The organism is Streptomyces sp. CBMA156 (genome assembly GCF_014596515.1).
In the GTDB taxonomy this organism is placed as follows: domain Bacteria; phylum Actinomycetota; class Actinomycetes; order Streptomycetales; family Streptomycetaceae; genus Kitasatospora.
Genome location: NZ_MSJQ01000447.1, coordinates 1 through 43,514, shown reverse-complemented (window position 1 = coordinate 43,514; position 43,514 = coordinate 1). Strand labels below are relative to the sequence as shown.

Here is a 43,514-nt window from a genome sequence, read left to right as displayed (position 1 = left end):
CGGCCGCGCTCGCCCTGGGACAGGGTGGTCCACGCGGCCCCGGCCATCGCGCCCATGCCGAGCGTCTCGATCAGCTGCTCGGCCCGCGCCACCGCCTCCGGGTCGGCCAGGCCGAACTCCGCCGCGAGCACCCGGACGACCCGCAGCCGTACGTCGGGCTCGAAGCCACCGGCCGCGGCCACCCGCAGCCGGGCCGGGTCCAGCCGTTCCAGGTCGGCCAGCACCAGCGCCCGGCGCCGGGCGTGCGGCTCGCCCGAACTGAACCGGGCGACGGCAGACCGCAGCCAGGCCACCGTGCCCGGGGCGGCGCCGGGGGCGGCGGGCAGCGGGACCAGCGCCGGGTCGGCCAGGGCCGCCGTCACGTCGTCGTAGCGGGAGAAGGTCAGGGTCGCCGGGCCGGGGACCACCGTGGTTTCGCTCATGCCGTCATCGTGGTCCCGGGTCGTTTCGGCCCCGGCCGAACCGTGCCGGGGCGACCCTGGAGGCATGTCCCCGGCTCCGCCTCCCCCCGCGGCCCCGACGCTGCGACCGCCCACGACTCCGTCGGCGGGCCCGCCTTCGCACACGCTCCAGCCTCCGCACAGGCCCCCGCCTCCGTCCGAGCCCCCGTGCCCCGACCATGGAGGCATGACGCTCGCCGCCTTCGCCGCCCTGCTCGCCGACCCCACCCGCGCCGCCATCTGCACCGCGCTGCTCGACGGCCGCGCCTGGACCGCCGGCGAACTGGCCCGGCACGCACGCGTCGCACCGTCCACGGCCAGCGAGCACCTGTCCCGGCTGATCGCGGGCGGGCTGCTGGCCGAGGAGCGGCAGGGCCGGCACCGGTACGTCCGGCTGGCCACCCCCGCGGTGGCCACCCTGATCGAGGACCTCACCGTCTTCGCCGAGTCCCGGCCCGGCCCCGCGACCGCACCCCGCAACCTGGGCGAGGCCACCCGGCTGAGCGCCGAGGCCCGCGCCCGCACCTGCTACGACCACCTGGCCGGGCGCCTCGGCGTGGCCGTCTCGGACGCGCTGCTCGCCCGTGGCCTGGTCACCGAGGAGGACGGGATCGCCGTCACCGGGCTCGGCCGGGACTGGCTGGCCGCGCAGGGGATCGAGCTGCCGCCGCGCGCGGGCCAGCGGGGCGGGCGGCCGGTGGTGCGCAGCTGCCTGGACTGGACGGAGCGCCGCAACCACCTGGGCGGGGCGCTGGGCGCGGCGCTCTGCCGGGCCGCCCTGGACCGCGCCTGGGTGGAGCGGATCGGCTCCGGCCGGGCCCTGCGGGTCACCCCGGACGGCGACCGGGCGCTGCGCGGACTCCTCGGCGTGGAACTGCCCTGACGGCGGTCCCGCACCATCGACGCCGCTGAGCCCTCCGGCACCGCTCAGCCCGCCGACACCCCGCAGCCGGCCGCCGCCCCGCAGCCCTCCGGCACCGCTCAGCCCATCGACTTCGCCCCGTCCAGCGACTCACGGATGATGTCCGCGTGTCCGGCGTGCTGCGCGGTCTCGGCGATCAGGTGCAGCAGCACCCGCCGGGCCGACCAGGCCGTGCCCGGCGGGAACCAGGGCGCACGCGGCAGTTCGTGGGCGAGGTCGAGGTCGGGCAGACTCCCGACCAGTTCGTCCGTCCCGCGCGCCACCCGTTCGTACTCGGCGAGCAGCCCGGCCAGTGTGTCGCCCTCCACCATCCGGAACTGGGCCGCCCAGGCCTCCTGGTCGTCGGGCCCGTGCTCCCCGTCCCGGCCCCGTATCGCCTCCGCACCGCCGGTCATGAACCGCGCCCAGCGCGCCTCGGCCGCCGCCACGTGCTTGACCAGGCCGCCGAGGGTCAGCTCGCTGACCGTGGTGCGCTCGGCCGCCTGGGCGTCGGTGAGGTCCCGGGTGGTGCGCCGCAGCAGTCCGCGGTGCTTGTCCAACGTCTCGACGAGTTCCTCGCGCTCACCCACCGGCGGCCGTCCCCGTCGCGCGCCGCCCCGCCGCTCGCCGTTCCATCAGACGTCCGCCGTCTCCGGCTGCTCGCCGACCGTCCGCCCCAGGTCGATAAGCCCGAAGGCCGCGCCCTGCTGGTCGCCGACCGCCGCGAACCGGCCGAACGGGCTGTCCATCGGGCCGAAGTACACCTTGCCGCCGCGCGCCGTCAGACGTTCGATCGCGGCGTCGGTGTCGTCCACCGCGAAGTAGACGCTGATGTACGAGGGCGCCTGGGGCGGCAGGAAGTCGCCCTCCGCCGCCATCCGGCCCAGCACGACCCGCTCGCCGACCTGGAACATCCGGTAGTCGAACTCCCCGCCCGCCATCGTCTTCACGCCGTACGGGAAGACCGCGGGGAAGAAGGCGTCGGCCTGGGCCGGCTCGCGGGTCACCACCTCGGCCCAGCTGTAGGCGCCGGGCTCGCCCTGCTTCTCGAAGCCCTCGTGCCGCCCGGCCTGCCAGACGCCGAACGCCACGCCGGCCGGGTCCCTGGCGATCACCGACGTACCGAAGTCGCCGATCTGCATCGGCCCCATGACCACCTCGCCGCCGTTGGCCCGGATCCGGGCCGCGGTGGCGCCGGCGTCCGGCGAGGCCAGGTACAGGCACCAGGCGGACTTGGCCTCGGCCCCGGGCATCGGCGGCACGATCGCGGCGACCGCCTTGCCGTCCGAGTACGCCTGGGTGTAGTTGCCGTACTCCGACGAGCTCTCGCCGAAGGTCCAGCCCAGCACGTCGCCGTAGAAGGCCTTCGCGCCCTCCAGGTCGGTGAACATCGCGTCGGCCCAACAGGGTGTGCCCTCAGGTAGCGCAGCCATCTCTCTGCCTTCGTGTGTGGCGAAGTGCGCGCGCCGGGAGGGCGCACGCCGGCCCCCGGTTCGCCAGCCTAGCCACGACGCGACGCGCCCGCGCGGGATGACCCGCGCGGGCGCGCCCTCCTGTTTTCCCGGTTCCCCGGCCTCAGCCGCTCAGTGCTCCGGCACCGCCCCGCCCGGCGGCAGCCGCAGCGAGGCCGTGCCCAGCCCGGTCGGGCCGAGCGGCACTCCACCGGTCGGGACGGCGGCCGTGGGAGCGATCGGGGCCGCCGCCGTGGCCGCCCGGCGGGCCTGCGAGGCCTCCGCCAGGTCCCGCTCGGCGCCGAAGTGCCGCTCCAGGTCGGCCGTGCCGTACCGCAGACACCCTTCGTGCCAACCCAGTATTCCCGCGAGCCAGTTCTCCAACTCCACCACGTACCCGTCGAGCAGCTCCCGGGCCGCCGGCTCCAGCCCGAAGTCCTCGTACATGACCGGGAGTTCCTTCCGCGCGACGTGCTGGAACTGGTCCAGCCGCGAGCGCATCAGGTCGTCGACGATCCGGACCCCCGACTCGTAGTCGCAGTTGAAGAAGTTCTGCACCACCAGGACGGCGTTGTGCAGCTCGCCCTCGTACTCGACCTCCTTCTGGTACGAGAAGAGGTCGTTCATCATGCACGCGTAGTCCATCGCGGAGTTCTCCAGCGCGCGCATCGAGCCGTGGTCGTACACCTCCTGCGGCACGGTCTTCCCGTGGCCGAGGCGGGAGAGGCTCGTGGTGAGCTCGGAGCCGAAGGTGGAGCGGCGCATCTCCAGGTAGTCCACCGGGTCCGGGATCCGGTTCTGGATCTGGTTGCCCAGCTCCCAGATCCAGCTGTCCAGCATCGCCTCGACCGCCACCCGGAACCGGCCCCTGGCCTCGACGGTCATCGGACCGGCCGTCCGCTCCCAGAGGTCGGCGAGGCTGCGCTCCAGCGCGTTGACGGGCTCCGGCGCGGGGCTGCCGTCCACCGGCATGAACAGCGACAGCCGCGCGTTGGAGGCCTTGGCGCCGCCCAGGTCACGGGTGCGCCCGAAGGCCCGGGGGTAGTAGTCGTCGGCCCAGGTGCCCCAGGCCAACCAGGCCGAGGCGATGTCGAGTTGGTCCGCCGTGGCGTCCGGATGGATGCCGGCCGCGCAGAGCGGGAGGTCGTAGTCGCGCATCGACCCGGCGTCCCAGACACCGGATGCGGGGACGCCGGGCTCGGCCGCCAGCAGTCCCATCCGCCCGGCCCACTCGATCACCCGCTCCCTGGCGCCGTCCAGGTGCGGGCTCAGCCTGAGGTCGTACGGCAGCTCGAACCCGGGCAGCCGGGACGGGCCGACGGCCTGGTACGGCACGTACCCGAACGAGCGTGCCCGCCGCCCGGCCGGGCCAGCCGCGCTCTCGACCGCCGGTGGCGCGGGCGGCTCCGTGCCGATGGCCCCCTTGCGCAGGATGTCCAGCGCCGAGGTGCCGATGCCGCCGATCGCGTACTGGTCCCACCAGTTGCCGCCCCCGGACCCGCCCGGAAGCCCCGACAGTCCCGGCAGTCCCGGCAGTCCCGCCGGCGCACCGCCCGAGCCGGGCACCACCTCGCCACCCGAGCCGCCCTGCTTGCCCCGCCCGCCCGGCCTGCCCGAACCCGCCGCCGCCCCACCGCCGTTCATGTACCGGCTGGAGCGCAGGTGCCACTCGTGCCCGCCGGACTGCCAGTCCTGGAGGCCCTTGACGTACGCCGTCACCCGGGCGCGGCCCGCCGGGTCGAGCCCGGTCTCCGCGAACAGCACCGGCAGTTCGGTGAACACGGTGTTCTCGAACTGCTGGAGCCGTGAGGTGAGCAGGTCGTTGACCGCCTCGGCGGCTTCCTGGGTGGAGCATTCGAGGAATCGTTCCAGCACCAGGATGCCGTTGCTCAGCTCGCCCTCGTCCTCCACCTCCCGCTGGTACGAGAAGATGTCGTTGCGCAGGTGCACCCCGTCGGAGAAGGCGTCCATCAGCACCCGCAGCGCCCGCGAACCCGACACCTCCTTCGGCACCTCGGCCTCGGCCGCGTACTCGACCAGTTGCGCGGACCAGGGCGCGCCACCGACCTTGCGGCGCATCTCGATGTACTCGACCGGGTTGGCCACCCGGCCCTCGTTGATGTTCGCGAGCTCCCACAGCGACTCGTTGAGCAGGTTCCTGGTGCTCTCGGCGAACCGGATCCGCCAGTCCTCGCCCATCACCGGCACGGTGCGCCGCCACAGGTCGGCCAGCCCGGCCTCGACCGGGTTCTCCGGCTCGGGCAGCTCGGCGGCCGGGTCGGCCGGCATGAACAGCGGCAGCCGGTCGAGGTGGGCCTTGCCCGCCCCGCGGTCGTTGGTGCGCTTGTACATGTCGAGGAAGTGGTCGTCGAAGAAGAAGACCCACACGTACCAGTCGGTGACCAGCGACAGCGCCTCGGCGGAGGCGTCGGGGTGGGTGTACGCGCAGAGCAGCCCGTAGTCGTGGGCCTCCAGGTCGGCCTGATCCCAGATTCCAGAGCCCTCCAGCATCCCCATCTCCCGGGCCCAGCCGGTGGAATGGGACCGTGCCTCGTCCAGATGGGGGTTGAGGCGTGCCGGGTGCGGCACGTAGAAGGACGGCAGTTCGAACGGCTGGGTCACGGCGGTCTGGCCTTTCTGGACGCGTCGATGTGGACCAAGAATGACCTGCCGTCAGCTCGACGCACCGATACAACAGAATTAGTCATATGAAATGACCCATTGCCCCCACTCAAAACCGCCCGCCCGGCCGAGCGCCCTCCCTCCTCCTGCACACCCCCAACGCCCGCCCCCGCACACCGATCCCGCGGTGACGGCCCGGGCCCCGAGGGCAGGGGAGGAGGCGGAGGGCGTCCTGCGGACGAGGAGGAAGGGGGGCGGGCACGGGCGGGCAAGGGCTCGGGCAAAAAATATTCCGCGCTACCCCGTTCGCCACCCCCGACAACCGCTCCGCCAACGAACAATGCAGCTCTGACAAGGCCTTGAACAGACAAGACTTCCCCGGCTACGGGCGTGTTGACCGCCTACGCCAACGTCGCGTCCACCAGACTGGGCGCCGACCCGACGTCAACTCCGAGGAGCGCAAGCCCATGAACGTCACCGTTCGGCTCGCACAGCAGCCCGAGGCCGACGAACTGCTCGGACGGAGTGCGCTCGCCGCGCTCGTCGGCATGCTGCTGGACCAGCAGGTCCCGATGGAGTGGGCGTTCACCGGCCCGCTGACCATCGCCCAGCGCCTCGGCCACGACGACCTGGACGCCCACGAGATCGCCACCTACAACCCGGAGGAGTTCGTCGCCCTCCTCTCAGCGAAACCCGCGGTGCACCGCTATCCGGCCGCGATGGCCAAACGGGTGCAGCAGCTCTGCCAGTTCCTCGTCGCGCAGTACGACGGCGAGGCCGCCGCGCTGTGGAAGAACGTCCGCACCGGCAAGGAGCTGCTCAGCCGGCTCAACGCCCTGCCCGGCTTCGGCAAGCAGAAGTCTCAGATCTTCCTGGCCCTGCTCGGCAAGCAGTACGGGGTGCGGCCCGAGGGCTGGCAGGAGGCGGCCGGAGTGTACGGCGAGGAGGGCGCGCACCGCTCGGTCGCCGACATCACCGGTCCCGAATCCCTCACCCTGGTACGGGAGTTCAAGCAGGAGGTGAAGCGCGCCGCGAAGGAGGCCAAGGCCGCGGCCAAGCCGCGCACCACCACCCGTACGACCACTGCCCAGGCCCCCGCACACTCTCCCGCCCACACCCCCGCCCACGCCCACGCCCCGACCGGTGCGCGCTGAGACCGGTCGCCCCCGCCGGTCCCGCCGGAGAAGTCCACCGCCGTACGGTCCACCGTCCCGGCACGCGAAGCGGGCCCCGGCCGCACCGCGCGACCGGGGCCCGCGAACGGGAGCGTTCCGTCAGGCCAGGACGGGCTCCCGCTCCTCCGCGGTGGAGCCGGCGACCGGCCCGACCGCCTTGCGCCGCTTCGGCAGCGCGAACATCAGCAGGAAGACGGCGAACAGCACCCCGGCGACCCACCACATGGCGTGCACGAAGGCCCCGCTGAACGCCGCCCCGGCCGCCTCCGGCGCGACCACGTCGTCCATCGCCCCGAAGAAGGCGACCGACACCAGGCCGAGCCCGAGCGCGTTGCCCACCTGCTGCACGGTGTTGATCAGCCCGGACGCCGAACCGGCGTGCTCGCGCGGCACCTCCGCCAGCACCGCGTCGGTGATCGGCGCGACGATCAGGCCCATCCCGAGGCCCATCACCACCAGCGGCAGCACCATCTGCCAGGCCGTGATGGCCGTCCCGTACCGGTCCGCCTCCCAGAGGTAGACGAGCACGCCCACCGCCATCACCAGCGCACCGGTCTGGAGCACCTTCCGCCCGAAGCGCGGCACCAGCTTCTGCACCGAGAGCCCGGCCGCCACGGAGACCGCGATCGAGAACGGGATGCCGGTCGCACCGGCCTTGAGCGCGCTCCAGCCCAGGCCCATCTGCAGGTAAAGGGTCCAGACCAGGAAGTAGATGCCGATCGCCACGCCGAAGGCCAGCTGCACGCAGATCCCGGCCGCGAAGGACTTCACCCGGAACAGCGCCAGCTCCACCAGCGGCGAGCCGTCCCGCCGCGTCTTGACCTTCTCGTACGCCACGAACAGCGCGAACACCGGCAGGCTCCCGGCCATCGACAGGTGGCCCCACAGCGGCCAGCCGGCCTCCCGGCCGTGCGTCAGCGGGTAGATCAGCATCAGCAGGCCGAGGCTGGCCAGCGCCACGCCCACCAGGTCCAGCTTCAGCGCCTGGTCTGCCTTCGACTCGTCGATGAAGCGGCGGCCCAGCAGCAGACCGGCGATGCCGACCGGCAGGTTGATCAGGAAGATCGGCCGCCAGGCCAGGCCGAACAGGTCCCACTCGGTGAGCAGCGCGCCGATCAGCGGACCGGAGACGGCGCCGAGCCCGACCACCGCGCCGAACAGGCCGAACACCTTGCCGCGCTCCTCCGCCGGGAAGGTCGCGTGGATGATCGACAGCACCTGCGGCACCATCAGCGCCGCCGTCCCGCCCTGGAGCAGCCGGGTCGCGATCAGCATCTCCGGGCCGGTGGCCAGCCCGCACAGCGCCGAGGCCACCGTGAAGCCGCCTATCCCGATCAGGAACAGCCGCTTGCGGCCGTGGATGTCGCCCAGCCGGCCGCCGGTGATCAGGCCGATCGCGAAGGCCAGCGCGTAGCCGCCGGTGACCCACTGGACGGCGCTGAAGGAGGCGCCGGTGTCCTCCCGGATGCTCGGGATGGCGATGTTGACGATGGTGACGTCCACCAAGTCCATGAAGGAGGCGACCATCACGATCGTCAGCGCGATCCACCTCCGCCGGTCCGCTTGCGCGGTGCCCATTGCGTTCTCCTCTTCCTTCTCCACGTCCACGACGCTCTTCTCCACGTCCGGGACAGTACGGGGCATGTAGGTCAGAACCTGTCCCAGTCGTTCCGGCATGCTGGGTGGTATGACCGACACCCCGGCCCGGCTGCTGAGCCTCCTCTCCCTGCTCCAGACCCCGCGCGAGTGGCCCGGCAGCGAGCTCGCCGAGCGGCTCGGCGTCAGCCCCCGCACCATCCGGCGCGACATCGACCGGCTGCGCGAGCTCGGCTACCCGGTGCGGGCCAGCATGGGCGCGGTCGGCGGCTACCGGCTGGTCGCGGGCACCGCGATGCCCCCGCTGCTGCTGGACGACGAGGAGGCGGTGGCCATCGCGGTCGGGCTGCGCGCGGCGGCCGGGCACGCCGTGGTCGGCATCGAGGAGGCCTCGGTACGGGCGCTCGGCAAGCTTCTCCAGGTGCTGCCTGGCCGGCTGCGGCAGCGGGTCGGGACGCTCAACTCCGCGACCGTGCCCCTGCTCACCGGGGACGGCCCGACCGTCGACCCGGAGGACCTCACGGTGCTCGCCAGCGCCGTCACCGCCAGGGAACGGCTGCGCTTCGGCTACCGGGCGTACGACGGCGCCGAGACCAGGCGGCAGGTCGAGCCCGAACGGCTGGTCTCGGTCGGCCGCCGCTGGTACCTGGTCGGCTACGACCTGGACCGCGCGGACTGGCGGCTCTTCCGGGTCGACCGGCTGATCGCCCCGGCCACCACGGGTGTCCGCTTCACCCCGCGCCAGCTCCCCGCCGAGGACGCCGCCGCGTACGTGGCGGGCAAGCTGCGCCGCCCGTCACCGAGCGGCACCGTGGTCGCCACCGTGCACGCCCCGGCCGAGCGGGTCCGCCACGGCCTCAGGCACGGCGACTGCGAGGTCGAGCCGATCGACGGGCACAGCTGCCGGCTCCGCTCCCGCTCCGACTCCCTGGAGTGGACGGCGATGCGGCTGCTGTCGCTGGACTGCGCCTTCGAGGTGCACGAGCCGCCGGCGCTGCGCGAGCACCTGCGCGGACTCGCCGCCCGGGCCCGCCACGCGGCGGGCCCGGAGGATTAGACCGCAGGTCAGGCCCCGGCCGGACGATCGGTCGTCGGCACGGCCCGCTCAGACCCCGTACTCGGCGGTCAGCAGCGCCCGGCCCAGGGTGTGGAAGGTCAGGTTGAAGCCCACCTGGGCCGGCGGGATGTCGGCGGCGATGCCGAGCTTCTCCACGTCCAGCGCGTGCACCGCGAAGACGTAGCGGTGCGGGGCGCCGGGCGGCGGGGCGGCGCCGTCGTACCGGTTGCCGGGGAAGTCGTTGCGGCCGTGGAAGGAGGCCCCGCCCGGCAGGCTCCCGTCCGAGGAGCCGGCGCCGCGCGGCAGCCCGGTGGTGTCGGCGGGCAGGTCGAGCGCGAGCCAGTGCCACCAGCCGGAGCCGGTCGGCGCGTCCGGGTCGTAGCAGGTGACCGCGATGCTCCGGGTGCCCTCGGGCAGGCCGGACCAGGCCAGCTGCGGCGAGAGGTTGCCGCCGGCGTGGACGAACTCCTCTCCCAGCGTGCCGCCTTCGGTGATGTCCTGGCTGCTCAGCTCGAAGGACGGCACCTGCGGCAGGAACTCGTACGGCAGCGGCGGGCGCTTGCTCATGGGCTGGTCACCTCTCACGGTCGGAATGACACGGGTCACTGTAATCGGGTGCGCATCCGCTCCCACCGCCGGACGACAAGCCCTACAGTCGGGGCATGGCCGCCAAATTCGCCCAGTTGTTCGCCGACTCCCGCCGCGCGCTGTTCACCATGCTCGGCGTCCAGGCCGTCATCTGGTCGGTCCAGGTCGTCAACTGGCTGGGCGACTACGGGCTGTCGCGGGAGTTCGGGCTGCGCTCCGGGCAGCTCGGCGATCTGCCCGAGATGTTCACCATGCCCTTCCTGCACTTCAGTTGGAGCCACATCGAGGCCAACTCCTGGCCGCTGTTCGTACTCGGCTTCCTGTCGGCCTACCGGGGCATGCGGAAGTTCCTGCTGGCCAGCCTGGTGATCGTGGTGTCCGGCGGGCTGACGGTCTGGCTGCTGGAGGGCCCGAACACCGTGACGGCCGGCGCCAGCGGCATGGTCTACGGCTACCTCGGCTACGTGGTGCTGCGCGGGGTGCTGGACCGCAACGTGCTGGACGCGGTGGTCGGCATCGTCATCGCGGCGGTCTACTCGACCATCCTGGTCGGGGTGCTGCCGCTCGCCCAGGGCGTCAGCTGGCTGGGCCACCTCGGCGGGCTGATCGGCGGACTGGCCGCCGCCGTCCTGCTCCGCAACCGGCCCGCCGATCAGCAGGCCGGGACGCGGGCCCCGCAGCCCGCGCCCCAGGGCGCGGGTGCCCCGAGCAGCCCCGGATCCGCCCTGCTCAAGCAGCTGGACGACCTCGGCCTGTGAGACGTGCCGGCCGGCGGCGTCACGGGCCCGCAGGACCGCCCGGAGCATCAGGTATAGACCAATCCAACCCCTGCGGATAGCGTGGACGGCTCACCCTCCCCCAGCTCCGGAGCCGCACCGTGGAGTCGTCCGTCCTCGCCTTCGCCACCGATCTGCTCGACGAGGGCACCGACACCTTCTTCGGCAACCTCACCGACCGCGCCGGGGTCGGTGGCGTCACCCTCGCCTCGGTCTACCACGAGGCCCGCGACGTCTTCCCGCACAACCCCCGCCGGGTGATCCGCTACCTGGAGCCCGGCGCCGCGTACTTCCGCCCCGATCCGGCCGCCTGGCAGGGCCGCCGGCTGGCCCCCGTGCCGTCCACCGCGATCGGTGACCGCGACCCCTTCGCCGAGGCCGCCGAGGAGGCCGGCCGCCGCGGGCTGAAGCTGCACGCCTGGACGGTCTTCTGCCACAACGACCGGCTCGGCTTCGCCCACCCCGACTGCGCCCCGGCCAACGCCTTCGGCGACCGCCACCTCACCGAACTCTGCCCGGCGAACCCGGAGGTCAGGGAGTACGCGCTGACCCTGGTCGCCGAACTGGCCAGGTACGGCGTGGACGCGATCCGCGCCGAGTCCCTGCACTTCCACGGCCTGCGCCACGGCTACCACCACGAGCGCTACTTCGAGGAACTCGGCCCGACCGCCGAGGCCCTGCTCGGCGTCTGCTTCTGCCCGCACTGCCGCGCCGCCGCCACCGGGGCCGGCGTCCCGGCCGACCTGGTCGCCGAAGCCGTACGGACCGAACTGCGCCGCCGGCTGGCCGACGAGTCCGCCGCCGCCGGGCCCGCCGACCTGAGCGCCCTCGCCGACGGCGCCTTCGCCGCCTACGTGGACGCCTCCGCCGCCACCGTCACCTCGCTGGCCGCCGATCTCTCCGAGCAGGCCCGCCGCCACGGCATGCGGCTGAGCTTCATGGACGGCGGCGGACCCGGCACGGGCTGGCTCTCCGGCATCGACCTGCCGGCCCTCGCCAAGGCCGTCGACGGGATCGAGACCCTCGGCTACGCGAGGACCCCGGAGGCGGTCCGGGAGAAGATCGCCGCCTTCGCCCTGCACGGCGTCCGCCCGCAGGACATGGCGGTGATCCTGCGCCCGATGTCCTCCGACTGCGACGGCCCGGAGAACCTCACCGCCAAGATCGCCACCCTGCGCGAACTCGGCGTCCCCGAGGTCGAGTTCTACCACTACGGCCTGATGCGGCTGTCCTCCCTGGACCGGATCGGCGCCGCGCTCTCCGGCTGACCGGTCACCGCCGCCGCTTGGACGTCCCGAACAGGCTGCGCGAGATCTCCTGCCCGAGCTGGCGCCCGGCCGAGCGCGCGAAGGACTTCACGGTCGGGTTGCTCAGCAGCGACCCGAGCAGCCCACCCGCGCCGGCCTGCTCCCTCGCCTGCTCCTTCGCCCGCTCCCGCGGCGCGGGCGACTCCGACGGCTTCGACGGCTCGGCCCCGGCCGGCGCCGCCTCCGGCCTGGGCGCGCGCGCCGCCAGCTTCTCGTACGCCGACTCCCGGTCGATCGCGTCCCGGTAGCGCGCGGTCAGCGGTGAGGCCTCCACCATCGCCCGCAGCGCGTTCGCCTCGATCGGCCCCATCAGCGACTGCGGCGCCCTCAGCCTGGTCGCCGCGACCGGTGTCGGCGCGCCCTTCTCGGAGAGGACGGTGACCACGGCCTCGCCGGTGCCCAGCGAGGTCAGCACCGCACCGAGGTCGTACGAGGAGCGCGGGAAGGTCGAGACGGTGGCCTTGAGCGCCTTGGCGTCGTCCGGGGTGAAGGCGCGCAGCGCGTGCTGCACCCGGTTGCCCAACTGCGCCAGCACGTCGGACGGGACGTCCCGCGGCGTCTGGGTCACGAAGAAGATGCCGACCCCCTTGGACCGGATCAGCCGCACGGTCTGGGTGATCGCCTCCAGGAAGGCCTTGGAGGCGCCCTTGAACAGCAGGTGCGCCTCGTCGAAGAAGAACACCAGCTTGGGCTTGTCGAGGTCGCCCACCTCGGGCAGCTCCTGGTAGAGGTCGGCGAGCAGCCACATCAGGAAGGTGGAGAACAGCCGCGGCCGGTCCTGCACGGCGGGCAGTTCCAGCACCGAGACCACCCCCCTGCCGTCCTGGGTGCTCCGCAGCAGCTCGGCGGTGTCGAACTCGGGCTCGCCGAAGAACGCCCCGGCGCCCTCGTTCTCCAGCACGGTGAGCGCCCGCAGGATCACCCCTGCGGTGGCCGCCGAGAGCCCGCCGATGGTCCGCAGTTCCTCCCTGCCCTCGGGTGAGGCGAGGAAGGCGATCACCGCGGTGAGGTCCTTGAGGTCGTAGAGCTCCAGGCCCTTGCCGTCGGCGTAGTGGAACACCAGGCTGAGCGAGGACTCCTGGGTCTCGTTCAGGTCGAGCACCTTGGACAGCAGCAGCGGCCCGAAGCTGGTGACGGTGGCCCTGACCGGGATGCCCTCACCCTGCCCGCCGAGCGAGTAGAACTCGGCCGGGCAGGCCCGCGGCGCCCACTGCTGCCCCACCTCGGCGGCCCGGGCGCCGGTCCGCTCGCTCGGCGTCCCCGGCGCGGCGACGCCGGAGACGTCCCCCTTGACGTCGGCCAGGAACACCGGCACGCCCTCTCCGGAGAGCTGTTCGGCGATCAGCTGGAGGGTCTTGGTCTTGCCGGTGCCGGTGGCCCCGGCGACCAGCCCGTGCCGGTTGAGCACGCCCAGCGGGATGCGCACCTGGGCGTCCGGGTACGCGGTTCCGTCCAGCAGCACCGCTCCGAGGTCGAGGGCGGGACCGGTGAAGGCGTACCCGTCGGCGATCTCCCGGACGGCCGGCGGGGTGAGGTCGGAGGACATCGGTGCACACTCCTGAGCGGATCGGAACGCTTCGGAACGCTTCGGCATCGGCACCGGAACCCGTCGGCCCCGGGGCGATGTTCGCGACATTTCCCATCAAACAGCCGCATTCGTCCACGCGCAGTTCACACCGGCACGCGTGGCGGCGCCGCGGCTGCTGCGCCATCCGCCGCCCAAACGGTAGGCTTTCCGTGTGATCTTCAAGCGCATCGGCAATGGGCGGCCGTACCCGGATCACGGCCGGACGAGCACCCGCCAGTGGGCTGACGTCGCCCCGCGCCCGGTGCGGCTCGACCAGCTGGTGACCACCAAGGGTCAACTCGACCTCGAAACCCTCCTGGCCGAGGACTCGACCTTCTACGGGGACCTCTTCGCCCACGTGGTGAAGTGGCACGGCGACCTCTACCTGGAGGACGGCCTGCACCGGGCCGTCCGGGCCGCGCTGCAGCAGCGCCAGGTGCTGCACGCCCGCGTCCTCGAAATGGAATGACGGCCCCGGCCGCCGGGACCTTCGGACCCGCCACAGGCTCTCAGGACCGCCCCCTCGCCACCCGGCGGAGGGCGGTCCGCGCGTACCCGGGTACCCCCTTTCGGGTACCGGGGTACGCCAGATGATGATCGTTTAGTACCTTCGAGGCCGTACGGCACTACGCTGCTGACTACGGCCGCGACCAGGGGATTCCGCCCGCACCGGGGGAAGCACCCACCCGGCCGATCCGTCATCCCGACCCCGCCCCGGCACGAGGGGGAGACAGACCGTGAGCATGTTGACTCCCCAAGGGCTCAAGGGGAAGCAGTACCGCGTCACCGGCAACACCTACCCGCGGCTGGGCCGGCCCCCCAAGAAGAGCCGCAAGGTGATCGCCGCGCTCGTCGGCCTGCTCGTCCTGGCCCTGATCTCGCTCGGCGGCCTCCAGCTGTACGACATCTTCACCGGCAAGGGCAAGAACGCCTCGGCCCAGGCCTGCGCGACCCCGTCCGGCAAGCCGCTGGCCGCCCCGACGCCGGGCGCCACCGACGCCGCCGGCGCGCCCGCCGCCGCGCAGGGCGACCCGCACGCGGTCCCGCAGCCCTCCGCGGTCACCGTCAACGTCTACAACGCCACCACCAAGGGCGGCCTGGCCGGCCGGACGGCCGAGGAGTTCAAGAAGCGCGGCTTCGTCATCGGCAAGGTCGGCAACGCCCCGGCCGAGCTGGACAAGAAGGTGCCCGGCACCGCCCAGGTGATCGCCGGCCCGGCCGGTGCCGGCGCCGGCACCCTGGTCGGCTCGCAGATCGCCGGGGCCGCCGTCACCGCCGACGCCCGCACCGACGGCAGCGTGGACTTCGTGATCGGCGACAGCTACAACACGCTGCTGGACGAGACCCAGGCGGCCGCCGCCCTCGCGCTGGCCACCAAGCCCTCCCCCACCCCGACCGCCACCGGCAGCTGCTGAGGCGTCAAGGACCGCGAAGAGCCCCCCGGCAGACGCAGTGCCGGGGGGCTCTCGGTGTTCGGTGGTCCGGTGCCGCTCCGGTGGCCCGGTGCTGCTCCGGTACTGCTTCGGTGGTCCGGTGGTCCAGTCCGGGGGAGGCTCAGCCGGCCGTGCCGTAGAGCCGGTCGCCCGCGTCGCCGAGGCCGGGAACGATGTAGCCGTTCTCGTTGAGCCGCTCGTCCAGGGCGGCGGTGACCACGGTGACCGGCAGGTCCGCCAGCTCCCGCTGCACCACCTCGACGCCCTCGGGGGCGGCCAGCAGCACGACGGCGGTGACGTCGGTGGCACCGCGCTCGATCAGCGTCCTGATCGCGGCGACCAGGGTGCCGCCGGTGGCCAGCATCGGGTCGAGCACGTAGACCTGGCGGCCGGAGAGGTCATCCGGCATCCGGGTGGCGTAGGTGGAGGCCTCCAGGGTCTCCTCGTTGCGGACCATGCCGAGGAAGCCCACCTCGGCGGTCGGCAGCAGGCGGGTCATCCCGTCCAGCATGCCGAGACCGGCCCGCAGGATCGGCACGACCAGCGGACGCGGGTAGCTGAGCCGGGTACCCAGCGTGACCGCCACCGGGGTGGTGATCTCCACCTCGTCGGTGCGGACGTCCCGGGTGGCCTCGTAGGCGAGGAGGGTCACCAGCTCGTCGGTCAGGCGACGGAAGGTCGGCGAGTCGGTGCGCTCGTCGCGCAGGGTGGAGAGCTTGTGGGCGACCAGGGGGTGGTCGACGACGTGGAGACGCATGTATCGAGGTTAGCCCGCTCCTGGACGGGTGTACGACCCGCCGTGCCCCACCCGGGTGCCGGACCGGGTGACGCGTTCGTGACACGCCGTGACCCACCGCGCCTGTCCGGACGGAAGCACCTCCTGTGGTATCAACCGGGCCGTTCTGGGAATGTCACGTCTTATGACGAGCAACCCGAAGGCCGGGGACGGCTCGGTGGACGAGCCCGTCGGCGGGGAGGGCCGGAGCCCGGGCCCGCCGCACGACCTCCCGGAGACCGAGGCGGAGCGCCGCAAACGGCGGGCCGTCTTCCTGCGCGAGCTCACCGAGGCCCGCGAGCTGCGGGAGCGGGTCCAGCCCCGGCGGACCAAGGAGCGGCGGATGCGCGAGGCGATGCGGATGCGAACCTTCCGGACCTGACCCGGACCCGACCCGACCCGGCCCGGCCCCGCACCGCCCTGACACGCTCCCGGCACGAACCGTGCGCACCCGGCGGACGCACCGAAAAGCGACCCGCGGCGGCCCTGCGGGCGTTCGGAGCAAATTTCGACCGGCCTCCCACCGTCCCGGCCCGACTTCGCCGTCCGCCACCCGGTCCTTCCGACACGACCTGCAAAGACGCGCTGCCGAACACCCCCCGCGAGGGCGGGCTTTCTGTCACGATTCCGAGGGGACGGTCCGAACAAGCGGACCGTCTCCGGCGCGGGGGCGGCCGGATTTTCGCGTCGCCCGGGCGTGCCGACAGCCGATACCGATGATCTTGGGAGTGTCCCTGGTGGCGTACTTCGCTGCAGTGCTTGCTCGCTCCGAGGACGGGTGGGATGTGAGCGAGACGGAGCTCGACGACGTCGAGACCCTGGCCGATCTGACCGACCTGGCCCGCGACTCGGCCCAGGACGACGACAGCGTCCTGATCTTCATCGAACAGGAGGACGCCTGGTTCGCCATCGTCCGCGTGGACGGCGAGGAGGACCCTCGGATCTTCGTGTCGGACGGCGCCGCGGCCGCCCGCAGCTCCTACGGCTCCGTCCTCACCGACGAACTGGTCGACCAGGCCGGCGAGAGCGAGTTCGGCGACCTGGAGCACCTGCTGGACGAGGCCGAGGAGGCCGAGGAGCAGGACGAGGAGGACGCCGACGCCCGCGGCGGCGTCCCGGTCGGCCCGCTGGGCGACGCCCACCTGCTCACCGAGTTCGGCCTGGCCTCCGACGAACTGCTCGCCCTCAGCGGCGAGGGCGCGGTCCCGGGCGACGCCCTGGAGGAGATCGCCGAGGCCCTGGGCTGTGGCGAGGTCCTGGAGGCCGTCCGGTAGCGGGGCCGGTCAGGCCGGTGTCCGCCACCGGATGCCCGACACTGGATGCCATGCAGCCCGCATCCGCCCCGTTGACCGTCCCGCACGTCCCTCCGCTGCCCGCACCCGTCCGCCCCGACCCGGTCCGTGACCGCTGGGCGGCGCCGATGCGCCTCGCCATGGCCGAGGCCGCGCTGGCGCCGGCCACCGGGGACGTACCGGTCGGGGCGCTCGTCCTGGGCCCGGACGGCGAGGTGATCGGACGCGGCCACAACGAGCGCGAGGCCGTCGGCGACCCGACCGGGCACGCCGAGGTGGTCGCGATCCGGCAGGCGGCGGCGAAGGTCGGAGAGTGGCGGCTGAGCGGCTGCACGCTGGTCGTCACGCTGGAGCCGTGCACGATGTGCGCCGGCGCCATCGTGCTGTCCAGGATCGACCGGGTGGTCTACGGCGCCCTCGACGAGAAGGCCGGCGCGGCCGGTTCGCTCTTCGACGTGATGCGCGACCGCCGGCTCAACCACCGCCCCGAGGTGGTCTGGGGCGTCCTCGCCGACGAGTGCGGCGAGCAGCTGCGCGCCTTCTTCGACACCCACCGCTGAGGGCCCGCCGGCCGCCGTACCGATACGGATTTCGTGACTGCGCCGACCCTCCGGTAGAGTTCCTCTCGGTAGCGTGTCCGAGCGGCCAAAGGAGCACGCCTCGAAAGCGTGTGTGGGGGCAACTCCACCGTGGGTTCGAATCCCACCGCTACCGCTCGAAAGCCCGAGGGCCCGTCCGATCCGGACGGGCCCTCGGCGTTTGTCCCCTCCGCCGCGCCGACGGCACAGCACGGGCGCGGGCACGAAAAACGGCTCCGTACCCCGGGCCGATGACCACCGGTGCCCGGTCCGTACGGAGCCTGGAGGGGGGAGCGGCTCGGGGGGACTGACCGCTCCCCCGGCGGAGTCCCACAACCGGAGCCGCGTCGGGGGGAAGTCGCGGCGACCGGTCCCACAGCGGGGAGCTCCGGATCCATGTACCGGAGATTCCTGCCAGATCCTCGGTACGTCATCCATCCTGCCGCCCGGACCGCGACCGGGCACCCGGAGAAAGGCCCCACTCGCGGGGACCTTCGTCCCGGCGGCCGAACGCGTCGCACACTTGATAGCCCGTCCGGGTGGATAAGCTGCCTTGCAGGCCGTTCGGGGACCGGATGACGGCGGCCGACGGCTTCGAGGAAGGTCACCTGATGGCGCAGGCGAAGAAGATCGGCATCGCCCTCCTGCTCGTCTTCGTGCTCTACTCGATCATCAGCTCGCCCTCCCGCTCCGCCGAGCTGGTCCAGCTCGGGTTCGAGGGCATCTCCAACGCGGCCAAGGCGGTCGGCACCTTCATGACCGGGCTGATCAAGTAGCGGTCGGCCGGCGACCGGTCCCGGGCCACCGGCTACGGTGAGCGGGACCCTCAGTCCCCGTCCGCGAGGAGCGGCAATCGTGATCCGGCACCTGGTCCTGTTCAAGCTCAACGAAGGCGTCAGCAAGGACGAAGAGCGCGTGCTCGCCGGCGCCAAGGCCTTCGGCGCGCTCGGCGCGGTGATCCCCGAGCTGCGCCAGTGGGAGTGCGGCTGGAACACCACCGAGCGGGACATCGCGTACGACTACGCGATCAACAGCCTGGTCGAGGACGGCGAGGCCCTCCAGGCCTACCTGACCCACCCGGACCACCAGGCCGCGGCCGGCCTCTGGCGCGAGTTCGCCACCTGGGTGATCGCCGACATCGAGGTCTGAGCACCCGTCCGGCCCACCCGCCCCACCCCGTCCGGCCCCTTTCCGACCCGGTCCGACCCCTTTCCGTCCGGAGCCCGTACCCGGGCCGTACCCCGGACGGACCGCTGCGCCCCGCCCGGTATCCGGGCGGGGCGTTCTGCTCCGTCCGGGAACGATCCGGGCCCCACCCCGCCGGCCGGCCGGGGAAAGGTTGAACGCCCCACCAACACACCTCCGTCGGGTGCTTGCCCGACCTGTGCCCACCTTGTGATGCTATGACCGGTTTTGCCGGACATGGCGAGGTAGTGCGCCAGCCCCGACACCCGATCCGCAGGGCCCGCCGTTTGACGACTTTGGGAGGGGTGAGGTGTCCGTGGACGAAGTGCTGGCTGCGATCACCAGCCCGGCCGGCGAGCTCCGCCCGGACCGGCTGCGCGGCCCCGGCGGCCGGCCGGCCGTGGACGTCCGGACGCTGACCCGGGTGCTGTTCGAACGGCTCGCCGAGCTGCCCCCTGACGCCCCCGAGCGGGAGCGGGTCCGGGCCGCCCTGATCGAGGTGAACATCCCGCTGGTCCGCTACGCGGCCACCCGCTTCCGCAGCCGCAGCGAGCCCATGGAGGACGTCGTCCAGGTCGGCACGATCGGCCTGATCAACGCGATCGACCGGTTCGACCCCGACCGCGGCGTCCAGTTCCCCACCTACGCGCTGCCGACCATCCTGGGCGAGATCAAGCGCTACTTCCGGGACAACGTCCGCACCATGCACGTCCCGCGCCGGCTCCAGGAGCTGTGGGTCCAGGTCAGCGGCGCGATGGAGGAGCTGACGGTGCTGCACGGGAGGGCTCCCAAGGTGCCCGAGATCGCCGCCAGCCTGCGGATCCCCGAGGAGGACGTGCGGGCCTGCCTGGACGCCGGACGGGCCTACAACGCGGCGTCCCTGGAGGCCGCGCAGGAGCACGAGGGCGGGCTCGCCCTGCTCGACCGGCTCGGCTACGAGGACTCGGCGCTGGCCGAGGTCGAACACCGCGACATGGTCCGCCACCTGCTGGTCCAACTCCCCGAGCGGGAGCGCCGGATCGTGATGCTGCGGTTCTTCGCCAACCTGACCCAGTCCCAGATCAGCACCGAACTGGGGATGTCCCAGATGCACGTCTCCCGGCTGCTCTCGCGGATCCTGACCAGGCTTCGGACCGGCAACTCCTGGGAAGAGTGAGATTGCAGCGAGTTACCCGTGCGTGACATCTTGCGACGTTCGGGTTTGCCGTGGACCGTGTTCCGGTATGCAGGGGGAAGGCCCTCGCCGGGAACCTCCGCGCGAAGGCCCCCGTTCAACTGTCAGTCACGAGGGGGTGGGTGCATGTCCGGAGAGCTGGGCACTGCGGAGATCCACGCTGGTCAGGCCAACGGCACGGCCGTCGCCGAGGACCTCGTCCCGCGGCAGCGGGCCGAACCGGTCGCGCCGCCCGGCCCCGTCGCGGGATCCGAGACGCCGCCCGGCGCCGGGATCGACACCCGGACGCTCTCCCGCTCGCTGTTCCTGCGGCTGGCCGCGCTGGACCCCGGCAGCACGGAGCACACCTACGTCCGCGACACCCTGATCGAGCTCAACCTGCCGCTGGTCCGGTACGCCTCGGCGCGCTTCCGCAGCCGCAACGAGCCGATGGAGGACATCGTCCAGGTCGGCACGATCGGCCTGATCAAGGCGATCGACCGGTTCGACCCGGAGCGCGGGGTCGAGTTCCCCACCTTCGCGATGCCCACCGTGGTCGGCGAGATCAAGCGCTTCTTCCGGGACACCAGCTGGTCGGTCCGGGTGCCCCGCCGGCTCCAGGAGCTGCGGCTGGCGCTCACCAAGGCCGGCGACGAGCTCTCCCAGCGGCTGGACCGCTCCCCCACCGTCGCCGAGCTGGCGGTCTGCCTGGGGGTCAGCGAGGAGGACGTGGTCGAGGGTCTCGCGGTCGGCAACGCGTACACCGCCAGCTCGCTCGACTCCGGCACCGGCGAGGAGGACAGCGACGGGCCGCTGGCCGACCGGCTCGGCTACGAGGACCTCGCGCTGGAGGGCGTCGAGTACCGGGAGTCGCTCAAGCCGCTGCTGGCCAAGCTGCCGCCGCGGGAGCGCCGGATCATCATGCTGCGGTTCTTCGGCAACCTCACCCAGTCGCAGATCGGCGAGGAGATCGGGATCTCCCAGATGCACGTCTCCCGGCTGCTCACCCGGACGCTGACCCAGCTGCGCGAAGGGCTGATCAACGAGGGCTGATCAGCGCGGGCTGAGCCCGTCGGCCCGGGCCGGGCCGGCCACGTGCTCGGCCACCTGCTCGACCCCGGCCCCGGCCCCGGGCTCGTCCAGCAGGTTGGCGCGCAGCCCGGCCAGCACCTCGTCGTCCAGCCCCAGCCCCTCCCGCCAGAACGCCTCGAAGCCGCCCCAGCCCGTCTCGACCTCCGCGAACGCCGCGTCCAGGTAGCCGTGGTCGGCCCGGAAGACCGGCAGGAGCAGCTCGGGCTCGCTCATCAGGCCCCGGGCGCCGAAGTCGTCCAGCGCCCGGCGCACGACCGGGGCTGAGCGCTCGTTGGTGAGCAGGTAGTCGGCCAGGACGGTCCCGCGGTCCACCCCGAGGGCGGTCAGCAGCAGTGCGGCTGCCCAGCCGGTGCGGTCCTTGCCAGCCGAACAGTGGAACAGCAACGGCGGCCCGTCCGGGGCGGCCAGCAGGCGCAGCAGGGCGGCGAAGCGCTCGCGCGCCACCGGATCCGTGACGAACCACCGGTAGAGGCCGGTCATCAGCGCGGCCGCCCTGCCGTCGCCGAGCAGGGCCTGCTGGCGCTGCGGACTGTGGTCGGCCAGCGCGTCGCGGATCAGCAGGAAGATGTCGAAGTCCGCTGCCAGCAGCGGAAGATGATGAAGTGTCACACCGCCGGGCAGCCGGTCGAGACCGGCCTGGCGGACTTCTCCCATGCTCCGCAGGTCCACCACGCTGCGCAGGCCGAGCGCACCGAGCGGGGCGAGGTCCTCGGCGGTGACATGGTTCAGGCCATCGCTGCGCAGTGCCACCCCGCGCCGGAGAATCCGGTCGTCAGCCGCCCGGTACCCGCCCAGATCCCGCGCGTTGATCGCGCCGCGCAAACCGAGACTGCGTCCGACCAGCGACGTTCCGCGGCTCTCCGGTGACGCATTCCGTACGTTCCGGAATCCCCCCGACTCGGTATGCTGATCGACCACGCGAGCACCTCCATTGCATATTCGGACTGTCACATGGCACAGCCGTGCCCGATATTGCATGAACCTGCCCAACGGGGCGGCGAGATGTGCAAGAGTGTCATGCGCAACGACGACAGTGTAGGTGTCCCGCCCGCCCCACGGACCCACACCGTCAGTAACCGCGCGTAGCACTCGGCTTCCGGTTTTTCATTTCCAATTCATTATTTGCGCCGCCGGTACGGTTCCGGTCACAATCAGCGCCTTCATGGCCTCACCATGAACGTTGGTAACAGGTTCGCTGCACTCTCGCCCAATTGGTCCCTCACACCGCCTTCACTCGACCAGGATGGGCCCGGGCAGCCCGGCTGCCCGCGAACAGAGACACGGGCAGGCGAGCGCCGAGCAGCGGCGCGCCGGCCCCAAGGGGAGGATCACCATGGGTCGAGCGACCCGAAGAGTCGCCGCGTGCGCCGCGGCAGTCCTGCTGGCCAGCGGCCTGCAGATCACCCTGGCCCACGGCGACACGCCGCCCAGGATCGACCTCACCGTCCTGGTCGTCGACGACGGTGGTCCGTCCGTCGCCGCCATCGCGGCCGAGCTGAAGAGCCAGGGCACGCCCTACAAGGTCGTCAGTCTCAATGACCCCAACCGTCCCGTCATCAACTCGGCTTTCCTGAGTGACACGGTGAACGGCCAGCCCCGGGGGAAGTTCCAGGGCATCGTGCTGCCCAACGAAAACCCCTTCCCCAGCAGTGCCGCCGAGATGACGGCGATCGCGAGCTACGAAGCCGCATTCAACGTCCGCCAGATCGACGCGTACACCTGGGCCAGTCCGGCGGTGGGTCTGAACTACGCCCAGAATCCCGGATTCGTCGGCAGCCTCGACGGATTCCAGGGCGCGACCACGGCATCCGGAACTTCGGGACCGTTCGGGTACCTCAAGGGCAGCGTCCCGTTCGAGGACAACGCTCCCGACGTCAGCGAGAGCTACGGCTACCTGGCCACCCCGTACGCCGGCCTTCCGTCCGGCAGCTCCTTCGTCCCGCTGGTCGACGCGGCGATACCCAACACGACCTCCCGCGGTTCGCTGGTCGGCGAGTACACCCACGGCGGCCGCAAGGAACTTGTCGTCACGTTCGTCTACAACCAGTACCAGCAGCAGTACCGCCTGCTGGCCCGCGGCATGGTCGAATGGCTCACCCAGGGCGTCCACCTCGGCTACGACCGGAACTACTTCGCCACCCACGTGGACGACGTCTTCCTGGCCGACGACCGCTGGGACACCGTGCTGAAGTGCACCCCCGGCGACGTCACCTGCCCGCCCGGCACCCCGGAGACGGCCAACCCGATCCGGATGACCGTCGACGACGCCAACCACCTGAAGCAGTGGCAGACCGCCAACAACTTCACGCTGGACATGGTGTTCAACGGTGCCGGCAGCGAGGACTGGAAGTCCGACCACTCGACCACCGTGGACCCCACGGCGGACCGCCTGATCGCCGACCAGAACAGCTACCGGTGGGTCAACCACACCTACACCCACCCGTACCTGGGCTGCGTGCAGGACGTCACGGTGGTGCCGTGGCGCTGCACCAAGAACAGCGCGGGCAACACGGTCTGGACCGACCAGAGCACGATCTCCACCGAGATCACGAACAACGTCTCCTGGGCCGCCGCACACGGCCTCGGCTTCGACCCGCAGACCCTGGTCACCGGTGAGCACTCCGGCCTGATGACCGCACCGCAGGAGACCACCGACAACCCGAACCTGGCGCCGGTGCTGGCCGCCAACGGCATCAAGTTCACGGCCAGCGACGCCTCCCGCGAGACCGGCCAGCGGAACATCGGCTCGAACGTGCTGACCGTGCCGCGGTACCCGATGAACATCTTCTACAACGCCGGCACGGCGAAGGAAGAGGCCGACGAGTACAACTGGATCTACACCAGCGCGGCCAACGGCGGCAGCGGCATCTGCGAGAACAACGCCAACTCGACCTGCCTGACCCAGCCGCTGGACGTCAACACCGGTTACCAGTCGTACATCGTGCCGCTGGAGGCCCGGATCGACCTCGGCCACGTGCTGAGCAACGACCCCCGGCCGCACTTCGTGCACCAGTCGAACATCTCCGAGGACCGCATCCTCTTCCCGGTGCTGGAGAAGATCCTCGGCACCTACCGCTCGCTGCACGCGGACAACACCCCGATCGTGAACCTGAGCCAGCGCGAGGTCGGCCTGGAGTTCCAGCGCCGCGCAGCCTGGAACACGGCCCTCGCCTCCGGCCAGGTCACCGCCTACCGGGTCGGCGACACCGTCACGGTGAACGCGCCGGCCGGCGTTCAGGTCCAGGCCACCGTGCCGACCGGAACTGCTCAGAAGCTGTCCATCGGAACGGCCGCGTTCGGTTCCGCCTACGCCGGTACGCTCTCGGGTTGGGTGTCCCCGGGCGCCCTGCAGAGCAGCGTCACCCTGCAGCTGCCGTCCGCGCCGGTCGCCCCGGCCCCCGTCGCGCCGAACGTCGCGGCCGGCTCCGTCCCGGCCCCGGTGCCGACGGACAAGAAGGTCGTGCCGCAGGGCGTTGCCACCCCGGTCCCGGTGGGCCCGAGCGACAACACCCGCCGGTCCGCGCCGTCCCTGGTCCCGGGTAGCGGAACCCCGGTGCCCGGCAAGGACGTGACCGCTGGCACCATCGGTCAGGACAGCCACCGCGACGGGGTCGCGGCGAAGCACGGCAAGGCCTCTGGGGGGACGGCCTCGCCGAGCAGCACCACCGGACACTCCGGCAACCGGTAACCGGCAACACCCGCTGGTGGGGCCGGGCCGGTCGCCCGGCCCGGCCCCGCCACGGCTCCCGTTCCGGTCATCCAGGCCGGAACCGACGCAAGAACAGGAGGGGGGACAGGAATGCGCGTCACCCTGCTCACCGAGGGGACGTATCCGCACCAGCACGGCGGCGTGAGCGTCTGGTGCGACCAGCTCGTTCAGGGCATGCCCGACGTCGACTTCGACGTCATCGCCGTCACCGGAACCGGGCACGAACCACTGGCCTGGGAGCTGCCCGCCAACGTGCGGTCGGTCACCACCGCACCGCTGTGGGGGCCGGCCTCTGATGCCCGGCCGCCCCGTGGCAAGGAGATGCGGCGCTTCCTCAACGCGTACGAGCGCTTCCTGCACTCCATCCTCGACCCGGTCTACACCACCCACTTCGGGACCGAGCTGTACAACTTCGCCGACCTCGGCCGGGCCGGGCTGCTCAGCCCGGCGCTGCGCAGCGAGCGGGCGCTGCGCACCCTCCAGCACGTCTGGACCCGTGACTACCTGCCGACCGCCGTCTCCAGGCCCACCCTGCACGACGCCCTGAACGCCACCGACCTGCTGGAGCACGCCCTGCGGCCGCTCTCGGTCGAGCCGCCCAAGGACGGCGTCGCGCACGCGGCCAGCGGCGGGCTCGCCACCCTGCCCGGGCTGATCGCCGCACAGCAGTACGGCGTACCGTTTCTGCTGACCGAGCACGGCATCTACCTGCGCGAGCGCTACCTCGGCTACCGCACCGGCCCGTACCGCTGGCCGGTCAAGGCGCTGCTGCTCGGCTTCTACCGGATGCTCGCCGAGGAGAGCTACCGGCAGGCCGCGCTGGTCACCCCCGGCAACCGGTACAACCGGCGCTGGGAAGAGCGCGGCGGCACGCCGTCCTCGCACATCCGCACCGTCTACAACGGGGTGGACCCGGCGGCCTTCCCGCCGGCCGGCCCCGAGCCCGAGACGCCGACCCTCAGCTGGGCCGGCCGGGTCGACCCGATCAAGGACCTGGAGACGCTGATCCAGGCCTTCGCCATCGTCCAGCGTGAGATCCCCGAGGCGCGGCTGCGGCTCTTCGGCGGCACTCCCAAGGGCGGCGAGGCGTACCGGGACCGCTGCATAGCCCTGGCCGCCGAGCTCGGCATAGCCGACTCGGTGGCCTTCGAGGGCCGCGTCGCCGACATCACCGACGCCTACGCGGCGGGCAACGTGGTCATGCTCTCCAGCATCAGCGAGGGCTTCCCGTTCACCCTGATCGAGGCCATGTCCTGCGGCCGCGCGACCGTCTCCACCGACGTCGGCGGCGTGCGCGAGGCGGTCGGCGACACCGGCCTGGTCGTCCCCCCGCGCGAGCCCGAGCCGATGGCGGCCGCCGCGATCGAGCTGCTGCGCGACACCGAACGGCGCGCCCGGCTCGGCGAGGGCGCCCGGCTGCGGGTGATCGAGCAGTTCACCCTCCGCCAGAACATCGACGGCTTCCGCGGCATCTACACCGAACTCCTGGGCACCGCCCGCTGGATGCCCGGCGGCATGGTCGCCGTCACCGACCAGGTCCCCAGCCCCGACTGGGACCAGCAGCTGGCCGCCACCCGCCCCGAGCCGAGCGAGGTCGGGGCATGAGCGAGCGCAGCGAGCGAATCATCGAAAGGTGCGCGTCCCGCGAAGCGGCCGCCGAGTGCAACGAGGTGGGCGCATGAGCGGCCCACTGCGGCTGGTGCCCGACGAGGCCGGCCCCGAGCACACCGTGCAGCTGCGCACGCTGCCGCTCAAGCTCCGCCGGCCCGCCCCGCCGGAGCCCGAGCCGGAGGCGGAGGCGGAGGAGTCGCTCTACCTCTCCGCGGACCCGCTGGACGAACTCGCCGAGCGCCTGCGCGACGTCTGCGCCGACGCCGTCCACCCGTACGAGATCGCGGCCTTCCTGGAGTCCGACGGCCTCTCGGACGAGCAGGCCGCCCTGCTGTACGGCCGCCCCGACGCGTTCACCGTCGCCGAGGAGCTGTTCGAGAAGGTCGCCCGCCGCTACCCGGGCCCGAGCTCCGAGTTCGCCAACCCCTGGCGGGCCGACCCCTGGCGCTGCGTCGTGCGCGGCCTGGTGTTCGCCCTGCCCGGGCTCGGCTACCTGCTCGGCGCCAACCTGTTCGCGACCACCCGGATGCGCTTCGGCCTGCCCTCGGGCATGCTCGCGCTGTCCGTCGCCACGCTGGTCAGCTGGGGCTTCAACCAGGCGCTGGCGCACCGCTCCTACCGCTGGCTGGGCCGGCTGCGCCGCCGCGAGGCCGCGATCTGCCTGGCCGTCGGCGCCCCGGCCGGCGCCCTGGTCGCGGCGGCCACCGCGTACCTGGTCGGCGGGCCGCTCGGCGCGCTGTGCTTCGCCGCCGGACAGTCCTGCTACCTGGCCGCGGCCACCGTGCTGCTGGTGCTGGGACGGGAGAAGTTCCTGCTGCTGGCGCTCGCCCCGGCCTCGGTCGGCGCGGGCGTGGTGCTGGCGGTGGACGTCCCGCAGGTGGTCCGTACGGTCGTGCTGCTCGCCTCGCTGCTGCTGGCGGTCGGGCTCTGCGTCCGGGAGCTGCTGGTCTGCATCCGCGGCAACGAACGCGAGTCCGTCTCCCTGAAGCTGCCGGTCCGCCAGGAGGTCCCGCACCTGCTGTTCGGCCTGGCCTGCGGCGCGCTCACGCTGATCGCGGGCCTCGGCGAGACCCTCCACCAGGCCGTGCGGACCGGCGGCGACGCCGTACAGGGGGCCTCGACCACCCCGACCGGCCCGGCCATGATCGCGCTGACGCTCAGCCTGGGCCTCGCCGAGTGGCTGCTCTTCCGCTACCGGGCGATGGCGGTGGGCGCGCTGCGCACCAGTCACACCAGCGGCCAGTTCACCCGCCGCACCGGCGGCATCCTGCTCGGCTGCCTGTTCATCTACCTCACCACCGTGGCCGCGCTGGACGCCGCCGCGACCGTGCTGTGGCCCGGCGCCCCCGCGCTCGGTGTGCCGCAGCTCGCCGCGATGCTGCTCCTCGGCGGCTCGCTCTGGCTGGCGCTGCTGCTGAACGCCTTCGGGTTCAGCTGGAGCACCGCCCTCATCTGTCTGGCCGCCGCGGTCGCCGAGAGCGCCGGGCTGCTGGCGGGTGCGGACCCGATCGCCCTGCAGCTGATCGGCTGCGGGGCGGCCGCCCTCGTCCTCACCTCAATCGCCGGGCCCGCGCTCGGCCGCACCACCCAGCACCGCTGAACACACCGAATATCCCGCACGCCCCGATCCGCGTGCACCGTCGTACCCGCTCCACCCGAGACACCCACCGGGCCACGGCGGCCGGCCACCACAGAGCGTCGGTCCGCCCAGGCAGATCGAGAAAGCGAAAATCCGCATGAGCAGCGTCGCGGTTACCGGAGCCGAGGGCTTCATCGGCTCCCACCTCGTCGAGACCCTGGTCGCCGACGGGCACCACGTCCGCGCGATGGTCCAGTACAACTCGTTCTCGTCCTTCGGCTGGCTGGAGACCCTCTCCGAGGAGGTGCTGGAGTCCGTCGAGATCGTCCTCGGCGACGTCCGGGACCCGGGCTCGGTCAACGGCCTGGTCAAGGGCACCGAGGCGGTCTACCACCTGGCCGCCCTGATCGCGATCCCGTACTCCTACCGCGCTCCCCACTCGTACGTGGACACCAACGTCACCGGCACCCTGAACGTGCTGGAGGCGGTGCGCCACCTGGAGATCCCTCGCATGGTGCACACCTCCACCAGCGAGACCTACGGCACCGCGCAGACCGTGCCGATCACCGAGGACCACCCGATCAACACCCAGTCCCCGTACGCCGCCTCCAAGGCCGGCGGGGACCGGCTGGCCGACAGCTACCACGCCAGCTTCGAGACCCCGGTCGTCACCCTGCGCCCGTTCAACACCTTCGGCCCGCGCCAGTCGATGCGCGCCGTCATCCCGACCGTGATCGCCCAGGTCGCGGCCGGCCAGACCGAGATCACCCTCGGCGACCTGCGCCCGACCCGCGACTTCACCTTCGTCAAGGACACCGCGAACGCCTTCCGCACCGTGGGCACCGCGGCGGCCGCGACGGTGGTCGGCCGGACCTTCAACGCCGGTACCGGCGGCGAGATCTCGGTCGGCGACCTGGTCACGCTGATCGGCAAGCTGATGGGCGTGGACCTGGTGGTGAAGGAGGACGAGCAGCGCATCCGTCCGGCCAACTCCGAGGTCATGCGCCTGGTCGCGGACGCCACCCGGCTGCGCGAGGCCACCGGCTGGGCACCGGGCTTCAGCCTGGAGCAGGGCCTGGAGCAGACCATCGAGTTCTTCCGCGACCCGGCCAACCTGGCCCGCTACAAGACCGACATCTACAACGTCTGACCCGCCCCGAAACGATCATGCTCGTCCTGGTAACCAAGGTTCGTGTCCTGCACATCCTTTCCGTGGGGGAAACACCATGCACGCAGTGATCCTGGCCGGCGGCAAGGGCGTCCGACTCCGCCCGTACACCACCGCGCTTCCCAAGCCGCTCGTTCCGATCGGCGACCAGCACGCGATCCTGGAGATCGTGATGCGCCAGCTCGCCGCCGCGGGCTTCCAGAGCGTCACTCTGGCCATCGGCCACCTCGGCCACATCATCCGCGCCTACGTCGGCAACGGCTCCCAGTGGGGCCTGCGGGTCGGCTACGCCGTCGAGGACAGCCCGCTCGGCACCATGGGCCCGCTGCTCACCATGCAGGAGCGCCTGCCCGAGCACTTCCTGGTGATGAACGGAGACATCCTGACCGACCTGGACTTCGCCGGGGTGCTCAAGCACCACGAGGCCTCCGGCGCCCCGCTGACCATCGCCACCTACGCCCGCCAGGTCAAGATCGACTTCGGTGTGCTGACCGCCGACGAGGGCGTCATCACCGGCTTCCAGGAGAAGCCCAGCATCGACTACCGCGTCTCGATGGGCGTGTACGGCGTCTCCCGCTCGGCGCTCGCCAGGTACACCCCCGGCCTGCCACTGGGCTTCGACGAACTGGTGCTGGACCTGCTGGCCGCCGGCACCCCGCCCGCCGCCTACGAGTTCGGCGGCTACTGGCTGGACATCGGCCGCCCCGACGACTACGACCGGGCCAACGCCGAGTTCTCCACCATCCGGCCGGTCCTGATGCCCTTCGAGTCCACCGGTGTCACGCCGGGCGTCGCGGAGCTGCCGATCCCGGCCGCCCGCACCGCTCCGGACGACGTGGTCGCCGAGCCCACCGCCGTGGGCGCCGAGAGCGACGGACGGGCCGCGTGAGAATTCTGCTCCTCGGCGGCGACGGCTTCCTCGGCCGTCACGCCACCGCCGTCCTGCGGTCACTGCCCGGTGCCACCGTGCTGACCGCGGGGCGACGGCCCGCCCACGACCTCCGGCTGGACCTGGCCACCGCCCAGGCCGGCCCGCTCGGCGAGGAACTGTCCGCGCTGGCCCCCGACGTGGTGGTCAACTTCGCCGGCGCGGTGGCCGGCAGCGCGGTCACCCTCGCCGAGGTGAACGCCCGCGGCCCCGCGGTGCTCTGCGAGGCGCTCTCCCTCGGCGCCCCGAAGACCCGTCTGGTGCACATCGGTTCGGCCGGCGAGTACGGCGTCTGCGCGCCGGACGAGTCGCTGTCCGAGGACGCCGACGCCCGCCCGGTCGGCGTGTACGGCGCGACCAAGCTGGCCGGCTCCCTCGCGGTGGCCGGCTCGCCGCTGGACGCCGTGGTGCTGCGGGTGTTCAACCCGGTCGGCCCCGGCGCCCCGGCGGGCTCGCTGCCCGGCCGGCTCACCGCCGAGCTGCGCCGGGTGGCGCCCGAGGGCGCCGACGGCGTGATCACGGTCGGCGACCTCTCCGCCTACCGCGACTTCGTCGACGCCCGGGACGTGGCGAAGGCGGTCGGTCTCGCCGTCACCGCCGACCGTCCGCTCCCCCGGGTGCTCAACCTGGCCTCCGGGCACGCCCGGCAGGTCCGCGCGATCGCCGACGGGCTGGTCGCCGCGGCCGGCTTCACCGGCCGGATCGACGAGAGCGGGGCGGGCTCCGAACGCTCGGCCGCGGTCTCCTGGCAGCAGGCCGACGTGTCGGCCGCCGCCCGGGAACTCGGCTGGCAGCCGGAGACGGACCTCGCCGACACCCTGCGCGACCTGTGGCTCGACACCGCGGGGACCACGTCCGACCCGGTGGTCGCATGATCGCCGGGACCACCCCCGACGCCCGCCTGCTGGTGCCGCTGTACGTCCACCCCGCGGTGGACCCGGCGGCCTGGCAGGCGGTCGCCGCCGCCGACCCCGCCCGGATCGCCGCCGTCGTGCTCAACCTCGCCGACGGCCCCGGCGACGTCCCGGACCACGTCTTCACCGAGGCGGCCGACGAACTCCGCGCCGCGGGACTGCCGTTGGTCGGCTACACCGACACCGACTACGGCCGAAGGCCGCACGCGGCCGTGGTGGGCGACATCCTGACGTATCGTCAGCGACACGGCATCACCGGCGTCTACCTCGACCAGGTGACGACCCACCCGGGCGCGCTGGCGCACTACCGGCGGCTGGCCACGGCCGCCCGCGCGGCCGGCTGCGGCACCGTGGTGTTCGGCCACGGCGAGCACCCGGACCCGGGCTACGCCGAGGTCGGCCTGGCCGACCTGCTGGTCACCTTCGAGGGCGACTGGGAGGCCTACCGCACCATGACGATGCCGCTGTGGACCGCCAGACACGCGGCCTCCCGCTTCTGTCACCTGATCTACGACGTCCCCACCGAGCACGCCCAGGACGCCGCCGCCCTGATCGCCGCCCGGCGAGCCGGCGTCGGCTGCGCCGTACCGGGAGCCGGGGACAACCCCTGGCGCACCCTGCCGTACGGCCTGAACGCCGCCGAACTGACCTGACCCGATCCCGGAGTCCGACTACCGTGAACCGTCGCAACCGGCTACTTCCGGCCGCCCTGTCGCTCGCCACCGCCACCGCCCTGCTGGTCAGTTCGTGCAGCAGCTCGGGATCGGAGGACGACCAGGACTCGGCCGACGGCACCCCGAGCAACACCCCGGTGGCCACCGCACCGACCACCCCGGGCAGCACCGGTACCCCCGGCACGCCCGACCCGAGCACCGCCCCGGAGACCCCGCCCCCCGCGCCGCCCACCACCCCGGGCACACCCAGCGCCCCCGGCACCTCGGGACCCGCCCCCGGCACCCCCGGCACCCCCGGTCACACCACGCCGCCGGGAACCGGCACCCCGCCCGGCAACCCCGCACCGCCGCCGGCCGGCACCCGCTGGCAGCCCGCTCCCGGCCTGGCCTGGCAGTGGCAGCTCGGCGGTTCGGTGGACCAGTCGGTGGACGTCCCGGTCTACGACATCGACGGCTTCGAGAACGACGCCTCGGTGGTGGCCGCGCTGCACGCCAAGGGCCGCAAGGTGATCTGCTACATCAACGCCGGCTCCTGGGAGGACTTCCGCCCCGACTCCGCCGCCTTCGCCAAGTCCCTCCAGGGCTCGGACACCGGCTGGAAGGGCGAGAAGTGGTTCGACATCCGCAAGCTCGACCAGCTGAAGCCGCTGATGGCAGCCCGCTTCGACATGTGCAGGAGCAAGGGCTTCGACGCCGTCGAGCCCGACACCATCGAGGCCTACAACCAGAACAGCGGCTTCCCACTGACGCCCGATGACCAGCTCAGGTACAACCGGATGCTGGCACAGCTCGCCCACGAACGCGGCCTGGCCATCGGTCTGAAGAACGACCTCGACCAGATCCCGGCACTGCTCGCGGACTTCGACTTCGCGGTCAACGAGGAGTGCGCGCAGTTCGACGAGTGCGACCGGGTCGCACCCTTCGTCAAGGCGGGCAAGGCGGTCTTCCACGTCGAGTACAAGCTCGGCACGGACCAGTTCTGCACCAAGGCCAAGTCGCTGGGCTTCAGTTCGATGCAGAAGAAGCTCGAACTGAACGCCTGGCGCAAGCCCTGCTGAGGCCTCCCACTCCCGTCGCGCGGGTGACCCGGACCAGGGTCACCCGCGCGAGGGTCACTTGACCGCCAGCCAGATGACGGTGCCGAGCACCACCAGCACGACGACGGCGACCAGCGCGATCACGCCGGTGCGACTGCCGCTCTTGCTGCTGCCGTAGGTGGAAACGTTGCCCGGCGCCTGCGGGGCCGGAGTCTCGTCGACGAACGCCCGGAACATCTGGGTGCTGCCGGCGGGGTCGTAGTCGTTGTCAGCCATGGCACGGACTCTAACGAATCGGCCCACCTCAGGCACACCCCGGACCCCCGTCATGCGGGCCACACCACTCCCACGTGCGACAGCGGTATGACAGCATCGTCAAGACCGCGCCGTTCCCGGAATGCCGGGCCGCACAATGCGGTTGACTGCGATCATGACCGGAAACCACAGCCGGGTGAGCCTCGGCACCTCCGACCTGTCCGTCTTCCCGCTCTCCCTCGGCGGCAACGTCTTCGGCTGGACAGCGGACGAACAGCAGTCCTTCGCCGTCCTGGACGCCTACGCGGCGGCCGGCGGCAACTTCGTCGACACCGCCGACGTCTACTCCTCCTGGGCCCCGGGCAACACCGGCGGCGAGTCCGAGACCGTCCTCGGCAACTGGCTGCGCAGCCGCGGCAACCGCGAGGACGTCGTGATCGCCACCAAGGTCGGCATGCACGCCGACCGGAGCGGTCTGGGCGCGGCCACCATCAAGGCCGCGGCCGAGGACTCGCTGCGCCGCCTGGGCGTCGAGCGGATCGACCTCTACTACACCCACCGGGACGACGACACCCCGGTCGAGGAGTTCGTCACCGCGCTGGACGAGCTGGTCCGCGCGGGCAAGGTCCGGGCGGTCGCCGCCTCCAACATCTCCGCCGAGCGGCTCGCCGAGTCGCTGGCCTTCGCCGAGCGCGAGGGCCTGGCGAAGTACGTCGCCGTCCAGCCGCACTACAACCTGGTCTCCCGCGACACCTTCGAGGGCCCGCTGGCCGACGTGGTCGCCGAGCACGGCCTGGCCACCGTCCCGTACTACGCGCTGGCCTCCGGCTTCCTGACCGGCAAGTACCGTCCGGGCGGCGCGGGCGTGGACAGCGCCCGCGCCGAGGGCGCCGCCCGCTACCTGGCCGAGCCGCGCGGCCCCAGGGTGCTGGAGGCCCTGGACGCCGTGGCCGCCGAGCATGAGGTGGAGCTCGCCGCCGTCGCCCTGGCCTGGCTCACCGCCCGTCCGACGGTCGCCGCCCCGATCGCCAGCGCCCGCACCGTCGAGCAGCTCCCGCCGCTGCTGGCCGGCGCCGCCCTGGAGCTCACCCCGGAGCAGACCGCCCTGCTGGACGCCGCCTCCGCCTGAGCCCGCCCGGCTCCATCCCGGGCCCTCGCAGGCCGCGAACAGCGCCCCACCCGGGGCGCTGTTCGCGGCCTGTCGCGCTTCCGTCGGCGGCAACGTGCCTGGGAACCATCAGACCCGATGGAAAGTCATATTCACGAATTACCGTGAACGCATCAAGACGCCCCGAGCTGCGCAACCGCTCCATCCGCTGGGACAACCAGGTGGCCACCCTCGGCAACCTCCTCTACGACCTCGCCCAGCGCCTGCGGAAGACCGCAGACCGGTACACGGCCGCCGAGAACACCAACAAGCAGAGCCTGTCCGGCGGGAACTGAGGGGGCCACCACCGTTCTGAGCTACGAGATCGTCCGCAACGCCAGGACCGAGCCGCTGCACGCGGCAGCCGAGGAGTGGAAGACCCTCCAGTCCCGCTACACCGGCCTGAAGGACCGGCTGACCGACGACGTCGCCGACAAGCTGGCCGCCGGATGGGAGGGCGAGGCCGCCACCCAGGCCCGCGCGCAGATCCAGAAGGCCGCCGAGCAGATCGACGCCGCCGGCAAGGAATCCGCCGACATCAGCGGACTGCTCGCCGACGCCGCCCAGCAGTTCGCCGCCGCCCAGACCCGGCTGAAGAAGATCGCCGACGAGGACGGCCCGGCCGGCGACAAGGGCGGCCTGGCCTGGGCCGCCGCCGCCTGCCCCGGTGGCACCACCGCCCTCTTCACGGTGGACACCGTGTTCGACGGGGACCGGACCGGCGCGCCCGACCCGGCCCTGGAGAAGGACGCCCTGCGCGGCTTCGCCACCCGCTCCGCCCAGCGCCACGGCTGCTCAGCCCCGCAGCTGCCCTGAACGCGGTCCGGGCCCCCGGCAGCGCGGCGCTGTCGGGGGCCCGTCACGGCTGCCGGACTACGGCCGCCCGAAGTGGGTCGGGTAGTAGCCCTGGCTGAGGGTCGAGACCCGGACGGTCGTGCCCGGCCGCGGCGCCTCCACGAACTTGCCGCCGCCCAGGTAGATCCCCACGTGGTGGATCCCCGAGGCCCGGCCGCTGTCGGACCAGAACACCAGGTCGCCGCGGCGCAGCTGCCCGGAGCTGATCGGCGTGGTCGCCGCGTACTGGTCGTCGGCCACCCGCGGCAGGCTGATCCCCGCACGCCGGTAGGCCTGCTGGACCAGCCCCGAGCAGTCGTAGCCGGACGGGCCGTTGCCTCCCCAGACGTACGGCTTGCCCAGCTGGGCGAGCGCGTAGTCGATGGCCGACTCCATGCTCCCGGAGGCCGGCGCCGGATTCGTGGCGGGACGGTTCGCGGGCTGCGCGGGAGCCGGAGCCGAACCGCCGCCGGACTGCCCGGTGCGGCTCGCGTAGACGTCGTAGTGGCTGGTCCACCGCCACTCGCCGGAGCCGTTCTTGAACCAGTACTTGGAGCCGTCCCACCCCTGGCGCATCCCGGAGGAGGAGGCCGAGCCGTTGGAGACGGGCTGGGCGCCGGAGCCGGCCGAGCCGCCGGACTGCCCGGTGCGGCTCGCGTAGACGTCCTGGTGGCTGGTCCACCGCCACTCGCCGGAGCCGTTCTTGAACCAGTACTTGGAGCCGTCCCACCCCTGCTTCCCGGCCGCGGCCTGGGCGGATCCGGCACCGGCCGTCAGGCCGACGACGCCGGCACCCGCCAGCACGGTGGTGGCCAGGCAGGTGCTCCGCACGGCCCGGTGTATTCGGCTGCCGCCGGCCGCCGTCGCGGAGCGGGCGGTGCGTGGCCTGGCGGCGCAGTTCGGGCAGCCGCAGCCCGCGACCGCGGGGATGCTGCCGAGGCGCTCCTCGAAGCCGATCAGACCGGGATCACCGTCGGAGCCGGTACCGGCTCCGGCGTACGCGCCGGTGGCTATCCTCATGCGGGTCGTCCTTCCTTCCGTCCGGCACGGCTGGCCGGGGGCGGTACCGAGGCGGCCACTCCGGCCGGGGCGACGAAGGCGACCAGCAGCTGTTCCATCAGCGCGCTGCGGGCGGCCTCGTCCAGTTCGTGCGCGGTCGCCCGCTCCAGCCGGCGGACGGCGAGCGCCGCCGCCTCCACCGCGTCGTCCACCAGCACCGTCCGCAGGCCCGCGTCCAGGTCGGCCAGCCGGCGCCGGCGCATCGACTCGGCCACCTCGGGCGCGTAGTCCAGGGCCAGCGGCTGCACCGAGTAGACCTCCAGCCCGGCCGGGGCGGCCTCGGCCGCCAGCGCCCTGGTCATCTCGTCGGCGAACCACTGGCCGTCGCGCAGCGCGGGGCCGGGCGCCGCGTTGCTGTCGCAGGGCAGGATGGACGCGGTGCGGGTGACCACCGCCTGGACCTGCTCGCGCAGGTAGCTCTCGTGGTCCTCGATCGCCAGCAGCGCCCGGGCGGTGTCCTTGACCCGCCAGACGATCAGCAGCCGGACCACGATCGGCGTGCCGGTGCGGTCCACCACCTTGACCGGCTCGCTGCGCCAGTGCCGCAGCCGGACGTCCACCCGACGGCGGCGCAGCAGCGGGTTGACCCAGACCAGGCCGGTCCGGCGGACGGTGCCCCGGTAGCGGCCCCAGCGGGTCAGCACCCGGGTCTCGCCGCCCGCGTTGGCCAGCAGCCCGGCGAGCGTGAACACCACCAGCAGGCCGGCCGTGGCCGCCGCGGCGATGGACCGGGCGTCCACCTCCACCCGGCCGCTCTCCTTCACGGCGCTGCCGCGCAGGTCGGGCAGCACGTCCCAGTACGGGATGACGCCGGTGCGCAGCAGCACGAACAGCACCCCGGCCACGCCGATCAGCACCGCGAGCAGGGCGATCCAGCCGGGCAGCGAGGTGGCGCGGTGCTCGCGCACCGCCTGGTCGGCGCGCGGCGGGCGCCGGGAGGTGGTGGCGGTCGGCACCCCGGCAGCGGTCTCCAGGAGTTCGACGGTCTCCGGGGCGGCCGTCTCCAGCGGGTCGCGCAGGTCCGCGGAACCGGCCGGCGAGGGACTCGGGACGACGGCCAGCGGGGTGGTCGCCGGGCCGCCGTCGGCAGGGCCGCCCGCCTTGACGGTCTTGACGGCCGTGGTCCTGGCCAGCGGGCTGGCTCCGGAGGCGGAACGTTCCGGCAGTGCCGGGGGGAGCGCCTTGGGCAGATTGTCGGGTCGCTGCGAAGAATCGCGGGTGACGTCCATGCACGGGTCCTCTGGGTCGGTGTGTCGCGCAACGGGCGGCCCGGATCTGACGGGCAGTGCCAGGGTCAGGCTAAGTTCATACGTCATCAAATGCGACATTTGAGTAGAGGTGTGTCGACATTTACTGACGAATCATCCAAAGCCGACCTGACGCGCAGGCACATGAACGGATGGTCGGGACGGTTCGGCGCGGGTCAGCGCCGAGAAGCACCGGTCCTGTGGGAGAACACCCGACGGGTGATCAGGCCGAGACCGGTGAGCACCAGCAGGACTCCGGCGAGTCCACCGCGCCAGCCCGACTGGGCGGGCCGGCCGGACGCGCCCTGCCCGGGCTCCGTCGACGGCGCGGCCGGCGGCGCGGCCAGCGGCCGGATCGCGCCCCCGGACGGCTCGTCGGACCCGGTCGGGTCGGCGGGTCCGGCCGGATCGGCGGATCCGGCCGCCGAGGGCGCGGACTTCACCGCGGCGACGGCCGCCGGCGAGGCGGCGAGGCCGGGGGCCCTGAGCGGGGAGGCGGAGGCGGCGGTCGAAGGAGTCGGGACGACGGGCCTGGCGGAAGCGGGGAGCCCGGCAACCGCCGCCGAGGCCGACGAGGTCACCGAAGCCGCCGCGCTCGGGTTCGCCTTCGCGGGACCCGGCGGCTTCGCCGACGCACCGGAGGACGCCGGGCTCGACTGCGTCGGACTCACCGTCACCGGCCGGGCACCCAGCGGCGGAACGGCGATCGGCGCCACCGCGAAGGAGGGGCTCGGCGAGGCCGCAGCCGCCGGAACCGGCGCACTCGGGCTGGGCCTGGCGGGGCTCGGCTCGGTGGGGCTCGGCCGGGCCTGGTTCGACGGAACCACCGACGAGGACGGACCGGATGCCACCGGAGCACCGGGCCTGGCCGAAGCCGGCCCTGCCGGGCTCGCCGTCACCGGACTCGGCACCGCCCCCCGGCTCGGCACCGCCCCCCGGCTCGGCACCGCCGTCGTAGGCACCGCAGCCGTGGGCGCCACCGCCGTAGGCACCGCAGCCGTGGGCGCCACCGCCGTGGGCACCGCCGCCACCCCGGCGACCCGCACCGGCACCGGATCCGCCGAAGTCCCGTTCCCCGCCCGGTCGGTCGCCGTGACGATCAGCCACTGCTCCCCGTCCACCAGATCCCGGTTGGCCGTGCAGGTCCAGCTCCCGTCGAGCGCCGCCGTCGCCCCGCACAGCACCGTCCGCCGCTCCGGCTCCATGCCCGCACCGGCCCGCACCGTGACCAGCACGTCCGAGCCCGGCGCCGCCCGTCCGGCGAGCCTGGGGCGGCTGACCCGCACCGTCTCCCCCGAGGCCGGCGAGGTGAGCACCGGCCGGTCCGGCAGGGCGGTGTCGACGACCAGCGCGACCGGCTGCCCGGCCGTCCGGTTCCCCGCCGGGTCGACCGCGACCGGGGTGAGCAGGTGCTTCCCGTCCGTCAGGTTCTCGACGGGCAGGCAGGACCAGTGACCGTCCGCCGGCACCCCCGTGATGCACAGCTCGTCCGCCGAGCCCTGGTCGACGACCGAGACGGTGCTGCCCGCCTCGCCGGTGCCGGTGAGCCGGAGCCCCGGGTCGTTGGTGTACCCGGCGATGGAGAGCGTGGGGGCGACGGGCGGCGCGGTCCTCACGGTGACACTGACCGGCTCACCGCGCAGCACCACGCCACCGCGGGTGGTCTCCACCGGGGTGAGGCCGTGCGGGCCGGCGGCCAGCGCCGTGCCGGGGCGGCAGGACCAGCCGCCGCCGCGCTCGACCTCGGCCGTGCAGAGCGCGGTGTCGCCCTCCCTGACCTCCACGCCGGCGCCGGGCAGGGCGCCGCCGCCACTGATCCGCGGCCTGTCGTCGGCGAGGACGGCGCCGTCGAGCGGCTCGGCGATCTCCGGCCGGGCGGCGCCGACCGTCAGCTCGACCTGCTGGTCGATGACCTGCCCGGAGTCGGCGAAACCACCGGAGGTGACGAGCTGTCCGGCGTCGCGGCCGATCCGCAGCCGGGCCCAGGTCACGCCCGAGACCGCACCGGGCGGAACGGTCCACTCCAGGGTGGCGGTGTCGGCGCCGGGCCGGATCTCGGTCTGCACCCGCTCGGCGGGATCGAACCGTCCGGTGTGGCCGAAGTCGATCCAGCCCGCCAGGGTGGCGGGCCGGTCGCCGACCGCGACCGGGACGGTGAGCCGGTAGTAGCGGCCGATCGCGGCCTCGGTGGGGAAGCCGATCGCCGGGTCGGCGCCCCGGTACTCGCCGCGGCCGGGACGGAGCCCGGGCTGCGGGTCCGCGAAGGGGCTGCGCGGACCGGCCCCGTGGTCGAGCCGGACCAGCGGCCCGCCGTCCGGCGCCTCGGCGGAGCGGCTCCGGCCGGGGCCCGCCGGAGCGCTCGCGTCGGCGCCCAGGAGGAGGTCGGAGAGCAGGTGCGAGGCGTTGCCGTAGTCCTGCGGGGCGGTGCCGAGGCCTTCGTCGACGGTCACGGTGTAGGCCTGGCGCAGGACGGGCGGGGCCGTGGTGCTGCCGGCCCGGGCGACCGAGCGCTGCTCGACCCGGAACACCGCGGTGCGCACCGTCCCGGCCAGTTCCAACGAGCCCTCGGCCGCCGAGCCGGGATCGCCGTCGGAGGCTCCGTCCCGGCTCGCGGGGGCCAGCACCCGGCCGTCGACCGTCCAGCCGGACCAGGGGGTGCGGTCGACCAGGACGGGGGCGGCCGGCGTGCCGCCGGTGAGCGTCAGCCGGGCCGCGGTGCCGGTGCTGCCGGAACTCCCGGTGGCGAGTGCGGCCAGACCGCTGAGGTGCAGCCGGGGATTGCGGACCGGCCGCGAGAATTCCAACCGGAGCGTGCCCGCGGTGCGCCAGGAACCGTCCGCCTGCGGACGGGCCGGGGCGAGGCCGAAGGTCTGCGCGGGATCTCCCGGCCGCATTCCGTCCGCGTAACGGGCGGCCGGACTCCCCCCACCGGAGCGGTCCGCCAGTTCGCCGGGCTCGGCGGTGACGCCGAATCCAGGAGCGGCGTCGAAATCGACCCGGACCGAAAGCCCGGAGGGAAGCACCGCCCGGTGCTCCGCGGACCAGGTGTCAGGGAACTGCCGGGCCACCGCGAGCGGGGCGTTCCAACCGGTCAGCAGCCCGGTCGCGAGGACGGCCAGGGCCGTGGCCGTGCGGGGAAACTGTCGGCTCATCCGGCTCTCCTTCGCGATCGCTGCCGGGGTGGTGGGCAGTCTGCACAAGATCGGACAAAAAGGAATCACGATCCTGGGCCGGTCATACTGCGACACCTGCGCCTTTGGCCGTGTCCCACCCGTTCGGCGGTCATTGGGGCGGCAGGACGGGATGTACCCGAAACGGCTGCATTTCATCCATTAGGCGGCAATCGACACCACCCGAACGGACGCGGGAACGGGACTTCAGGACCCATCCGGCAGACCCCGGCATCCTGGACCCGACCATTCACCGGAACCCTGTGTTCGATTCCGCGGTGACGCCTCCGGTGACACCTCCGGCGACGCTTCCGGCGGGGCCCGGCGAGAACGAAAGAAGCCCCCGGCCGATGGCCGGGGGCTTCTTGCTGGTGCGCTCAGCAGGATTCGAACCTGCAACCTCTTGATCCGTAGTCAAGTGCTCTATCCGTTGAGCTATGAGCGCAAGGAACGGGCGAACCCGATCTTGCGGAGTTTGGTGCGCTCAGCAGGATTCGAACCTGCAACCTCTTGATCCGTAGTCAAGTGCTCTATCCGTTGAGCTATGAGCGCTCGCCCTGGTGAACGTTGCCTCCGGGGCGTTGCGGGGACAACATTACATGACCTGCGGCGCAGGGCGAAATCGGTTGTTCCGGGCCCCTGCCGGCCCCGCCGGAGCCCGTTCGACCCCGCGCCGCCACGACCCGGCCACCGCCCCGGACCTGCCCCGTTCCCGTCCCGAACCCGCACCGGGAACGCGAAGAGCCCCCGCCGACGAGATCGTCGACGGGGGCTCCCGACTGGCGGAGGCTGAGGGATTTGAACCCTCGATCAGGAATAACCCCGAAACCGCATTAGCAGTGCGGCGCCATAGACCGGACTAGGCGAAGCCTCCCCACAGGGACCGTACCCGCGCGAGCGGACTCGTTCCGTGTGCCAGTGATGATGCCATAACCCTGGGGCTCGGCACCAACCGCTGCCAACGTTACTAGGCGGGTCGTCCCCGCCGCAAAGAAGAATGAGATACTGCCGTCTCCGGAGGAGCTGCCCCGAGCCGAGGAGACCTGTCGACGTGAGCAGCAGGCCGATCCGAGGCGCTGCTCGCCTCGCCGCCATACTCGACGCCCTGCCCGACGCGTTGCTGCTGGTGAACAGCAACGGCACCGTCGTGGACGCCAACAGCGCGGCGGTCCAGGCGTTGCAGGCACCGGGCACCTCACTGGTCGGCATGGGCGTGCTGGGCCTGCTGCCCGAGTTCGACCCCAGCCGCATCCCCGGCTCGATGCGCCCGGCCACCCGCGACGGCGACGCCCCCGACCGTCCGGTCCGGATGACCGCCCACCGCACCGACGGCACCACCTTCCCGGTCGAGGTCTCCGGCAACGACTTCGCCGACGACGGCGACGGCCGCGGCTACGCGCGCTCCCCGTACGACTCGTACCGCGAGAACTCGCCCTCCTCCTCCGACCTGCTCCTGCTGCTGGTCCGCGACCTCTCCGGCCGGCTCGGCGTCGAGGCCGAGCTGCGCCGCCAGCACAAGCAGACCGAGATGATCCTGCGCGCCGCCGCCGAGGGCGTGCTCGGCGTGGACCTCGAAGGCCGCTGCGTGCTGGTAAACCCGGCCGCGGCGCACATCCTGGAGTACCGAGCGAGCGAGCTGGGCGGGCGCGAGCTGCACCCGCTGATCCAGCACTCCAGGGCCGACGGCACCCCGCTGGCGCTGGAGGAGTCCGCGCTGCTGGACACCCTGACCTCCGGGCGCAAGCACCGGGTGCGCGGCACCGTGCTGTGGCGCAAGGACGGCCGGCCGGTGACCGTCGACCTCACCACCGCCCCGGTCCGGGACGGCGACCAGCTGGTCGGCGCGGTGATGACCTTCACCGACCGCAGCCGCGAACTCGCCCTGGTCGCCCGCAACGAGCACCTCACCGCCGTCCTGGAGAGCGAGCTGGGCGGCGCGCTGAACGCGCTGAACCAGCGGCTCGACGCGCTCGCCGCCGACCCGGCCGGCCAGCTCTGGCCGGAGGCCAACTGGACGCTGCGCCGGCTGGCCGCCGAGTGCCGCCGGTTCGGGAAGCTGATCGACGGAGTCCTCGACCACCAGCGCTGCGAGGCCGGCGAGAGCGGCGGCGGCGAGGCCAGGGACGGCGTCGGGGAGAGCGCCAAGGACGGCAAGGAGCCCAAGGCCGGCAAGGACGGCAAGGCCGGGCGGAAGACCGCGCCCCGGGTACCGGTGGGCCTGGACAAGGTGGTCCGCCGGGCCGTCGAGGAGGCCGGCGAACTGGTCGGCCCCGGCCGGGTCAGGTTCTCGGTGCACGCCGCCGCGGTCGAGGTGATCGCCGACGAGCGGCGGCTGGCCCAGGCGCTGGCCCACCTGGTCGCCGACGTCAGCGGCATCGGGCTGGCGCTGGACGCCCCCGTCCCCCCCTCCCCCGGTCTGACCGTGCCCGGGCTGAACGGCGCCGCCGCGCCCGCGCTGCCGCCCGCCCCCGAACCGCCGACCGTCGTGCTGGCCGCCGCCCAGCGCGGCGAGGTCGCCCGGGTCGAGATCCGCGGCCCCGGCGTCGGCGGCAGCCCCGTCCACCTTCCGATAGCCAGCGCGGTGGTCGAGCGCCACGGCGGCGTGCTCCAGCCGCACGAGCTGCCCGGCAAGGCCGGCACCACGTACGTCGTCGAGCTACCGCTGGACCCGGTCGCCGCGAAGGCCGCCGCCGAACGCGCCTCCGCCGAGGGCCGCTCCGACCGCCCCAAGGAGAGCGACAGCGCCGTCCTGCCCGAGCTCCCCGGCATCCCGCAGCTGCCCAGCAGCGGTGAGCCCGCCGAGCCAGAGGCGGCCGGCGAGCAGCCGGGACCGGAGAGCGCCGAGGCGGAGCGGGCGCCCACCGAGGAGCCCCCCGCCGAGCGGCGCGGCCGCCGCGGCCGGCCGAGCAGCGAGACCCCGGCGCCCGGTGGCCCCGGCACTCCCGCCACTCCTGGCACCGCCGGGACTCCCGGCACCCCCGACATTCCGGCCGACCAGTGGCCGAACGCCCCCGCCCGGGTCGAGCGGGCCGTCCCCGAGCAGTGGAACGGCACCGGCAACGACCCCGCGTACGGCCGCCAGGGCCTGGCCGGTCCCGACGGCGCGCAGAGCGACCCGTGGGGCAAGGACGACGGCCGCTCCGGCCCCGCGTACGCCGTGCCCGTCGAGGGCGACCGGGCGGCGCAGCCGAGCC

37 protein-coding genes, 4 tRNA genes and 2 pseudogenes are annotated in these 43,514 nt (G+C 72.9%); 27 read left to right on the top strand and 16 right to left on the bottom strand.

The window, feature by feature from the left end; genetic code table 11:
- Positions 1-422: pseudogene (locus tag BU198_RS40630) on the bottom strand (hypothetical protein); the annotation flags it as partial.
- 205 nt (positions 423-627) lie between these two features.
- Between BU198_RS40630 and BU198_RS40625 the strand changes: the two are divergent.
- Positions 628-1,323: an ArsR/SmtB family transcription factor gene (locus BU198_RS40625; protein ID WP_188301721.1), complete on the top strand. Its 696-nt coding sequence runs from the start codon at positions 628-630 to the stop codon at positions 1,321-1,323.
- A gap of 98 nt (positions 1,324-1,421) precedes the next feature.
- Here BU198_RS40625 and BU198_RS40620 read toward each other — a convergent pair whose 3' ends face one another.
- From BU198_RS40620 to BU198_RS40610, 3 genes are all read right to left on the bottom strand, one after another.
- A complete protein-coding gene (locus tag BU198_RS40620; protein WP_188301720.1) occupies positions 1,422-1,931 on the bottom strand; it encodes a DinB family protein in 510 nt (169 codons plus the stop codon).
- Positions 1,932-1,976: 45 nt separating this feature from the next.
- Positions 1,977-2,774, bottom strand: a complete 798-nt coding sequence (locus BU198_RS40615; RefSeq protein ID WP_188301719.1) for a VOC family protein — start codon at positions 2,772-2,774, stop codon at positions 1,977-1,979.
- A gap of 150 nt (positions 2,775-2,924) precedes the next feature.
- Entirely contained in the window at positions 2,925-5,414 is a 2,490-nt protein-coding gene (locus BU198_RS40610) for a terpene synthase family protein (RefSeq protein WP_188301718.1), read from the bottom strand.
- Positions 5,415-5,881: 467 nt separating this feature from the next.
- Between BU198_RS40610 and BU198_RS40605 the strand changes: the two genes are divergently transcribed.
- Positions 5,882-6,568 (top strand): HhH-GPD-type base excision DNA repair protein, encoded by a 687-nt coding sequence (locus BU198_RS40605; protein ID WP_188301717.1) that lies wholly within the window; start codon positions 5,882-5,884, stop codon positions 6,566-6,568.
- Positions 6,569-6,688: 120 nt separating this feature from the next.
- Here BU198_RS40605 and BU198_RS40600 read toward each other — a convergent pair whose 3' ends face one another.
- Entirely contained in the window at positions 6,689-8,167 is a 1,479-nt protein-coding gene (locus BU198_RS40600; RefSeq protein WP_223245593.1) for an MFS transporter, read from the bottom strand.
- Between the two features lie 109 nt (positions 8,168-8,276).
- Here BU198_RS40600 and BU198_RS40595 point away from each other — a divergent pair, with 109 nt between their 5' ends.
- Entirely contained in the window at positions 8,277-9,242 is a 966-nt protein-coding gene (locus BU198_RS40595) for a helix-turn-helix transcriptional regulator (RefSeq protein ID WP_188301715.1), read from the top strand.
- A 48-nt stretch (positions 9,243-9,290) separates the two neighbouring features.
- On the opposite strand, the gene BU198_RS40590 is transcribed toward BU198_RS40595, so the two are convergent.
- Complete coding sequence (locus BU198_RS40590) at positions 9,291-9,809, bottom strand: YbhB/YbcL family Raf kinase inhibitor-like protein (protein WP_188301714.1); 519 nt, start codon at positions 9,807-9,809, stop codon at positions 9,291-9,293.
- A gap of 95 nt (positions 9,810-9,904) precedes the next feature.
- Between BU198_RS40590 and BU198_RS40585 the strand changes: the two genes are divergently transcribed.
- Both BU198_RS40585 and BU198_RS40580 read left to right on the top strand, forming a co-directional pair.
- Entirely contained in the window at positions 9,905-10,588 is a 684-nt protein-coding gene (locus tag BU198_RS40585; protein WP_188301713.1) for a rhomboid family intramembrane serine protease, read from the top strand.
- A 119-nt stretch (positions 10,589-10,707) separates the two neighbouring features.
- Positions 10,708-11,874, top strand: a complete 1,167-nt coding sequence (locus BU198_RS40580) for a hypothetical protein (RefSeq protein WP_188301712.1) — start codon at positions 10,708-10,710, stop codon at positions 11,872-11,874.
- Positions 11,875-11,878: 4 nt separating this feature from the next.
- On the opposite strand, the gene BU198_RS40575 is transcribed toward BU198_RS40580, so the two are convergent.
- The gene (locus tag BU198_RS40575; RefSeq protein ID WP_223245587.1) at positions 11,879-13,459 is read right to left on the bottom strand and encodes a helicase HerA-like domain-containing protein; all 1,581 of its coding nucleotides are present in this window, start codon (positions 13,457-13,459) and stop codon (positions 11,879-11,881) included.
- Positions 13,460-13,652: 193 nt separating this feature from the next.
- On the opposite strand from BU198_RS40575, the gene BU198_RS40570 reads away from it, so the two are divergent.
- Both BU198_RS40570 and BU198_RS40565 read left to right on the top strand, forming a co-directional pair.
- A complete protein-coding gene (locus BU198_RS40570; protein ID WP_030061387.1) occupies positions 13,653-13,949 on the top strand; it encodes a type II toxin-antitoxin system VapB family antitoxin in 297 nt (98 codons plus the stop codon).
- 274 nt (positions 13,950-14,223) lie between these two features.
- The gene (locus BU198_RS40565; protein ID WP_188301724.1) at positions 14,224-14,895 is read left to right on the top strand and encodes a LytR C-terminal domain-containing protein; all 672 of its coding nucleotides are present in this window, start codon (positions 14,224-14,226) and stop codon (positions 14,893-14,895) included.
- A 139-nt stretch (positions 14,896-15,034) separates the two neighbouring features.
- On the opposite strand, the gene upp is transcribed toward BU198_RS40565, so the two are convergent.
- Positions 15,035-15,670, bottom strand: coding sequence for a uracil phosphoribosyltransferase (gene upp, locus BU198_RS40560; RefSeq protein WP_188301710.1), 636 nt, complete (start codon positions 15,668-15,670; stop codon positions 15,035-15,037).
- 163 nt (positions 15,671-15,833) lie between these two features.
- On the opposite strand from upp, the gene BU198_RS40555 reads away from it, so the two are divergent.
- The 8 genes from BU198_RS40555 to BU198_RS40520 all read left to right on the top strand — a co-directional run bounded on the left by BU198_RS40555 (position 15,834) and on the right by BU198_RS40520 (position 20,949).
- Positions 15,834-16,070 (top strand): hypothetical protein, encoded by a 237-nt coding sequence (locus BU198_RS40555; protein ID WP_223245586.1) that lies wholly within the window; start codon positions 15,834-15,836, stop codon positions 16,068-16,070.
- A gap of 334 nt (positions 16,071-16,404) precedes the next feature.
- A complete protein-coding gene (locus BU198_RS40550) occupies positions 16,405-16,962 on the top strand; it encodes a tRNA adenosine deaminase-associated protein (protein WP_188301709.1) in 558 nt (185 codons plus the stop codon).
- Between the two features lie 50 nt (positions 16,963-17,012).
- Entirely contained in the window at positions 17,013-17,540 is a 528-nt protein-coding gene (gene tadA, locus BU198_RS40545) for a tRNA adenosine(34) deaminase TadA (protein WP_188301708.1), read from the top strand.
- Positions 17,541-17,607: 67 nt separating this feature from the next.
- Positions 17,608-17,694: transfer RNA gene (locus tag BU198_RS40540), tRNA-Ser, on the top strand.
- A 403-nt stretch (positions 17,695-18,097) separates the two neighbouring features.
- On the top strand, positions 18,098-18,334 hold the full coding sequence (locus BU198_RS40535) for a hypothetical protein (RefSeq protein ID WP_188301725.1): 237 nt from the start codon (positions 18,098-18,100) through the stop codon (positions 18,332-18,334).
- 79 nt (positions 18,335-18,413) lie between these two features.
- Positions 18,414-18,707, top strand: coding sequence for a Dabb family protein (locus BU198_RS40530; protein ID WP_188301707.1), 294 nt, complete (start codon positions 18,414-18,416; stop codon positions 18,705-18,707).
- A gap of 346 nt (positions 18,708-19,053) precedes the next feature.
- Positions 19,054-19,899 (top strand): RNA polymerase sigma factor SigF, encoded by an 846-nt coding sequence (locus BU198_RS40525; protein WP_317620522.1) that lies wholly within the window; start codon positions 19,054-19,056, stop codon positions 19,897-19,899.
- Between the two features lie 144 nt (positions 19,900-20,043).
- Positions 20,044-20,949 carry an RNA polymerase sigma factor SigF gene (locus tag BU198_RS40520; RefSeq protein ID WP_188301706.1) on the top strand — a complete coding sequence of 302 codons (906 nt, stop codon included), beginning with the start codon at positions 20,044-20,046 and terminating at the stop codon, positions 20,947-20,949.
- On the opposite strand, the gene BU198_RS40515 is transcribed toward BU198_RS40520, so the two are convergent.
- On the bottom strand, positions 20,950-21,966 hold the full coding sequence (locus BU198_RS40515; protein WP_223245585.1) for a tyrosine-protein phosphatase: 1,017 nt from the start codon (positions 21,964-21,966) through the stop codon (positions 20,950-20,952). It lies immediately after the preceding gene.
- Positions 21,967-22,321: 355 nt separating this feature from the next.
- On the opposite strand from BU198_RS40515, the gene BU198_RS40510 reads away from it, so the two are divergent.
- The 8 genes and pseudogenes from BU198_RS40510 (at position 22,322) to BU198_RS40475 (ending at position 32,629) form a co-directional block, all read left to right on the top strand.
- The gene (locus BU198_RS40510) at positions 22,322-24,676 is read left to right on the top strand and encodes a hypothetical protein (RefSeq protein ID WP_188301704.1); all 2,355 of its coding nucleotides are present in this window, start codon (positions 22,322-22,324) and stop codon (positions 24,674-24,676) included.
- Positions 24,677-24,787: 111 nt separating this feature from the next.
- Complete coding sequence (gene pelF / locus BU198_RS40505) at positions 24,788-26,302, top strand: GT4 family glycosyltransferase PelF (RefSeq protein WP_188301703.1); 1,515 nt, start codon at positions 24,788-24,790, stop codon at positions 26,300-26,302.
- 73 nt (positions 26,303-26,375) lie between these two features.
- Complete coding sequence (locus BU198_RS40500) at positions 26,376-27,908, top strand: hypothetical protein (protein ID WP_188301702.1); 1,533 nt, start codon at positions 26,376-26,378, stop codon at positions 27,906-27,908.
- 136 nt (positions 27,909-28,044) lie between these two features.
- Entirely contained in the window at positions 28,045-29,037 is a 993-nt protein-coding gene (locus tag BU198_RS40495) for an SDR family NAD(P)-dependent oxidoreductase (RefSeq protein ID WP_188301701.1), read from the top strand.
- 76 nt (positions 29,038-29,113) lie between these two features.
- A pseudogene (locus tag BU198_RS40490) lies at positions 29,114-29,815 on the top strand (NDP-sugar synthase); the annotation flags it as partial.
- Positions 29,816-29,940: 125 nt separating this feature from the next.
- The gene (locus tag BU198_RS40485) at positions 29,941-30,858 is read left to right on the top strand and encodes an NAD-dependent epimerase/dehydratase family protein (RefSeq protein ID WP_188301699.1); all 918 of its coding nucleotides are present in this window, start codon (positions 29,941-29,943) and stop codon (positions 30,856-30,858) included.
- Positions 30,855-31,550, top strand: a complete 696-nt coding sequence (locus BU198_RS40480; protein WP_188301698.1) for a spherulation-specific family 4 protein — start codon at positions 30,855-30,857, stop codon at positions 31,548-31,550. The genes BU198_RS40485 and BU198_RS40480 overlap by 4 nt, the downstream gene beginning before the upstream one ends.
- A 158-nt stretch (positions 31,551-31,708) precedes the next feature.
- A complete protein-coding gene (locus tag BU198_RS40475; RefSeq protein WP_188301722.1) occupies positions 31,709-32,629 on the top strand; it encodes an endo alpha-1,4 polygalactosaminidase in 921 nt (306 codons plus the stop codon).
- 54 nt (positions 32,630-32,683) lie between these two features.
- On the opposite strand, the gene BU198_RS40470 is transcribed toward BU198_RS40475, so the two are convergent.
- Positions 32,684-32,884, bottom strand: coding sequence for a hypothetical protein (locus tag BU198_RS40470; protein WP_188301697.1), 201 nt, complete (start codon positions 32,882-32,884; stop codon positions 32,684-32,686).
- Positions 32,885-33,038: 154 nt separating this feature from the next.
- Here BU198_RS40470 and BU198_RS40465 point away from each other — a divergent pair, with 154 nt between their 5' ends.
- The 3 genes from BU198_RS40465 to BU198_RS43630 all read left to right on the top strand — a co-directional run bounded on the left by BU198_RS40465 (position 33,039) and on the right by BU198_RS43630 (position 34,826).
- Complete coding sequence (locus BU198_RS40465) at positions 33,039-33,992, top strand: aldo/keto reductase (protein ID WP_188301696.1); 954 nt, start codon at positions 33,039-33,041, stop codon at positions 33,990-33,992.
- 143 nt (positions 33,993-34,135) lie between these two features.
- Positions 34,136-34,306 carry a hypothetical protein gene (locus BU198_RS40460; RefSeq protein WP_188301695.1) on the top strand — a complete coding sequence of 57 codons (171 nt, stop codon included), beginning with the start codon at positions 34,136-34,138 and terminating at the stop codon, positions 34,304-34,306.
- 394 nt (positions 34,307-34,700) lie between these two features.
- The gene (locus BU198_RS43630) at positions 34,701-34,826 is read left to right on the top strand and encodes a hypothetical protein (protein WP_262987114.1); all 126 of its coding nucleotides are present in this window, start codon (positions 34,701-34,703) and stop codon (positions 34,824-34,826) included.
- 57 nt (positions 34,827-34,883) lie between these two features.
- Here the strand turns inward: BU198_RS43630 and BU198_RS40455 are convergent, their stop codons facing one another.
- The 6 genes from BU198_RS40455 to BU198_RS40430 form a co-directional block, all read right to left on the bottom strand.
- On the bottom strand, positions 34,884-35,864 hold the full coding sequence (locus BU198_RS40455; protein ID WP_188301694.1) for a C40 family peptidase: 981 nt from the start codon (positions 35,862-35,864) through the stop codon (positions 34,884-34,886).
- Positions 35,861-37,132 (bottom strand): SPFH domain-containing protein, encoded by a 1,272-nt coding sequence (locus tag BU198_RS40450; protein WP_188301693.1) that lies wholly within the window; start codon positions 37,130-37,132, stop codon positions 35,861-35,863. Before BU198_RS40450 ends, BU198_RS40455 begins: the two co-directional genes overlap by 4 nt.
- A gap of 194 nt (positions 37,133-37,326) precedes the next feature.
- Positions 37,327-40,302, bottom strand: coding sequence for an Ig-like domain-containing protein (locus tag BU198_RS40445; protein WP_188301692.1), 2,976 nt, complete (start codon positions 40,300-40,302; stop codon positions 37,327-37,329).
- A 387-nt stretch (positions 40,303-40,689) separates the two neighbouring features.
- Positions 40,690-40,765 (bottom strand) — tRNA-Arg (locus BU198_RS40440).
- 31 nt (positions 40,766-40,796) lie between these two features.
- A tRNA-Arg gene (locus BU198_RS40435) sits at positions 40,797-40,872 on the bottom strand.
- Between the two features lie 228 nt (positions 40,873-41,100).
- Positions 41,101-41,194, bottom strand: a tRNA-Ser gene (locus tag BU198_RS40430).
- Positions 41,195-41,371: 177 nt separating this feature from the next.
- Here BU198_RS40430 and BU198_RS40425 point away from each other — a divergent pair.
- On the top strand, positions 41,372-43,514 hold a 2,143-nt coding region (locus BU198_RS40425; RefSeq protein ID WP_188301691.1), incomplete at its 3' end, for a PAS domain-containing protein.

Coding starts and splice junctions, on each gene's coding strand:
- BU198_RS40625 (WP_188301721.1), top strand. CDS start 628: ATGACGCTCGCCGCCTTCGCCGCCCTGCTCGCCGACCCCACCCGCGCC.
- BU198_RS40615 (WP_188301719.1), bottom strand. CDS start 2,774: ATGGCTGCGCTACCTGAGGGCACACCCTGTTGGGCCGACGCGATGTTC.
- BU198_RS40605 (WP_188301717.1), top strand. CDS start 5,882: ATGAACGTCACCGTTCGGCTCGCACAGCAGCCCGAGGCCGACGAACTG.
- BU198_RS40600 (WP_223245593.1), bottom strand. CDS start 8,167: ATGGGCACCGCGCAAGCGGACCGGCGGAGGTGGATCGCGCTGACGATC.
- BU198_RS40595 (WP_188301715.1), top strand. CDS start 8,277: ATGACCGACACCCCGGCCCGGCTGCTGAGCCTCCTCTCCCTGCTCCAG.
- BU198_RS40590 (WP_188301714.1), bottom strand. CDS start 9,809: ATGAGCAAGCGCCCGCCGCTGCCGTACGAGTTCCTGCCGCAGGTGCCG.
- BU198_RS40585 (WP_188301713.1), top strand. CDS start 9,905: ATGGCCGCCAAATTCGCCCAGTTGTTCGCCGACTCCCGCCGCGCGCTG.
- BU198_RS40575 (WP_223245587.1), bottom strand. CDS start 13,459: ATGTCCTCCGACCTCACCCCGCCGGCCGTCCGGGAGATCGCCGACGGG.
- BU198_RS40565 (WP_188301724.1), top strand. CDS start 14,224: ATGTTGACTCCCCAAGGGCTCAAGGGGAAGCAGTACCGCGTCACCGGC.
- upp (WP_188301710.1), bottom strand. CDS start 15,670: ATGCGTCTCCACGTCGTCGACCACCCCCTGGTCGCCCACAAGCTCTCC.
- BU198_RS40555 (WP_223245586.1), top strand. CDS start 15,834: ATGACGAGCAACCCGAAGGCCGGGGACGGCTCGGTGGACGAGCCCGTC.
- BU198_RS40550 (WP_188301709.1), top strand. CDS start 16,405: ATGATCTTGGGAGTGTCCCTGGTGGCGTACTTCGCTGCAGTGCTTGCT.
- tadA (WP_188301708.1), top strand. CDS start 17,013: ATGCAGCCCGCATCCGCCCCGTTGACCGTCCCGCACGTCCCTCCGCTG.
- BU198_RS40520 (WP_188301706.1), top strand. CDS start 20,044: ATGTCCGGAGAGCTGGGCACTGCGGAGATCCACGCTGGTCAGGCCAAC.
- BU198_RS40515 (WP_223245585.1), bottom strand. CDS start 21,966: ATGCAATATCGGGCACGGCTGTGCCATGTGACAGTCCGAATATGCAAT.
- BU198_RS40510 (WP_188301704.1), top strand. CDS start 22,322: ATGGGTCGAGCGACCCGAAGAGTCGCCGCGTGCGCCGCGGCAGTCCTG.
- pelF (WP_188301703.1), top strand. CDS start 24,788: ATGCGCGTCACCCTGCTCACCGAGGGGACGTATCCGCACCAGCACGGC.
- BU198_RS40500 (WP_188301702.1), top strand. CDS start 26,376: ATGAGCGGCCCACTGCGGCTGGTGCCCGACGAGGCCGGCCCCGAGCAC.
- BU198_RS40495 (WP_188301701.1), top strand. CDS start 28,045: ATGAGCAGCGTCGCGGTTACCGGAGCCGAGGGCTTCATCGGCTCCCAC.
- BU198_RS40480 (WP_188301698.1), top strand. CDS start 30,855: ATGATCGCCGGGACCACCCCCGACGCCCGCCTGCTGGTGCCGCTGTAC.
- BU198_RS40470 (WP_188301697.1), bottom strand. CDS start 32,884: ATGGCTGACAACGACTACGACCCCGCCGGCAGCACCCAGATGTTCCGG.
- BU198_RS40465 (WP_188301696.1), top strand. CDS start 33,039: ATGACCGGAAACCACAGCCGGGTGAGCCTCGGCACCTCCGACCTGTCC.
- BU198_RS40455 (WP_188301694.1), bottom strand. CDS start 35,864: ATGAGGATAGCCACCGGCGCGTACGCCGGAGCCGGTACCGGCTCCGAC.
- BU198_RS40450 (WP_188301693.1), bottom strand. CDS start 37,132: ATGGACGTCACCCGCGATTCTTCGCAGCGACCCGACAATCTGCCCAAG.
- BU198_RS40445 (WP_188301692.1), bottom strand. CDS start 40,302: ATGAGCCGACAGTTTCCCCGCACGGCCACGGCCCTGGCCGTCCTCGCG.